57 protein-coding genes and 2 tRNA genes (2 of these 59 only partly in view) are annotated in these 54742 nt (G+C 62.2%); 21 read left to right on the forward strand and 38 right to left on the reverse strand.

Annotation, left to right across the window (positions count from 1 at the left end):
- Window positions 1–1580, forward strand: partial view of a glycogen/starch/alpha-glucan phosphorylase gene (locus tag KBY73_RS05750; RefSeq protein ID WP_254936116.1) — the 3' portion only. The gene continues 820 nt to the left of window position 1, outside the view; 1580 of the gene's 2400 nt are visible here — the last part of the coding sequence; the start codon falls outside the window, past its left edge; it ends in the stop codon at window positions 1578–1580.
- Here the strand turns inward: KBY73_RS05750 and KBY73_RS05755 are convergent.
- Genes KBY73_RS05755 through KBY73_RS05765 form a run of 3 tightly spaced genes read right to left on the reverse strand, consistent with a single transcriptional unit; the run spans window position 1577 to window position 3444 of the window.
- Window positions 1577–2248: a hypothetical protein gene (locus KBY73_RS05755; protein ID WP_315858403.1), complete on the reverse strand. Its 672-nt coding sequence runs from the start codon at window positions 2246–2248 to the stop codon at window positions 1577–1579. The two genes, KBY73_RS05750 and KBY73_RS05755, sit on opposite strands and share 4 nt — an antisense overlap.
- Before the next feature lie 36 nt (window positions 2249–2284).
- Window positions 2285–2731, reverse strand: coding sequence for a universal stress protein (locus tag KBY73_RS05760; RefSeq protein ID WP_254936117.1), 447 nt, complete (start codon window positions 2729–2731; stop codon window positions 2285–2287).
- 50 nt (window positions 2732–2781) lie between these two features.
- On the reverse strand, window positions 2782–3444 hold the full coding sequence (locus KBY73_RS05765) for a ParB-like protein (protein WP_254936118.1): 663 nt from the start codon (window positions 3442–3444) through the stop codon (window positions 2782–2784).
- 77 nt (window positions 3445–3521) lie between these two features.
- On the opposite strand from KBY73_RS05765, the gene KBY73_RS05770 reads away from it, so the two are divergent.
- Both KBY73_RS05770 and KBY73_RS05775 read left to right on the forward strand, forming a co-directional pair.
- The gene (locus KBY73_RS05770) at window positions 3522–4643 is read left to right on the forward strand and encodes a sirohydrochlorin chelatase (RefSeq protein WP_254936119.1); all 1122 of its coding nucleotides are present in this window, start codon (window positions 3522–3524) and stop codon (window positions 4641–4643) included.
- A 406-nt stretch (window positions 4644–5049) separates the two neighbouring features.
- A complete protein-coding gene (locus tag KBY73_RS05775; protein ID WP_315858404.1) occupies window positions 5050–5358 on the forward strand; it encodes a DUF2811 domain-containing protein in 309 nt (102 codons plus the stop codon).
- 153 nt (window positions 5359–5511) lie between these two features.
- Here the strand turns inward: KBY73_RS05775 and KBY73_RS05780 are convergent, their stop codons facing one another.
- The 6 genes from KBY73_RS05780 to KBY73_RS05805 all read right to left on the reverse strand — a co-directional run bounded on the left by KBY73_RS05780 (window position 5512) and on the right by KBY73_RS05805 (window position 9880).
- Complete coding sequence (locus tag KBY73_RS05780; protein ID WP_254936120.1) at window positions 5512–7158, reverse strand: GMC oxidoreductase; 1647 nt, start codon at window positions 7156–7158, stop codon at window positions 5512–5514.
- Between the two features lie 84 nt (window positions 7159–7242).
- Window positions 7243–7319, reverse strand: a tRNA-Met gene (locus KBY73_RS05785).
- 43 nt (window positions 7320–7362) lie between these two features.
- Complete coding sequence (locus KBY73_RS05790; RefSeq protein WP_254930077.1) at window positions 7363–8334, reverse strand: asparaginase; 972 nt, start codon at window positions 8332–8334, stop codon at window positions 7363–7365.
- A gap of 19 nt (window positions 8335–8353) precedes the next feature.
- Window positions 8354–8836, reverse strand: a complete 483-nt coding sequence (locus KBY73_RS05795; RefSeq protein WP_254936121.1) for a CGLD27 family protein — start codon at window positions 8834–8836, stop codon at window positions 8354–8356.
- 5 nt (window positions 8837–8841) lie between these two features.
- Window positions 8842–9252, reverse strand: coding sequence for a ribosome silencing factor (rsfS, locus tag KBY73_RS05800; RefSeq protein WP_254936122.1), 411 nt, complete (start codon window positions 9250–9252; stop codon window positions 8842–8844).
- A complete protein-coding gene (locus tag KBY73_RS05805; RefSeq protein WP_106632970.1) occupies window positions 9245–9880 on the reverse strand; it encodes a DUF3318 domain-containing protein in 636 nt (211 codons plus the stop codon). Before KBY73_RS05805 ends, rsfS begins: the two co-directional genes overlap by 8 nt.
- Window positions 9881–9977: 97 nt before the next feature.
- Here KBY73_RS05805 and carB point away from each other — a divergent pair, with 97 nt between their 5' ends.
- The 5 genes from carB to KBY73_RS05830 are packed head-to-tail and all read left to right on the forward strand — an operon-like array spanning window position 9978 to window position 16818.
- Window positions 9978–13316, forward strand: a complete 3339-nt coding sequence (gene carB / locus KBY73_RS05810; protein ID WP_254936123.1) for a carbamoyl-phosphate synthase large subunit — start codon at window positions 9978–9980, stop codon at window positions 13314–13316.
- Between the two features lie 26 nt (window positions 13317–13342).
- Complete coding sequence (locus tag KBY73_RS05815; RefSeq protein WP_254936124.1) at window positions 13343–14041, forward strand: DUF3386 domain-containing protein; 699 nt, start codon at window positions 13343–13345, stop codon at window positions 14039–14041.
- A gap of 32 nt (window positions 14042–14073) precedes the next feature.
- Window positions 14074–14964, forward strand: a complete 891-nt coding sequence (locus tag KBY73_RS05820; protein ID WP_254936125.1) for an ABC transporter permease — start codon at window positions 14074–14076, stop codon at window positions 14962–14964.
- On the forward strand, window positions 14961–15824 hold the full coding sequence (locus KBY73_RS05825; protein WP_254936126.1) for an ABC transporter ATP-binding protein: 864 nt from the start codon (window positions 14961–14963) through the stop codon (window positions 15822–15824). The genes KBY73_RS05820 and KBY73_RS05825 overlap by 4 nt, the downstream gene beginning before the upstream one ends.
- Entirely contained in the window at window positions 15805–16818 is a 1014-nt protein-coding gene (locus tag KBY73_RS05830; RefSeq protein WP_254936127.1) for an ABC transporter substrate-binding protein, read from the forward strand. Before KBY73_RS05825 ends, KBY73_RS05830 begins: the two co-directional genes overlap by 20 nt.
- 30 nt (window positions 16819–16848) lie before the next feature.
- Here the strand turns inward: KBY73_RS05830 and KBY73_RS05835 are convergent, their stop codons facing one another.
- From KBY73_RS05835 to KBY73_RS05845, 3 genes are read right to left on the reverse strand one after another with little or no spacing between them, the layout of a single operon-like run.
- The gene (locus KBY73_RS05835; protein ID WP_254936235.1) at window positions 16849–17073 is read right to left on the reverse strand and encodes a DUF6447 family protein; all 225 of its coding nucleotides are present in this window, start codon (window positions 17071–17073) and stop codon (window positions 16849–16851) included.
- 33 nt (window positions 17074–17106) lie between these two features.
- Complete coding sequence (locus KBY73_RS05840; protein ID WP_254936128.1) at window positions 17107–17406, reverse strand: hypothetical protein; 300 nt, start codon at window positions 17404–17406, stop codon at window positions 17107–17109.
- A complete protein-coding gene (locus KBY73_RS05845) occupies window positions 17406–19145 on the reverse strand; it encodes an ABC transporter ATP-binding protein (RefSeq protein ID WP_254936129.1) in 1740 nt (579 codons plus the stop codon). Before KBY73_RS05845 ends, KBY73_RS05840 begins: the two co-directional genes overlap by 1 nt.
- A gap of 35 nt (window positions 19146–19180) precedes the next feature.
- Here KBY73_RS05845 and KBY73_RS05850 point away from each other — a divergent pair, with 35 nt between their 5' ends.
- The 3 genes from KBY73_RS05850 to folP are packed head-to-tail and all read left to right on the forward strand — an operon-like array spanning window position 19181 to window position 21006.
- Window positions 19181–19378 (forward strand): RNA-binding S4 domain-containing protein, encoded by a 198-nt coding sequence (locus KBY73_RS05850; RefSeq protein ID WP_254936130.1) that lies wholly within the window; start codon window positions 19181–19183, stop codon window positions 19376–19378.
- Window positions 19379–19406: 28 nt separating this feature from the next.
- Window positions 19407–20135, forward strand: a complete 729-nt coding sequence (gene tpiA / locus KBY73_RS05855; protein ID WP_254936131.1) for a triose-phosphate isomerase — start codon at window positions 19407–19409, stop codon at window positions 20133–20135.
- A 43-nt stretch (window positions 20136–20178) separates the two neighbouring features.
- Entirely contained in the window at window positions 20179–21006 is an 828-nt protein-coding gene (folP, locus tag KBY73_RS05860) for a dihydropteroate synthase (protein WP_254936132.1), read from the forward strand.
- On the opposite strand, the gene KBY73_RS05865 is transcribed toward folP, so the two are convergent.
- Window positions 21003–21674, reverse strand: coding sequence for a hypothetical protein (locus tag KBY73_RS05865; RefSeq protein ID WP_254936133.1), 672 nt, complete (start codon window positions 21672–21674; stop codon window positions 21003–21005). The genes folP and KBY73_RS05865 overlap by 4 nt on opposite strands.
- Window positions 21675–21835: 161 nt before the next feature.
- Between KBY73_RS05865 and KBY73_RS05870 the strand changes: the two genes are divergently transcribed.
- From KBY73_RS05870 to KBY73_RS05880, 3 genes are read left to right on the forward strand one after another with little or no spacing between them, the layout of a single operon-like run.
- Complete coding sequence (locus tag KBY73_RS05870; RefSeq protein ID WP_254936134.1) at window positions 21836–23584, forward strand: ABC transporter transmembrane domain-containing protein; 1749 nt, start codon at window positions 21836–21838, stop codon at window positions 23582–23584.
- The gene (locus tag KBY73_RS05875; RefSeq protein ID WP_254936135.1) at window positions 23581–25713 is read left to right on the forward strand and encodes an ATP-binding cassette domain-containing protein; all 2133 of its coding nucleotides are present in this window, start codon (window positions 23581–23583) and stop codon (window positions 25711–25713) included. Before KBY73_RS05870 ends, KBY73_RS05875 begins: the two co-directional genes overlap by 4 nt.
- Before the next feature lie 37 nt (window positions 25714–25750).
- Window positions 25751–27157 carry an HlyD family type I secretion periplasmic adaptor subunit gene (locus KBY73_RS05880; protein WP_254936136.1) on the forward strand — a complete coding sequence of 469 codons (1407 nt, stop codon included), beginning with the start codon at window positions 25751–25753 and terminating at the stop codon, window positions 27155–27157.
- 5 nt (window positions 27158–27162) lie between these two features.
- Here KBY73_RS05880 and KBY73_RS05885 read toward each other — a convergent pair whose 3' ends face one another.
- A complete protein-coding gene (locus KBY73_RS05885) occupies window positions 27163–27999 on the reverse strand; it encodes a UDP-N-acetylglucosamine-transferase (protein ID WP_254936137.1) in 837 nt (278 codons plus the stop codon).
- A gap of 234 nt (window positions 28000–28233) precedes the next feature.
- On the opposite strand from KBY73_RS05885, the gene KBY73_RS05890 reads away from it, so the two are divergent.
- The 4 genes from KBY73_RS05890 (at window position 28234) to KBY73_RS05905 (ending at window position 35279) form a co-directional block, all read left to right on the forward strand.
- The gene (locus tag KBY73_RS05890; RefSeq protein ID WP_254936138.1) at window positions 28234–32586 is read left to right on the forward strand and encodes a DUF11 domain-containing protein; all 4353 of its coding nucleotides are present in this window, start codon (window positions 28234–28236) and stop codon (window positions 32584–32586) included.
- A gap of 3 nt (window positions 32587–32589) precedes the next feature.
- Window positions 32590–32979 (forward strand): hypothetical protein, encoded by a 390-nt coding sequence (locus KBY73_RS05895; RefSeq protein ID WP_254936139.1) that lies wholly within the window; start codon window positions 32590–32592, stop codon window positions 32977–32979.
- A 17-nt stretch (window positions 32980–32996) separates the two neighbouring features.
- Complete coding sequence (locus tag KBY73_RS05900) at window positions 32997–33686, forward strand: response regulator transcription factor (RefSeq protein WP_254936140.1); 690 nt, start codon at window positions 32997–32999, stop codon at window positions 33684–33686.
- Window positions 33687–33764: 78 nt separating this feature from the next.
- Window positions 33765–35279 (forward strand): SulP family inorganic anion transporter, encoded by a 1515-nt coding sequence (locus tag KBY73_RS05905; protein ID WP_254936236.1) that lies wholly within the window; start codon window positions 33765–33767, stop codon window positions 35277–35279.
- A gap of 12 nt (window positions 35280–35291) precedes the next feature.
- Here KBY73_RS05905 and KBY73_RS05910 read toward each other — a convergent pair whose 3' ends face one another.
- The 11 genes from KBY73_RS05910 to KBY73_RS05960 form a co-directional block, all read right to left on the reverse strand.
- Window positions 35292–35549: a hypothetical protein gene (locus KBY73_RS05910; RefSeq protein ID WP_254936141.1), complete on the reverse strand. Its 258-nt coding sequence runs from the start codon at window positions 35547–35549 to the stop codon at window positions 35292–35294.
- A 33-nt stretch (window positions 35550–35582) separates the two neighbouring features.
- Window positions 35583–36737 carry a cell wall metabolism sensor histidine kinase WalK gene (locus KBY73_RS05915; protein WP_254936142.1) on the reverse strand — a complete coding sequence of 385 codons (1155 nt, stop codon included), beginning with the start codon at window positions 36735–36737 and terminating at the stop codon, window positions 35583–35585.
- The gene (locus KBY73_RS05920; RefSeq protein ID WP_254936237.1) at window positions 36718–37410 is read right to left on the reverse strand and encodes a response regulator transcription factor; all 693 of its coding nucleotides are present in this window, start codon (window positions 37408–37410) and stop codon (window positions 36718–36720) included. The genes KBY73_RS05915 and KBY73_RS05920 overlap by 20 nt, the downstream gene beginning before the upstream one ends.
- A gap of 43 nt (window positions 37411–37453) precedes the next feature.
- A complete protein-coding gene (locus tag KBY73_RS05925) occupies window positions 37454–38149 on the reverse strand; it encodes a winged helix-turn-helix domain-containing protein (protein ID WP_254936143.1) in 696 nt (231 codons plus the stop codon).
- A complete protein-coding gene (locus KBY73_RS05930) occupies window positions 38146–38793 on the reverse strand; it encodes a Crp/Fnr family transcriptional regulator (protein WP_106633013.1) in 648 nt (215 codons plus the stop codon). The genes KBY73_RS05925 and KBY73_RS05930 overlap by 4 nt, the downstream gene beginning before the upstream one ends.
- A 77-nt stretch (window positions 38794–38870) precedes the next feature.
- Window positions 38871–39641 (reverse strand): hypothetical protein, encoded by a 771-nt coding sequence (locus KBY73_RS05935; protein WP_254936144.1) that lies wholly within the window; start codon window positions 39639–39641, stop codon window positions 38871–38873.
- Window positions 39601–39963, reverse strand: a complete 363-nt coding sequence (locus KBY73_RS05940) for a biopolymer transporter ExbD (RefSeq protein ID WP_254936145.1) — start codon at window positions 39961–39963, stop codon at window positions 39601–39603. The genes KBY73_RS05935 and KBY73_RS05940 overlap by 41 nt, the downstream gene beginning before the upstream one ends.
- A complete protein-coding gene (locus tag KBY73_RS05945; protein WP_254936146.1) occupies window positions 39960–40292 on the reverse strand; it encodes a hypothetical protein in 333 nt (110 codons plus the stop codon). Before KBY73_RS05945 ends, KBY73_RS05940 begins: the two co-directional genes overlap by 4 nt.
- Window positions 40293–40345: 53 nt before the next feature.
- Complete coding sequence (locus tag KBY73_RS05950) at window positions 40346–40789, reverse strand: MotA/TolQ/ExbB proton channel family protein (protein WP_254936147.1); 444 nt, start codon at window positions 40787–40789, stop codon at window positions 40346–40348.
- Window positions 40790–40933: 144 nt separating this feature from the next.
- A complete protein-coding gene (locus KBY73_RS05955; protein ID WP_254936148.1) occupies window positions 40934–42574 on the reverse strand; it encodes a peptide chain release factor 3 in 1641 nt (546 codons plus the stop codon).
- 21 nt (window positions 42575–42595) lie between these two features.
- On the reverse strand, window positions 42596–43273 hold the full coding sequence (locus KBY73_RS05960) for a class I SAM-dependent methyltransferase (RefSeq protein WP_254936149.1): 678 nt from the start codon (window positions 43271–43273) through the stop codon (window positions 42596–42598).
- 124 nt (window positions 43274–43397) lie between these two features.
- On the opposite strand from KBY73_RS05960, the gene nrdJ reads away from it, so the two are divergent.
- Window positions 43398–45791: a ribonucleoside-triphosphate reductase, adenosylcobalamin-dependent gene (gene nrdJ, locus KBY73_RS05965; RefSeq protein ID WP_396096701.1), complete on the forward strand. Its 2394-nt coding sequence runs from the start codon at window positions 43398–43400 to the stop codon at window positions 45789–45791.
- Between the two features lie 20 nt (window positions 45792–45811).
- On the opposite strand, the gene siaD is transcribed toward nrdJ, so the two are convergent.
- From siaD to KBY73_RS05985, 4 genes are read right to left on the reverse strand one after another with little or no spacing between them, the layout of a single operon-like run.
- Window positions 45812–46630: a biofilm regulation diguanylate cyclase SiaD gene (gene siaD / locus KBY73_RS05970; protein ID WP_254936151.1), complete on the reverse strand. Its 819-nt coding sequence runs from the start codon at window positions 46628–46630 to the stop codon at window positions 45812–45814.
- 12 nt (window positions 46631–46642) lie between these two features.
- Complete coding sequence (gene siaC, locus KBY73_RS05975; protein ID WP_254936152.1) at window positions 46643–47041, reverse strand: biofilm regulation phosphoprotein SiaC; 399 nt, start codon at window positions 47039–47041, stop codon at window positions 46643–46645.
- A 6-nt stretch (window positions 47042–47047) separates the two neighbouring features.
- Complete coding sequence (gene siaB, locus KBY73_RS05980) at window positions 47048–47605, reverse strand: biofilm regulation protein kinase SiaB (protein WP_254936153.1); 558 nt, start codon at window positions 47603–47605, stop codon at window positions 47048–47050.
- A gap of 60 nt (window positions 47606–47665) precedes the next feature.
- Window positions 47666–48835 (reverse strand): SpoIIE family protein phosphatase, encoded by a 1170-nt coding sequence (locus tag KBY73_RS05985; protein WP_254936154.1) that lies wholly within the window; start codon window positions 48833–48835, stop codon window positions 47666–47668.
- Between the two features lie 136 nt (window positions 48836–48971).
- On the opposite strand from KBY73_RS05985, the gene KBY73_RS05990 reads away from it, so the two are divergent.
- A tRNA-Ser gene (locus KBY73_RS05990) sits at window positions 48972–49056 on the forward strand.
- Between the two features lie 73 nt (window positions 49057–49129).
- On the opposite strand, the gene KBY73_RS05995 is transcribed toward KBY73_RS05990, so the two are convergent.
- The 6 genes from KBY73_RS05995 to KBY73_RS06020 all read right to left on the reverse strand — a co-directional run bounded on the left by KBY73_RS05995 (window position 49130) and on the right by KBY73_RS06020 (window position 52549).
- A complete protein-coding gene (locus KBY73_RS05995) occupies window positions 49130–49423 on the reverse strand; it encodes a hypothetical protein (RefSeq protein WP_254936155.1) in 294 nt (97 codons plus the stop codon).
- 369 nt (window positions 49424–49792) lie between these two features.
- A complete protein-coding gene (gene ppk2, locus KBY73_RS06000) occupies window positions 49793–50596 on the reverse strand; it encodes a polyphosphate kinase 2 (RefSeq protein ID WP_396096703.1) in 804 nt (267 codons plus the stop codon).
- 117 nt (window positions 50597–50713) lie between these two features.
- Window positions 50714–51079 carry a hypothetical protein gene (locus KBY73_RS06005; protein WP_254936157.1) on the reverse strand — a complete coding sequence of 122 codons (366 nt, stop codon included), beginning with the start codon at window positions 51077–51079 and terminating at the stop codon, window positions 50714–50716.
- Window positions 51076–51324 carry a hypothetical protein gene (locus KBY73_RS06010; protein ID WP_254936158.1) on the reverse strand — a complete coding sequence of 83 codons (249 nt, stop codon included), beginning with the start codon at window positions 51322–51324 and terminating at the stop codon, window positions 51076–51078. Before KBY73_RS06010 ends, KBY73_RS06005 begins: the two co-directional genes overlap by 4 nt.
- Window positions 51325–51390: 66 nt before the next feature.
- Window positions 51391–51987 (reverse strand): DUF4335 domain-containing protein, encoded by a 597-nt coding sequence (locus tag KBY73_RS06015; protein WP_254936159.1) that lies wholly within the window; start codon window positions 51985–51987, stop codon window positions 51391–51393.
- Window positions 51988–52006: 19 nt separating this feature from the next.
- Complete coding sequence (locus tag KBY73_RS06020; RefSeq protein WP_254936160.1) at window positions 52007–52549, reverse strand: DUF3038 domain-containing protein; 543 nt, start codon at window positions 52547–52549, stop codon at window positions 52007–52009.
- A 41-nt stretch (window positions 52550–52590) separates the two neighbouring features.
- Between KBY73_RS06020 and KBY73_RS06025 the strand changes: the two genes are divergently transcribed.
- The gene (locus tag KBY73_RS06025; RefSeq protein ID WP_254936161.1) at window positions 52591–53115 is read left to right on the forward strand and encodes an adenine phosphoribosyltransferase; all 525 of its coding nucleotides are present in this window, start codon (window positions 52591–52593) and stop codon (window positions 53113–53115) included.
- On the opposite strand, the gene KBY73_RS06030 is transcribed toward KBY73_RS06025, so the two are convergent.
- The 3 genes from KBY73_RS06030 to KBY73_RS06040 all read right to left on the reverse strand — a co-directional run.
- Window positions 53106–53315, reverse strand: coding sequence for a DUF2949 domain-containing protein (locus KBY73_RS06030; RefSeq protein ID WP_254936162.1), 210 nt, complete (start codon window positions 53313–53315; stop codon window positions 53106–53108). The genes KBY73_RS06025 and KBY73_RS06030 overlap by 10 nt on opposite strands.
- Window positions 53316–53343: 28 nt before the next feature.
- Window positions 53344–54516: an FAD-dependent monooxygenase gene (locus KBY73_RS06035; protein WP_254936163.1), complete on the reverse strand. Its 1173-nt coding sequence runs from the start codon at window positions 54514–54516 to the stop codon at window positions 53344–53346.
- A gap of 102 nt (window positions 54517–54618) precedes the next feature.
- On the reverse strand, window positions 54619–54742 hold the end of the coding sequence (locus KBY73_RS06040; RefSeq protein WP_094559328.1) for a high light inducible protein. 134 nt of this gene lie beyond the right edge of the window; the window shows 124 of its 258 coding nt (coding positions 135–258); the start codon falls outside the window, past its right edge — the gene reads right to left on this strand; its stop codon occupies window positions 54619–54621.

Here is a 54742-nt window from a genome sequence, read left to right on the forward strand (position 1 = left end):
ACATGTTCCGCATCCTGCGGGGCCAGGGTCTGGAGGTGACCGACTTCCACCGCAAGTTTGCGCTGCAGCTAAACGACACCCATCCAGCTATCGCCGTGGCTGAGTTGATGCGGCTGCTGATGGATGAGCACGGCATCGATTGGGATACCGCTTGGTCGATCACCACCGCCAGCATCAGCTACACCAATCACACCCTGCTGCCTGAGGCCCTTGAAACCTGGGGCGTGGAGCTGTTTGAGCAGTTGCTGCCCCGCCAGCTGGAGATCATCTACGAGATCAACACCCGCTTCCTGCGCATGGCCCGGATTCGCTATCCCGGCGATTCCCAAATCCTGCAGCGCATTTCCCTGATTGAGGAGGGCCCGCAGCGCCGGGTGCGCATGGCCCACTTGGCTGTGGTGGGCAGCCACCACGTCAACGGCGTGGCCGAGCTGCACAGCACCCTGCTGAAGCAGCACCTGTTTGCTGATCTGGCCCGGATCTGGCCGGAGCGCTTCACCAATGTCACCAACGGCGTCACACCGCGGCGCTGGCTTGCGGTGGCCAACCCACCGCTGGCGGCCCTGCTCGATGAGGCGATCGGCGATCGCTGGCGCACCCACCTCGAGGAGCTGCAAGGGCTTGCCGCCTTTGCCGACGACCCTGCGTTCCTGGAGCGCTGGCAGGCGGTGCGGGATCTCGGCAAGCAGCGCCTCGCCCAGTACATGCGCCGCGAGCTGGGGGTGCTGGTGGACCACACCTCCCTCTTCGATGTGCAGGTGAAGCGCATCCACGAATACAAGCGCCAGCACCTGGCGGCCCTACAGATCGTGGAGCGCTATCTGCGCATTCGCGCCGGTGAAGACCTGCCGCCGCGCACTTTTGTGTTTGGTGGCAAGGCGGCTCCGGGCTATGCCCTGGCCAAGTTGATCATCCGCCTGCTGGTTGGTATCGCTGACGTGGTCAACATGGACCCGGCCATGGATGGCCGCCTCAAGGTGGTGTTCCTGCCCAATTTCAGCGTCAGCCTGGGCCAGCTGGTGTATCCAGCGGTGGATCTCTCCGAGCAGATCTCCACCGCTGGCAAGGAGGCCTCCGGTACCGGCAACATGAAGATGGCTCTCAATGGTGCGGTCACGATTGGCACCCTCGATGGGGCCAACATCGAAATCCGCGATTGCGTTGGGGCGGAGAACTTCTTTCTCTTTGGCCACACAGCGGAGCAGATCGAGCAGCTGGGCCACAGCGGTTATCACCCGATGCCCTGGATCGAGCAGGACCCGGCCGTGCGCCAGGCCCTGGAGTTGATCGGCTCGGGCTACTTCAGCGAGGGTGATGGCGAGCTCTTCCACCCCTTGCTTGCCAGCCTCACCAGCCACGACCCCTTCCGGGTGATGGCGGATGTGGCCGACTACCGCCGGGCTCAAAATGCCGTGGATGAAGCCTGGCTCGACCGGGGCCGCTGGGCGCGGATGTCGCTGCACAACACGATGCGCTGTGGCTTCTTCAGCAGTGATCGCTCGATCGCTGATTACGCCGAGCGCATCTGGAAGGTGGGCCGGGTGCCGGTGCAGGCCAGCGCCGCTGCTCCGGCGCCCTAGGCGCTCGGGGGCTCCGGCTTGTCGCTGTCCTTAAGCGAGGGGAAGCTGGAGCGGATCAGCTGGGCTACCTCCTGGTTCATCTGGGTGCGGAAGTCGGCAGCGGCGCCAGCTTCGAGCACCGGATAGGAGCGGGCCCCAACGTTGCGCAGGGGCTTCCAGCTGGTGGCTTCCTGCTGCTTGAGTGCTTCCAGCGGTGCGTCGAAGTCGAAGCTGAGCTCCCGCCCCTGGGCGGCGATGGCTGCGATCCAGGCCTCCCGGGCCGGCAGTAGGGCCTTGGCCTTGAGGGTGTCAGGTAACCCCAGCACCGGCTCGTAGTGATCCAGGGCTCGTAACTCGGCCTCGAGCAGAATCACCCAGGCAGCTTCTTCGCCGGGCTGCAGGCCAAGGCCTTCGGCGGCGGCGAGCATGGCGTCTCGATAGAGACACAGCCAGCGGTAGTGAGATTTCTGCTGCAGTGTTTTTTTGAGCGAGCTCTTGCCATGGGCAACCCGCTTGGGCAGGGCTGCTTCAGCCCGCCGCAGCAACACCCGATCTTCCGGCTCCAGGTTGATGGCGCCCCAGCGCTGCCGGTATTCCCAGAGCTCCTCGTATTGGCGCACTTCCTCAGGCGTCCAGCCCAGGCCCTGCAGTTCTTCGCCCCTGCTCGTTTCGTCCTTAGCCACCGGCACGCCTGTTGCTGTAGCAGGCAGCGTAGTGGCCGGAGCTCAACGCACAACCAGCACCGGGCAGCTGCTGTGGGTAAGCACCCGGTGGGTTTCGCTGCCCAGCAGCACCCCCTCTAGGCCGCGGCGGCCATGGGATGCCATCACAATCAGATCAGCCCCATGGCGACCTGCCGCCTCCACGATTGCCGCATAGGGCGTGGCGCTAACCACGGTGTCCTGGTCGCTGACCACCCCGGCGGCCTGGGACGCGGCTGCGGCTGCCGCCAGAATTTGCTCGGCGCCATGGCGAGCGGCTTGCACTAGGGCGGTCACCGTATTGGGGTCCACCAGCTCACCCACGCCCACTAGGGAGATGGGGAAGTTGGATTGCGCGTGGAAAAAGGTGATGCGAGCTCCCAGGCTGTGGGCCAGCGCCACCGCCTGCTGCACGGCCTTGCCTGAGAGCTCGGAGCCATCGGTGGGCACCAGCAGGTGGCTGTATGGCATTTACGGCGCAGGGGGGCGGTGGAGCTCCAGCCTGGGGCAGCTGGCGCCGCCTAGCAACTGCCTGAGCCTTTCCAGCCAGCTAAGTGGGCAGCGGCGCGGGAGCGGGCCAGGGCGCGGGCGCGGGGCAGCGCTGGCTCGAGTTGTTCGGAGCTGAAGGGCGGCAGGGGGCGGCTGCGCAGCCAGGCCCCCCAGCGGAATTCGTGGAAGGGAATCAGCGGTGCGGCACCTAGCACCCCTTCCTGCTTCAGCTTCCACACCAAGCTGCGGTAGGGGTCGTCCTGTAGGCCTGTGAGCTGCTCGGGCAGGGCGCTGGGGGGCAGGGGCCCCAATCCCCTGCCGTCATAGAGGTAGAGCCAGCCGCGTTGATGCAGGGCAGCAAGCACCTGCTGGGGGTCGGGGCTGTCGAGCTCGAGCACCACGTAGCCGAAGGCGGTGGCGTCGGGTTCGATCTCGATCAGGGCCCGTAGGCGGTGGTGGCGGTCGACCATCCATACGCTGCCAGCAGCGCTGCGCACCAGCGGCACGGGCTTGCTGCCCAGGTAGGAGCGGCGTTCGCGGGCATTTTCGGCACCGAAATCACGCAGCCTGCTGCGCACTTCAGCCAGTCCCACGCAGAGCTGGGTCGGGCGCAGCTGGGCGATGGGCACCTCAAGCAGCTCACCCCCCGGGAGCGGGGCCGGCAACGGCTGGTATGGGGGAAGGCGCAGGGCCATGACGTCAAGGCAGCCCGGATATCCCCATCCTGGCCCGCTGCTTCCCGGAATAGGGTCGCCCTCAAGTGCGAGTGGCCATGGCTTCCCCCTCCCATCCCGACCTGAGTGCTGGCCCCCACGGCCCGATCGGGGTGCTGGTTTGCGGCCACGGCAGCCGCAATCGGCTGGCAGTAGCCGAATTTGCCGAGCTGGCTAAGGGCCTCCAAGCACGGCTGCCCGAGGTGCCTGTGGAATACGGCTACCTGGAATTTGCCAGGCCGATCCTGCGCGATGGCCTGGAGGCGCTGCGGGCTCGTGGCGTAAGCCACGTGCTTGCCGTGCCGGCCATGTTGTTTGCAGCGGGCCACGCCAAAAACGACATCCCCTCGGTGCTCAATACCTACGCGGCCGAGACGGGCCTGCGTATCGACTACGGCCGCGAACTGGGCGTTGACCTGAAGATGATTCAGGCGGCCGGGGCCCGGATTCGCGAAGTTCTCGATGGGGCCGCTGCAGAGGTGCCCCTGCACGAAACAATGTTGGTCGTGGTGGGCCGGGGCTCGTCCGACCCCGATGCCAATTCCAATGTCGCCAAGGTGACGCGGATGTTGGTGGAGGGTTTTGGTTTTGGCTGGGGTGAAACGGTTTATTCCGGGGTCACCTTTCCGTTGGTGGAGCCTGGACTGCGCCAAGTGGTGAGACTTGGCTATCGCCGGGTTGTCGTTTTCCCCTATTTCCTGTTCTCCGGGGTGCTGGTGAGCCGGATCCAGCAGCACACCGAGAGGGTGGCCCAGGACCATCCCGAGGTGGAGTTCCTGAAGGCCTCCTATCTGGCTGATCACCCCCTAGTGCTGGACACCTTTGTGGAGCGGGTGGCTGAGGTGGTGCGCGGTGACGCCAACATGAATTGTTCGCTGTGCAAATACCGGGCCCAAGTGCTCGGCTTTGAGACTGAGGTTGGGGCGCCCCAGCACAGCCACCATCACCACGTTGAGGGGCTCACCGACGGCTGTGACCTCTGTGAGCGCGAGTGCACCGGTGCCTGCCAGCCCGATGGCGTGCCGATTCCAGTGGGCGGCCATAGCCACGATGACTCCCACGGGCACAGCCATGACCACGGCCACAGCCACGACCACGGGCACAGCCATCACCATCCGCCCTACCCCCACGCGGACCATCCCCTCGGTCCCACAACCCTGCGCCAGGGCAGCAGCAGCTGAGCCCTCTGGGAGATGTCAGGGGATCAGCAGCTAAATCTGCGTTGCAGGCCCAAATCGGAATTAATCCAGTTGGTTTGACCTGGCTCAGTCTTCTCGGCGCGCCGGAAGTCTCGCGAGACTCCAGCTCATCAGTTCTGCTGATTGGTTATCCCTTTCCCCATTTTTGGCGTCTTTTCCCCGGTTTATTAGGGTTTTTCCCCAGAACAGGGGCCTTTGAGCCAGTTCAGGCCTGCCTGTTGGGGAATAGCGGCTTTTGTTCTCTCTGACCTTGACAGCACAGGCGGCGGCCGCCCTCGCAGGCTTTGCAAATTCTCGCTGCCCCTTGTGGAACCGCCGGCACAGGCAATCTCAGTTGAGAACGGTGTGGTTTCGCCTTGGCTTTCAGGCTTTGACGGACATGGCAGCGATGTGGCCTACTGAGGCCTCCCCAAACTCTTATTTCGTAATGACAGCCGAGCGCAGTCACCTCCAGCGCTGTATGGAGCAGCCCAGCTGCGCAGAAGTTTTAGTGGAGGCTGAAGCCGGCAGCATCAGCCTGGAGGCGGAGGTGCCAGAGGTGTTGTTCGATGGCATGCGTGAGTTCCTGCGCAGCCACCCCCAGTGGGATCAATACCGCTTGATCTCCTCAGCTCTTTCCAGCTTTCTTTTTCAGCACGGCTGCGCCGATAAGGGAGTGAGCCAGCACTACCTCAACGGCCTGTTCCTGCGCCGCTGAATTTTTTAAACCTGGTGGCAGTTATCAAAAAAAAGACGGAGGGGCCAACCTCCGCCTGGGTCTCCCTTGCCCGACCCTTTAGAGGTCGACTTTGCCATTGTGAGCAGGGTTGCTCAAGCCGGTTGTGGCGATAGACACCGGATTGCAACCGGTTTATGGGGCTCCTTGGCGCAACCTGGCGGCAGCGGCTTCGCAAGCGCGCCAGGTGATGGCCATTTCAGTGAGGGTTGGGCTCTGCCAGCCGGCCCGGGGCCAGCAGGCCCCATCGACTACCAGCACATTGGGGGCGCCCCAGCACTGGTTGAGGTGATTCACCACACCTGCCTCGGGTTGGCTTGCCATGCGGGCGCCGCCGAGTTCGTGGATGTAGTAGCCAGGTGGTGGCGCCTCGGGGCTTACCGCCAGGCTGGTGCGGATCCAGGGCTCCAGCAGCGGCAGCACAAATAGCTCTTCGATGGGCCTGATCTGCCCCCCACCAGCTGCCACCACCGCCTCCATGCGCCGGTGCATGTGGGCCACCAGGCGCTGCTCGTTTGCCCCCCAGCGGCAGTTGATGTGGGCGGTGGGTAGCCCCCAGGCATCGAGTTGTTCGCCGTTCAACGTCACCTGGTTGTCGGCGTTGGGTTGCACGTCGCCGTGACCGATTAGAAAGCCAACCGCCTCGCCACGGCGGCGCTGCAGCAGGGCGGGTGGATCAAAGCGCTGAAGGGCAGTCCAGAGGCCGTAGCCGCCACAGAAATCAGCTTCGCTGCCAGCGTCAAGGTTGACCGTGTTGGGTATGAAGCAGCTACCGGCCCCTGAAAGTTCGCTGGGCCCATCCAGGGCCGGCACCCCGGGAATCGAAAAGAAGCGACTGCTGGAGATGTGGTCCATCAGATAACGACCGAGGCTGCCGGATGGATCGATTAGGCCGCCGCGTTGGTGGGCTTCGCTCGAGTGCAGCAGGATCCGCAGGGTCTCGATCGTTGAGGCGCAGAGCACCACCAAGGGCGCCTCAATGCGCTCGTGGGCTGCCGATTTGCCGTCTACCAGCACCACTCCCCGGGCCCGGTCGCCGTCGAGCAGTAGATGGCTCACCACGGCGTTGCTGCGCACCTGGGTGCGCCCCGTTGCCAGGGCCCGTGCCAAGGTGCGCCCCTGGCTGGCGGAGCGGGGCCAGCCCGCACCTCGGTGCAGGTTGAAACCGCGCGAGTGGATCAGGGGCAGGCCGAGCTCGTCGCCGATGCGGCGCTGCAGGTGGCGCTCGCCCGGGGTGAAGGGCAAGGGCGCCTGGAAGTGGCCATCGGGCAGCTGGGGCAGGCCGTCGCAGGCGCCGTGCACCTCCAGCAACTGCTCAAGGCGGGTGTAATAGGGCGCTAGCTCGGTGCTGCCGATCGGCCAGCTTGCCCCCTGGCCATCGCGCTCAGCGGCACCGAATTCGTAGTCGGAAAGGCGCAGGGTGATGCCTCCCCAGGTGAGGCTTTTGCCCCCCACCTGCCGGCCCCGGCTCCACAAAAACGGGGCGTCGTCTGGGGTGGAGTAGGGATTGAGCCGCTCATCGACAAACAGCTGGGGATTGTGTTTCCAGAAGCCCGGATGGTGGCGCTGCAGGCGTTGCTGGCCGCTGGCGATGTGGGCCACACGTCGGGCCGTATTCAGCGGTTCGCTGCCGAAGGCCTGGCGGGATGAGAGCTCAGGACCGGCCTCCAGCACAAGCACCCGCAACCCCGCCTCGGCCAGCACCATGGCAGCCACACCGCCGGTAGCGCCGGAGCCCACCACGATGGCGTCGGGCTGGGTCACGCTGGCGGGGATGGCCATCTTCTGGGCGGTGATCGCTGGGGCAGCGCAGGTGAACGTTCAAACAACAAAGCCCCGACAGGAGACTGCCGGGGCTTTGGGAAGTGGTGGCGGGGGCGAGATTTGAACTCGCGACCTTCGGGTTATGAGCCCGACGAGCTACCAGACTGCTCTACCCCGCGTCGACCTCTTAACCATACCAGTCGAAGTGCCTAGTACTGCCGCTCAGTCGAAGCGCAGCTCGCCGATCACCTCCAGACGCAGATGGGGGGCTGGGATCAAGAAGCGGGTGCGCAGCTCTTCAAGCGCTATCGGCGTTAGCCAGTCGAGCTGCTCGAGCAGGTGCAGGGCTACGGCTTGCTTGGCTCGGGCGGAGCCGTCTTCCACCTTGATCGCCACCCCCATGCCTTCACCGACGCGGCTGAGGCACTGGATGCCTTCAGCTCCTCCCTTGCTCACCACTTGACCGTGGCCGCCGCGCATCAGTTCGGTGTCAAAGCGCCCCTCGCCGGCCACTAGTTCGGGGTGGGCCAACATCGCCCGGCTGAGGCGCTCCAGATCTGCCTGGCTGCCGGCGCCCAGGTGGGCGTAGAGCAGGGCCATCTGGGCCAGTTGCAGCTGCAGGGTGGGGGCGCCGCAGTCGTCACGGGCGGTGAGCAGCTCGGCGGCTGGCAGGGCGAGCAAATCGCCCACGCGCTTGAGCACCTCCTGCTGCAGAGGATGCTCTTTTTGTAGGTAGCTCTCGGTACTCCAGTTCAGTTGCCGGCAGGTGGCCAGGAAGGCGGCGTGCTTGCCGGAACAGTTGTGCTCAAGGGGGCTTTTGCCGCAGTCGGGCACGGGGCATTGCAGCTGCTCGGCCTCGATTTCAGCGCCCCAAAGCAGCTTGAAGGCCTCGCGGGCGTGCATGGCCGTGCCGGTGTGGCTGGCGCAGGCGATCGCCAGGCCCCGCTCGCCGCAGTTGCAGTGGTCGGCGGCGCCACTGCTCACAAAAACCGTGGCCTGAAAGGGCTTTAGGGCAGAGCGCACAAAGCTCAGCTGCTGGGGATCTCCTGCCCGCATCAATACGCGGCCGCGGCCGTCGCAAACCACCGCGTGCACCCGGTGGCGCGATTCAACGATGCCGTTGCGCAGCAGCCGCACCTCTAGGGGAGGGACGCCCCCGCGGGCGGTGCCACCGAAACTGGAGGACAGGGTCACTAGAGCCCAGGAGCTGGTCTCAAAGAGCCTGACAGAGGCTGGCCCCCACCAGGGCCAGGATTACCGCCAGGGCTGCACCCTGCTGCAGCCGCCGCAGCACCGGTTGCACCTGGTGCTGGGCCACCAGCAGGTCCTGCTGGCGCCAGGCCAGGGGCTTTTCCCACACCTGTCCGTCGTACCAGCCTGATTCCTCGTATTCGACCCGCTCGGAGATCAGGCGGCGGTGCACGTAGTTCCAACCGAGCCACTGGCGCACGAGCAGCAGCATCGGCAGCGCCACTGCAGCCACCATGCCCGCCAGCACCAGCTGGGCAGGGTGGTGGCGCAACACCCAGCTGCCACTGGCCACCAATGTGGAGAGGGGCAGCAGCAACAGCCAGCTGGTGGCTAAGGGGCGCAACAGACCTGGCAGGTCGTGGGACGGCCAAACGAAAAACCAGGAGGCCAGCAACTGCTCGTATTCCTGCAGGGGCCGTTGCTCGGGCGGCACCGGGCACGGCATGGCGTTCAGGGAGAAACTGCTGGGGTTGAGCTTACGAAGCGCACCTGTTCACCGTGGCCCCAGAAGGATTCGAGGTCGTAGTAGGTGCGCTCGCTGGGGGTGAGCACGTGCACGATCACTTCGCCGTAATCGAGCAGCATCCAGCGGCCCTCCTTCTGGCCTTCGCGCCGTAGGGGTAGGCGGCCGGTGGTCTCCTCGATCTGATCCTCAGCCGAGCGGGCGATGGCCCGCACCTGCACGTCGGAGAGGCCGCTGCAGATCACAAACCAATCGGCCAACGACGAAACCTCGTCAACGCGAATCAGACGAATGTCCACGGCCTTGCGGTCGTCACAGGCTTCTGCCGCCAGCTTGGCCAGCTGCTCGCTGTCGAGCTCCTGGTGGGTCGTGGACCTGCCAGCGGGGGAATCAGCCATAGACGTTCTCACTGGTGACGGATTGACGCGAGCCCTGTTGCTGGGCCATTTCAGCCCGGGCCTTGCCGGCACTCTTGCGCAGTGCCTCGAGCCGGTCTTCGTAGAAGGCGCGCTTCTTTTTCTTGCGGGTCTGCTCCACCAGCTCCTTGAGGGCGCCGCCCAGGCTCTTGTAGGCATTGGGCAGGGTGTAACCGAAGCGGGTGGCTAGGTCGATGGCCCGCTCATCGGCGGCGATGGCGTCCTGCAGTCGCTTTTCGGAGTTGTTTTTGAGGTAAAGGCGGTAGCCGGCAAAGCCGGATAGGCCCAGGGCCATTACCAGTAGGAGGCCGTCCTGCACCCACAGCTCACCGATGGCTCCACCCAGGCCGATCGCCAGGGCCGCCATCTCCCAACCGTCGCGGGGCACCGCATCGTTCTGGACGCGGCCCACCTCGTGCCAAAACAGCAGATTGCGATGATCGATTGCCAGCCCATCCCAGCTTTCCAGGTCGACCTGAATTTCGACTTCATCGCGGCCGATCTCCTCGATGGTGATCAGGGGCGGTTCCACCGAGGCGGCCGCTTCGACAAATACCCAGCTCTGCAATTCAGGGGGCAGCAGCCCTTTCAGGCGCTGGAGCTCACTCATCTAGGGCTTCCGCGTTATCGATCAGGTTAGCGATTCCAGCCGCAGCTGCTGCCAGGGGGGCGTGAGAGGCTAGGCAGGTTTGGCTTGCCCACCCCCTATGCCCCGCCGCACGGACCTAAGGCGCATCCTGCTGCTGGGCTCGGGACCGATCGTGATCGGCCAGGCCTGTGAATTCGATTATTCCGGCACCCAGGCTTGCAAAGCGCTGCGGGCGGAAGGCTTTGAGGTGGTGTTGGTGAATTCCAACCCGGCCTCGATCATGACCGATCCGGACATGGCGGATCGCACCTACATCGAGCCCCTTACGCCCGAGGTGGTGGCCCGGGTGATTGAGATCGAGCAGCCCGATGCCCTTCTGCCCACGATGGGCGGCCAGACCGCTCTCAATCTGGCGGTAGCCCTGGCTGAAAACGGCACCCTGGAAAAGCACGGGGTGGAGCTGATCGGCGCCAACCTGCAGGCGATCCGCAAGGCGGAAGACCGGCTGCTCTTTAAGGAGGCGATGGAGCGGATCGGCGTGGCGGTGTGTCCCTCCGGCATCGCCAACACCCTGGAGGAGGCCGAGCGGGTGGGCGAGGTCATTGGCAGCTACCCCCGCATCATCCGGCCGGCCTTCACCCTCGGTGGCAGCGGCGGTGGCATCGCCTACAACCCCGAGGAGTTCCGCGCCTTCTGCAAAAGCGGCCTAGAGGCCAGCCCCGTCTCCCAGATCCTGGTGGAGCAGTCGCTGCTGGGCTGGAAGGAATTCGAGCTGGAGGTGATGCGCGACAGCGCCGACAACGTGGTGATCGTTTGCAGCATCGAAAACCTCGATCCGATGGGGGTACATACCGGTGATTCGATCACCGTTGCACCGGCCCAAACCCTCACCGACCGCGAATACCAGCGGCTGCGCGACCAGTCGATCGCGATCATTCGCGAGATCGGCGTCGACACCGGCGGCAGCAATATTCAATTTGCGATCAACCCCGCCAACGGCGATGTGGTGGTGATCGAGATGAACCCGCGCGTATCGCGCAGCTCGGCGCTGGCTTCGAAGGCCACAGGCTTTCCAATCGCCAAGATCGCCGCCCGCCTGGCGGTGGGCTACACCCTCGACGAAATCGTCAACGACATCACCGGTGCCACCCCGGCCTGCTTCGAGCCCACGATTGATTACGTGGTCACGAAGATTCCCCGCTTCGCCTTTGAGAAGTTCCGCGGCAGCCCCGCATTGCTCACAACTTCAATGAAGTCGGTGGGCGAGGCGATGGCTATCGGTCGCTGCTTCGAGGAGTCGTTCCAAAAGGCGTTGCGCTCCTTAGAAACGGGCCACGCCGGCTGGGGTTGCGACCGCCCCGATGCCGCAAGTGACCCCACGCTTGCCCCCGATCCCACCGTCCTGGAGCGGGCCCTGCGCACCGCCACGCCTGAGCGCATTTTTGCCGTGCGCGAGGCGATGCTCGCCGCCCGCAGCGACGACGAGATCCACCAGCTCAGCGCCATCGATCCCTGGTTTTTGGCCAAGCTGCGCTGCATCCTCGATGCTGAGCAGCGGCTGCTGCGGGGCCGGCAGCTGGAGCAACTCGATGCCGCCGCCCTGCTGGAGCTCAAACAGCTGGGGTTCTCCGATCGCCAGATCGCCTGGGCTACTGGTAGCGATGAACTCACGGTGCGGCGCCACCGTCAGGGGTTGGGCATCAATGCCGTGTTCAAAACCGTCGACACCTGTGCGGCGGAGTTTGCCTCCAGCACCCCGTATCACTACTCCACCTATGAGCGGCCGCTGGAGCGGCTCAACGCCGCCGGTGCGCTCGAGATCGTGCCGCCGGAAAATGAGGTGCAGCCGGAGAGCCGTCGCAAGGTGATGATCCTGGGTGGTGGGCCAAACCGCATCGGTCAGGGCATCGAATTCGACTATTGCTGCGTGCACGCCTCCTTCGCCCTGCAGGCGGAAGGCTTCGCCACCGTGATGGTGAATAGCAACCCGGAGACGGTGTCAACCGATTACGACACCAGTGATCGGTTGTATTTCGAGCCGCTCACCCTCGAAGACGTGCTCAACGTGATTGAGGTGGAGCATCCCGAGGGGGTGATCGTGCAGTTCGGTGGCCAAACGCCGCTGAAGCTGGCGATGCCGCTGCTGCGCTGGCTGGCCTCTCCCGAGGGCCTGGCCACCGGCAGTCGCATCTGGGGCACCTCACCGGAATCAATCGATTCGGCTGAAGACCGGGAGCAGTTCGAGGCGATCCTGCGCCGGCTGGACATCCGCCAGCCCCGCAACGGCCTGGCCCGCAGTGAGGCTGAGGCTCGGGCCATCGCCGCGCGCGTTGGCTATCCGGTGGTTGTGCGCCCCAGCTACGTGCTGGGCGGGCGCGCCATGGAGGTCGTCTACGACGAAGCCGAGCTCAACCGTTACATGGTGGAAGCGGTACAGGTGGAGCCCGACCACCCAGTGCTGATCGACCAATACCTCGATAACGCCATTGAAGTGGATGTGGATGCCCTTTGCGATCGAGATGGGGTGGTGCTGATTGGCGGTGTGATGGAGCACATCGAACCGGCCGGCATTCATTCGGGCGATTCGGCCTGCTGGCTGCCGTCGGTGAGCCTTAGCGAGGCGGCTCTCGCCACGATCCGCGCCTGGAGCCGGGACCTGGCGCTGGCCCTGGGGGTGCGCGGCCTGATCAACCTGCAGTTTGCGGTGCAAATCGACCCTGAGCAGGGCGAGCGGGTTTTCATCATCGAGGCAAATCCCCGGGCTTCCCGCACCGTGCCCTTCGTGGCTAAGGCCACCGGCGTGCCCCTGGCCAAGGTGGCCAGCCAGCTGATGGCCGGCCGCACCCTGGCGGAGCTGGGGCTCACGGCCGAACCCATCCCGCCCCTGCAAACGGTGAAGGAGGCGGTGCTGCCGTTCAAGCGCTTTCCGGGTTCCGACACCCTGCTGGGTCCGGAGATGCGCAGCACCGGTGAGGTGATGGGCATCGCCTCCACCGCCGGCATGGCCTATGCCAAGGCCGAACTGGCCGCCAATGAGGCTCTGCCCACCAAGGGCACGGTGTTTCTCTCCACCCACGACCGCGACAAGCCGGCCCTGCTGCCCGTGGCTGAGCGGCTGGTGGGGCTGGGCTTTGCCCTGATCGCCACCGGTGGCACCGCCGAGGCCCTTAGAGCCGCTGGCCTGCAGGTGGAATCAATCCTCAAGGTGCATGAGGGCCGACCCAACATTGAAGACGCGATCCGCTCGGCCCGCATTCAGCTGATCATCAACACCCCGATCGGCCGCCAGGCTGCCCACGACGACAAATATCTGCGCCGGGCGGCCCTCGACTACGCCGTGCCGACGGTGACAACCCTGGCCGGGGCCCGGGCGGCGGTGGAGGCGATCACAGCGCTGCAGCAGCAGACCATCGAGGTGAATGCCCTGCAGGACATCCACCCCGGACTCACTCGTTAGGGTTAGGGGGCCAGATAGATCCCGCCTTGACAGCCAGCACCCAAGTCAGCAACCAGATCACCTCAGGCAGCGACTGCACGGCGGCTTTCCGGGCCGCCTATGAAAATCGCTACACCTGGGAGCCGGATTTCGGTGGCTATCAGGGCCGCTGCATCTGGGAGCAACCCGGTGATGCGGCTCAAGAAGGTAGGCGTGTCGAGGGCAGCTTCGTGGTGGGCGCCGACCTCAAGGCCACGGTGACTGGCGTCGCTGATGAGGAGATTCACAAGGCCCTGGCCTCCCAACTGTGGGAGGTGGCGATCCACCGGGTGCGGCGCAGCTTTGAGCAAACCCACGGAGCTAACACCTTCAGCGCCGGCGACACCGACCCAGTGGGCACTGAAGTGATCGTGGGCGGCAAAAACGAAGGTGATCGCTATCGCATCAAGGGTGATGTGGTGACGATGGTGCATCGCCACATCCACGGCACCGTGGTGACGATCTTCACCGAGAGCACAACAGACACCGGCAGCGGCTACTTGAGCCGTAGTTACACCAGCCAGTACGCCGATCCGGCAACCGGCGCAGCTAAAGGGGGTATCAGCCGTTTCACCGACACCTTTGTGCCGCTTACCGAGGCTGGCCCCTGGGTGCTGAGCGAGCGGGTGGTTGAGACCGCTGCTCATGGCGACACGCCGGCCGGCCACCAGGTGTTTCGTTTCGAGGATCTTGCCCCCTTGGCTTAAGCCAAGAGGCCGCTGCTAGGCACAATGCAGCCATGTTTTCTCTTTGGATTGGTGCCTACGACCAGGGCTTGGCCTATGCCGGCCTGGCCCTGGGCACCTACCTGACGCTGCGCGTCCTCAACTTTCCAGACCTCACGGTGGACGGCTCCTTTGCCCTGGGAGGTGGCACCGCTGCGGTGTTGATCAGCCAGGGTGCCCCGGTGCCGGTGGCCTTGGGGCTGGCGATCTTGTTTGGCTGCTTGGCTGGCATGGTTACCGGCCTGATTCACACCCGGCTAGGTGTGAATGATCTGTTTGCAGGCATCCTCACCACCACGGGCCTTTATTCGATCACCCTGCGCCTGATGGGGCGCTCCAACATCCCCCTCTCTGAAACCCCAGCTGGAATTCTGGCCCTGCCCGACCTGGGCCTGGGCCTGGATGGTCAATGGGCCGTGGGATTAACCCTGGCGACCGTTGGGATGATCCTGCTGATCTCCTTCCTGATGGCCACCGATTTCGGCTTGTCTTTGCGCGCCCTAGGCAACAACCCCACCATGGCCCGCGCCAACGGCATCAACCAGCGCCGCGGGCTCACGGTGGGAATTGCTGCTGCTAATGGTCTGGTGGCCCTGGCCGGGGCGCTGGTTGCCACCTATCAGGGCTTTGCAGATGTGACCATGGGCATCGGCTCGCTGATCCTCGGACTAGGCATGGTGATCATTGGCGAAGCGGTGCTGCGGCCGCGCTCGCTGCCCTGGGCCCTGCTGGCGGTGGCGGTTGGGGCGATTTTGTTCCGCACCATGATCGCCATCGCGCTGCAGTTGGGCCTCGAACCGGTTGATCTCAAGCTGGCAACGGCCCTGCTGCTGTTGATCGCCCTGGCTTTCGGACGGCTGCGCATACCCGGTCTTTCGGCAGACCAAGGGAGGCAGGAGCAATGAGTACGGCTTCGGGTCTAAGAGTCCCTGGTCTCAGCGTTGAAGAGCTCAGCTGGGGCCATCCCCTGCCTGGATCGGGCTGGCGGCAATTATTCAGCGGTTTCTCGCTGAGCTGCCCCCCCGGCCAGTTTCTGGTGGTGATTGGCAGCAACGGCTCTGGCAAGAGCACCCTGCTCAATCTGGTGGCGGGTACCTTGCGCCACGGAGCTGGCCGTATCCACCTGGGTGGCCGCCCCCTGCACCGCCTGCGAGATCACCAGCGGGCCCGCTGGATCGGCCGGGTGATGCAAAACCCTCTGGAGGGCACTTGTCCGGGGCTGACTGTGGCTGAAAACCTGCGGCTGGCGGAGCGGCGCAACAGGCCAGCCAGGTTTGCAGCAGGTTTTTTGATTAGTGCCTTTGGTGGCATCCATCCCAATGGCGGCGACCGCAGGCGCTACCGCGAGCTGCTGGGCGAGCTGGGCTTGCCCTTGGCCGACCGGCTCGATGAACCGGTGGGTCAGCTTTCCGGAGGTCAGCGCCAGACCCTTAGCTTGGTGATGGCAACCCTGGGTTCACCGGATCTGCTGCTGCTCGATGAGCACACCGCTGCCCTTGACCCCCGGGCCGAAGCAACGGTGATGGCGCTCACCGAAAGGTTGGTTCGTCAGCTGGGCACTACCGCCTTGATGGTGACCCACAGCCTTGAGCAGGCCCTGAGCCACGGCGACAGGTTGGTGATGCTCCATGAAGGTGGCTTGATCGGCGACTGGAATGCTGCCGAGCGTGAACATCTCGACCCGTCCTCATTGCGGGCGATGTATGGCGCCGCCATAGTTGCCCCGCAGTCTTCCAGTGCCACAAATGGGTCTTCAGCGTCGTGAATTTCTGAGCCTGGTAGGGGCCGGCGCTGTGAGCACGGTGGTGCTCTCCGCCTGCGGCAAGCTCGGCGGCGGCACCAAGGTGAAAGGCCCCACCATCGGCATGCTGCAGATGGTGGAAGCCCCGCCTCCAACTAACACCCGCAAGGGCTTTGAAGCGGCCCTGGCAGAAGCTGGCTACATCCCTGGCAAAAACGTCAATTTCATCCAGAAGGATGCCGCCGGCGAGCTGCCCAACACCACCTTGGTGATGAAGCAGTTTGTGGGCGACCAGGTGGACATGATCCTGGCGGTGGGCACCCCGCCCCTGCAGGCCGCCATGAAGGTGGCCCCAGCAACCACTCCTGTGGTGTTCTGCTATTGCTCCAATCCCTGGGGTGCTGGAGCGGGCACGCCTCCGGGTGCCGTGGGTCAGCACAAGCCAAACGTGGTCGGCACGATCGGCACCAACCCGGTGGGCAAGGAGCTCGATTTGGCACGCCAAATCAACCCTGAGCTCAAGACCGTGGGCCTGATCTTCAACCCCGGCGAGCCCAACTCCGAATACGAAGCCAAGGTGCTTAAGGAGGAGGCGGCTAAACGCAACATCACCGTTGTGGAGCAGTCGGTGGCCAACTCCGGCGAAGTGCTGCAAGCCGCCCAGGTGCTGGCCGACAAGAAGGTCGAGGCCTTCGTGAAGATTGGCGATTACGCCACGATTCAGGGCTTTGGCTCGATTGCCAAGGTGGGCCTAGAGAAGAAGATTCCCGTGTATTCGGTGGATGCCGACGACATCAAGCTGCCCGGCTGCCTGGCCACTATCGGCTGGGCCTACTTCGATGACGGCTACGCCGCAGGCAAGCTGGCGGTGCGGGTATTGAAGGGAGAATCGCCGGCCAAGATGGCCTTCGAGCCCCTCACCAAAACGGAGTTGATGGTGAATAAGGCCACCGCCGAAGCGATCGGGGTAACGCTGCCTGAGGAGCTGATCAAGGAAGCTCAGAAGGTGGTGAGCTAGAGCCCACCCCCCATCAGATCACCCCTCTTTTCAGGGAAGGGGGGTGATGTTTTGCAGCTTGTCGTTGAGCTGGCTGGCCATAGCTTGGCGGCCTACGGCAAGCACCTTCAAGGTGTCTTCATGCATGCGCAGCTGGGCATCAGCTACCTGCATGCCTCGCACCAGCTCCTTCATCTCATCAGGCAAGCCGTTGAGGTCGTAGCGCTTGCCCTCGAAGGTGAGCACGGGGGGCTGGTTGCCCGACTGCTGGGTGATGTTGTCCACGAGAGGCAAAAAAATCTGCAGCTCTCAGGATACGGGTGGCAGGCCAACCGGTCGCTTGAAGAAAAACATCAGCAGCGGGCCCACCTGGGCTGCTTCCACCATCTCCCAGTTTTCCTTGCCGAGGGCATTGAGAAAAAACTGCAGCTGTTCGGCTGGGTGGCGTGGTTTGGTGGCTGCGGCGTCGTATTGCTGCGGGAATTCCTTTTTAAGAAACTCCGGGCTTAGGGCGCCGCCGAGCCGCTCACTATCTGCCTTGGGTGAGGGAGGGCCAGGAGGATTGCCGCTCTCCACGTTGATGTGGATCACCCGGTATTCCCAAGACATCAGGCTTGCAGATGAATGAATTGGCGCTCGCAGAGCACGCGGTAGCGGCCCCCCTGCGCCATCAGCTCATTGTGACTGCCCTGTTCGACGATGCGCCCGCCATCGAGCACCAGGATCCGGTCTGCCCCTTGCACGGTGGCTAGCCGGTGGGCGATCACCAGCACGGTGCGGCCCGCCATCGCCTGCTCCAGGCCCCGCTGCACCGCCTCCTCCGCTTCGGCATCGAGGGCGCTGGTGGCTTCATCCAGCAGCAGCACCGCCGGGTTGCCGAGCACGGCGCGGGCAATGGCCAGTCGTTGCAGCTGGCCACCAGAGAAGTTGCTGCCCCGCTCTTCAATGCGGCTGGCGTAGCCCTGGGGCAGGGCCTCGATGAAGCCGGCGGCGTTGGCGAGGCTGGCGGCCTGGCGGATGGCGGCTTCGCTGGCGGGCCGGCCGAAGGCAATCGCTTCAGCCACCGTGCCAGAAAACACACTGCTTTGTTGGGGCACCAGGGCTACGGCGCGGCGCAGCTCCCGCGCCCGCAGATCGGCTAGGTCGTGGCCATCAAGCAGCACCCGGCCCTGCTGGGCGGTGTTGAAGCGCAGCAGCAGGGAAAACAGGGTGCTTTTGCCGGCGCCGGAGGGACCCACCAGGGCCACTACCTGGCCAGGCCGCACCTGCAGATCCAGGTCGTGCAGCACCGGTTGGGTGGGGTTGTAGCCGAAGCGCACCTGCTCGAGCACCAGCTCGCCGCGCACGCTGCCAAGCGGCTGGGCCGAGGCCCGGTCTGGAGCCTCCACCGGTTCGGCCTCGATCGCCCGCAGTCGCCGCAGCGAGGCCTGGCCCTGCTGAAACTCGTTGAAGTTGGTGGTGAGGTGGGAGATCGGGTCGATCAACATCAGCAAGGCCGCCACGTAGCTGCTGAAGCCCTGGCTGTTGAGGCCGCCGGCCTGAATCCGGGCGGCGCCGAGCAGCAGCACGGTGAGGATGCCGGCAGCTTCCAGAAAGCCCACCACCGGGTGTTGCATGGCCAGCAGCTTGAGGGTGCGGTAGCGGGCCTGGCGGTGCAGGTCGATTTCAGTGTCGAAGCGCTGCTGCAGCCAGGGTTCGGCCGCGAAGGCGCGCACCAAGGGCAGGCCGCCGATCGCCTCGCCCAGCAGGCCCGCCAGTTCGCTCACCTGCTTCTGACTGCGTTCGGCGGCGGCCATTACCCGGGCGCCAAAACTGCTCACCAGCAGCACCACCACTGGCGCCAGCAGCAGGGTGGCCAGGGCTAGGGGCCAATCGAGCCACACCATGTAGCCGAGCACCACCACCAGCTGCAGGGCGCTGGGGGTGGTGTCTTGGATGGTTTTGTAGATCACTTCGCCCACCCGGTCGGCGTCTTCGGTGAGGCGATAGGTGAGGTCGCCGGCTGAGAGCTTCTCGAGGGCGCCGAATTCAAGCCGTTGCAGTCGGGCAAATAGGCCCCGGCGCAGCTCCTGACTCACCCGCAGGGCCGGCCCTGCCAGCAAGGTGTCCTGGCCGAACTGGGCCGCCTTCTGCACTAAAAACAGCCCTAGGGCCGCGGCGATCGTGCGCAGCACCACCGGGAAGTTGCCGGCGCCGATAGCGGGGATCAGCTGGCCCGCCAGCCAGGCAAGCAGCGGCCAGCAGGCCACATAGATCAGCATGCACAGCCCACCTGCCAGCAGGCGCCGGCGGTGGGGTTTCAGCAGCGGCCAGAGGTGTCGAAACCCGGCCGGTGAGGGTGCAAGCATGCGGTAACGCTATCGCTGCTCCCCCAAGCCGCCCCTTGAAACTCGACCAATTCCTCAAATACCAAGGCCTGGTAGGCACCGGTGGTGAAGCCAAGCTGCGCATTCAGCGCGGTGATGTGCGGGTGAATGGCGCCATAGAAACCCGTCGCGGTCGTCAGTTGGCCCCCGGTGATGCGGTCGATATCGATGGCCGCGAGCTGCTGTTTATGGGGACCCGGCCGCCGGCCCATTAGGTTTTCCTGACAGTGCTGGAGAGGGCCGATGCGTAAGGCCGTGATCGCGGGTAATTGGAAGATGCATATGACCTGCGCTGAGACGCGGGTATTTGCAGCCACGTTTCGGCCCCTGATTGCCGATCTTCCAGACGACCGGGAGGTGGTGATAGCGCCGCCTTTCACCTCGATTCCCACCCTCTGCCGCCACCTGGAGGGTGCTGGCGTGGAGTTTGCTGGCCAAAACGTGCACTGGGAAGACCAAGGTGCTTACACGGGCATGATCTCGGCGCCGATGCTGCTGGAGCACGGGGTGAGCTACGCCATCGTTGGCCACAGCGAGCCGCGCAAGTACTACAGCGAAAGCGATGAGCAGATCAACCTGCGCGCCCGCAACGCCCAGCGCCATGGCTTGATACCGATCCTGTGCGTGGGTGAAAGCCTCGACCAGCGGGAATCAAATGAAACCGAGCGGGTGATCCACCGCCAGATCGAACAGGGCCTCGAGGATGTGGATCCCACCCAGGTGGTGGTGGCCTACGAGCCGATCTGGGCGATCGGCACCGGCAAGACCTGCGCCGCCGAGGAGGCCAACCGCATCTGCGGTCTGATCCGGGGCTGGGTGGGCAATCCCGGCGTCACGGTGCAATACGGCGGCTCGGTGAACCCTGCCACCATCGACGATCTGATGGCCCAGAGCGACATCGACGGCGTGTTGGTGGGTGGGGCCTCCCTCGATCCAGTGAGCTTTGCCCGCATCGTCAACTACGGCCGCTGAGACTGGCCCCCTGAAACTGGCCCCTGAAACTGGCGCCGCTGTGATGGACCAACCCCGTTTCGCTTGGGGCGAGCGCACCGCGGTGATGGGGGTGCTGAACCTCACACCCGACTCCTTCAGTGACGGCGGCCGCCTCGCCAGCGTGGCGCAGGCGGTGCGCGCCGCTGGGCGGATGCTGGCCGAGGGAGCCGACCTGCTCGACCTTGGCGCCCAGAGCACCAGGCCCGGCGCTGAGGAGGTGGGCCCCGATCGGGAGCTGGCGCGGCTGCTGCCTGCTCTTACGGCCATTCGCGCGGCCCATCCAGGCGCCCTGCTCTCGATCGACACCTTCCATGCGGCGGTGGCGGAGGCGGCCTTGGCGGCGGGCGCCCACTGGATCAACGACGTCAGCGGCGGCCGGCGGGATCCGGCCCTATTGCGCTTGGCTGCTTCTGCCGGCTGCCCATTGGTGTTGATGCACAGCCGCGGCGATAGCCGCAGCATGAACTCCCTTGCCAACTACGTCGATGTGGTGGCGGAGGTGCGGGCTGGCCTATTGGCCGCCACTGAAAAGGCCTTGGCGGCAGGGGTGCGTCCGCTGCAGCTGATCTGGGATCCGGGGTTGGGCTTCGCTAAGGACACCGACCACAACCTGGATCTGCTGCGGGGCCTAGGCACCCTGGCGGCGGAAGGCTTTCCCCTACTGGTGGGGCCTTCGCGCAAGCGCTTCATCGGCGCGGTGCTTAACGAGCCCAGGCCCCGTGCCCGGCTGTGGGGCACGGCGGCGGTGTGCAGCCAGGCGATTGCCCAGGGGGCCCGCATCTTGCGAGTGCACGACGTTGGGCCGATCGTGCAGGTTGCCCGGATGACTGATGCGCTTTTGCCCGCTTAGCCAGCTTGGTAGTCGATCTGGCCTTTCTCGTTGACTTTGGCCAGCGAGAAGAAGCGGGCCGTGGTGGTGGAGATGAAGCCCAGCTCGGCCAGCAACTCGCCAACCCGGCCGCCCTTGCTGCGTTGCAGTTCGAGGGCCTGATCAAGTTGCTCATGGGTGATGCAACCCGTTTCCACCAGCCGCTCACCCAGCCGCTTCTCATTGAAGCCCTGCTCATCGAACAGGGCGGGGTTGAGCAGCAGATCCAGCATCTGGGGCGGCACCTGCAGGTTGAGCCGTAGGAATTCGCCGAAGCGCTGGGTTTCAGCGAAGGGGCGATAGTCCTCTAGTAATTGCTCCAGCTCTTCGATGTCGAGCACGCCGGCCTGCACCAGCTTGTTGCCGAGGTTTTGGCGCTGGAAGCTGGTGTCGGTGCTGGCGGCGGCATTGAGATCGCCTTCCACAACCTGAGGCGCCTGGAAGGCCTCCTTAACCCAAGGGTCGCTGCCCAGGAAGCCAAATAGCTCGCGTGGGTTGAGGGTGAGGCTACCGAGACTTTCTTCGATCAGCTCTTCAAGAAAGGCCACCTCGGTAGTGGGACCGATCACCTGAAATGGCAGGCGGGCACTGTTGCCATTGGCAACAAGCTCCAATTGGACTTGCTCCGAACTCAGACGGAACCGATACATAGCTCAGCTCTGAACGGGTACTGCGCGGGGCGCCGTAGTGCTTTCAAAATCATCCTAGCCAGCTGTTGCCAGAATAAATTAAGGAAATTCTTTGACTTTTCCTGACGATTAAACCAAAACCAGTTTAGGGAACTTAGTTTTGCTCTGATTGCAGCGTTGACTTGGTACGCACCTTAGAGGCCAGAGAGCCGAACCGATCCTTCTGGCAGGCCCTAGCCCAGGCCCCAAGCCTGCTGATCAACGGGATCCAGGATGGCTGGCGCACCAGTAGGGAGCTGATCGAAGAGCTGGTTAACCACCGCTTTTTCCAGTCGCTTAGGGAGGTTGATTGGAGTCAGTATCAGCTTGGTCCCATTTTGATCGCCTCGGTGCTGATCAACCTGCTGGAACTGGCATCCCCCCTTTACATCAATATCGTTTACACCTCGGTTTTGCCGAGTGGCTCGATGTCGAGCCTGGTGGTGATGACCGTGGCCGTGGTGCTTTTGATGGTGCTGGGCGGCTGGCTCAAAACGGTCCGGCTTGGTTTCACCGGTAGTGACGGCGCCCGCTTAGAGCACCAGCGCCGCCTTGAGGGGCTGGCGCATTTCTCACAGATGCGCCTGAGCGATTACCTGAGCGTTTCGCCAGCTACCCACCTGGAGCGTCTCAACAGCATCAACCTGCTGCGCGATGAGAGTGCCCTGCAGTCGCTCACCACGGCGATCGACCTGGTGTTCTCGCTGCTGTTTGTGCTGGTGCTGTTCCTGATTGCAGGCAGCGTGGGCATCGTGGCCGTGATCGCCATTGTGATTTACCTGCTGCGGGCCCTGGCCTTCGCCCGCGACTACGAGGGGATCAGCAAGCAGCGCGACCGGCTGGAGCTGGAGCGGCTCAGCTACCAAACCAAGCTGATGGGCTCGATCGACCTGATCAAGTCGAATGGCCTCGGCCGTCAGTTTCTGGTGGGCAACGAGCAGCGCCAGGAGGAGCTGGCCTGGCAGCGCATGGTCAACAACAACTTCAGCGGCAAATATCAAGCCTTCGGTTCACTGATGAGCCAGCTCACCTTTGCGGGAATTGTTACCTGGGGTGCCCTGCTGGTGATCCAGGGAAGGCTGCTCGTGGGTGCCTTGGCCGCAGCCCTGCTGCTGGCCGGCAAGATTCTCAACCCTTGGCAGCAGGCCATGGGCCTGTGGAACAGCTACCGCCGCCTGGCCCATTCCCGCGATGAATACGACGCTCTAATGGCGACGCCGGTAGAAGCGGAAGGCGGTGATAAAAAACTTGACCTGAGCGCCGATGGTGCCCTCAGCCTGGCGATCGATGGCCAGCCCCTGGCGGTGATTCCCAATGGTTCGGTGGCCCTGCTGCGCGATCAGCAATTTGGTGCCAGCGCCCGCCACCTATTTATGGCCCTGATCCAGATCGAGCCCGATCCTCGTCTGCAGCTCAACGGCCTGCCGGTTGCCAGCTATCACCGCGATGCCCTGCGCGACGGCATCGCCTATGTGGATCCCTCGCGCCAGTTTTTTGAGGGCACCCTGCTGCAGAACATCACCAGCTATCAGCCGCGCCGCTACCAGCGCCGGGCCCTTTTCTGGTCATTCCTCACCGGCCTAGACGCCAAGGTGCGGGGTTTGCCCCAGGGTTACAACACGGCGATGGGCACTTCCGTGCCCTCGGGGCTGTCCCGCGATGCCCAGCAGTTGTTCCAGGTGGTCGCCGCCCTAGCCAGCTCCCCCCAGCTACTGCTGCTTGATCTGAGCGATTGCTCCTATGGCAAGGAATTCATCGAAGGCCTGCAACGCATTCTGGGCCGCACTAAGGGCCGCACGACCGTGCTGATCAGTGGCGCCGGACGGGTGCTCGGCTCGGTTAGTGACCAGCAAATCGATATGCCGGCCCAGGGCCGGGAGGTGCTCGCATGACTATTTCTGCTTCCCGCTCCATGTTGCTGCGCGATCTAACGCTCAGCGCGGAAGCGCCGATGGCCTTCTGCGTGCGGCTGCTGCTGCAGCAGATGCTCTGGACCGGCCGTCCCGATGAGCTGTTTGAGCTGATCGGCAGCGATCCCCGCCAGATGGACCTGGTGGATGCCCGCAACCTGCTGCTGAGGCTTGGCTACGGCAGCCGGATTGAAGGGCTGGAGAGCTGGAACCAGCTCAATCCCCAGCTGTTGCCTGCCCTTTATGTGGGCCCCGACAACGTGCCCTACGTGCTGTCGCGCACCAGCAAGGGAGAGCTGGTGGCGGGCAATGTCAATGGCCGAGTTGATCTCTACAGCCTGCCGACTGGCGGCCGGCTGGTTTTCCTGCAGGACAAGGGCAGCACCGAACGGGTGACCCTGCTGCAGCAAATCCTTTACCGCTTCACCAACCGGATCTCGGTGCTTTACGGCATCAGCTTTGTTCTGGCCCTGCTGGCCATGACCCTGCCCTTCTACATCCGGGCGATCTACAACGTTTCAATCCCGAGCACCAGCGTGCTCTCCACCTTCTGGATCTTCCTGGGGGTGGTGCTGCTGTTTGTGCTGGATTGGATCCTGCGCCAGTGGCGCACCACCTTGCTCTCCCAACTTTCGGGCCGGCTTGATGCCCTGCTGGGGGTGAATCTGGTGGAGAAGCTATTTGGTCTCGACTACCGCCAGATCGAGACCCTGGGCCAGCACGGCCTCACCAACCGGCTGCGCAATCTCGACGGCCTACTGGCTTACTTGCAGGGTCCCCTGGCCCTGGCCTGCCTGGATTTCCCCTTCGTGGTGATCTACCTGGGCGCCATCGCCATGATTGCGGGGCCGCTGGTGTTTGTGCCGCTGGTGCTGATGGTGCTCAGCGGCCTGCTGGTGTGGCTGCTTTCGCGCTACTACACCGGTGCCTCCGAGCTCAACTTGGCCACGGGCATCGGCATCACCCAGGCCCAGCAGGAGCTGGTGAATCGCTTCCTGGAAGTGAAGCTGGCCAATGTGGAGTGGGTGTGGCTGCAGCGTCTTAGGGGCCTGTCGGCCCAGAGCACCAGCAGTGGCCTCACGATCAACCGCCAGGTGGGCCGGCTGCAAGTGCTAGTTAGCACCACCTCCCAGCTCGCGAGCGTGCTCACCTTGGCTATCGGCGTCTGGATGGCCTATTCGAGTGATCAGGGCCCGGCGGCCATGGGCAACTTGATCGCCGCCATGTTCTTTGTGTTCAGAGTTTTTACGCCGTTTCAGCAGCTGATGAATGCTTTGCTGCGTTTCGATTCGATGCGCAAGCAATATGGCCAGCTGGATCAATTCTTCAAGCTGCGTAGCAGCAATCGTTCTGCCGGTGCCTTGGTGAGTGCGCCGCGGATGCGCGGCTCGATCCTGCTGGATTCAGCTGCCTGCCGGCTGGGCGGCGAAGGGGCATTGGCGATCACCCGGGTGTCGCTTTCGGTGGCGCCGGGCGAACTGCTGGCAATCACCGGCAATGCCGGCTGCGGCAAGAGCACGGTGCTGCGGGTTGTCGACCAGCTCTATCCGCTGGTGAGCGGCACCCTGCTGTTTGACGGCAAGGACTACCGCCAGTTCAGCGCCGAGGCGATCCAGCGCAACATCGCCTACCTGATGCCCCAGAGCGAGCTGCTGCCCGGCACGATCTGGAGCAACCTCACGGCGATGAATCCAGACGCCACCGTGACCGGGGTACGCCAGATCTGCGCCAGCCTGGGCCTGCTTGATTTCCTCGATGGTTTGCCGGATGGCTTCGATACGCCCCTCACCGATGAGGTTGCCTATCAGCTGCCCAACGGGGTGCGCCGGTTGATGGCCCTGGCCCAGGCCCTGATCAAGGACACGCCGATCCTGTTGATCGACGACATCAGCCAGGGCTTGGCCCCGGATCAGTTCCAGGCGGTGCTGGGGGCCCTGCCGTCGCTGCGTCGCTGCACCTTCAGCGGCCAGGACCGCAGCATCATCCTGGCCACCGACAACAAGTTGCTGCTGGAGAAGGCTGATCGTCTCTGCATCCTTGATAAAGGCGTCACCTCGTTCCAGGGCACGGCTGAGGAGCTGCGAGCGCGTATGCAACAGACACCCGCCTGATTTCCCCCTTTTTTGATCCAACGCCCCCTTCATCGCCATGACCTCCATACCCGCCAACGGCCCCAACTCCATTTCTGGCAGCGACCCTGCTGATTCCTCATCTCTGGCCCTGCCGCCCGGCGGCGGCATGCTGGCCCGGCTGCCCGGCATGGACAGCCCTGATGCGATCACCCTGGTAGGCCGCAGCCGGCTCAGCCAGGCCCTGGAGCTGGAGGAAAAACCCGACAACCGCTACCTGCGGCTCAGCCTCTATGTGCTCGGAGCGGCGGCCTTGATCTTCTTCCCCTGGGCGGCGCTTACCCCGATTACCCAGGTGGTGAATGCCTCCGGTGAGGTGATTCCCGAGGGCGAGGTGAATGTGATGCAGCACCTCGAGGGCGGCATTGTGTCGCGGGTGGATGTGAGCGAAGGCGAGGAGGTGCGTAAGGGTGAGGTGATGCTTGAGCTAAGTCCGAAATTGGTGGGAAGCGAGTATGAGGCCACTGAGCAGCAGCTCAAGAACCTCCTGCTGCAGCAGCAGCAGCTGCAGGCTGCGATCCGCGGCGAGCGGGTGCTGCCTATCACAGATGGCATCAAGGAAGGCAACAAGGTGAGCAAGGCTCAGATAAATCTGCTCAACAGCCGCCTGGACAACTCCGTTGACCAGATCAAGGCCTCTAAGGAAATAGTGGCTGAGAAACGCGCCGAGGTGACGGGCCTTAACAATCAGATTGCGCTCTACTTGAAGCAGCGGGCGATGTGGGCGAGCCTGGTGGATTCTGGTGCCGCTTCGCGCCTCAACCTGCTCGACATCGATACCAAGCTTGCCGAGATGCGTGGTGCTCGTAATGAGTCGCTGAAGGCGCTGAGCCAGGCGGAAGCGAATTTCAGCGGTGTTAAGTCGGGCCTGGTGTTTGAGCAGAACTCCCAGATTGCCCAACTGGTGAATGAGGAGGCAGTGGTGGCCGAGAATATAAAGAAAGTGCGCAACCAGCTGGAGCGCACCAAGATCGTTTCACCAGTGGATGGTGTGGTGAGCGACCTACGCTTTAAGGCCCCTGGTGCGGTTGTCGGTCCTGGTGCAGTTGTGCTTTCTGTGGTGCCAAACACGACGCAGAGGTATGTAGAGGTCCGAGTGCCCTCGGCTGATATCGGCTTTGTGAAGCCCGGCCAGAAGGTGGACGTGAAACTCCAGCCCTTTGATTCCACCATCTATGGCTCGGTGCCGGGCAAGGTGATCAGCATCGGCGGTAATTCGGTGCAAGACCCCGACGACCGCAAGTATTACTACAAGGCCCGCATCCAACTGGATCGTCAGTTTGTAGATGTGGCCAATCGCAAGTACCCAATCGCCGTCGGCATGCCCCTAGTGGCCGACATCAAGGGCCCCCAGCGCAGCGTGCTGCGCTACATCTTCCAGCCTTTCACCCGCACCCTGGATTCGGCCTTGCGCGAGTCGCGCTGAGGCCATTAAGGGTTGGGCTGGTGTGAATACACCGGGCCCAGGCGATTCGCCTGGGCTTCGCTGATGCGCCGTTCACCCTTGCTGCGCAGGGTTTGAGGGTCCCAATAGCGCTCTACTGTTTTGCCCCAGTGCACCAGGCTTGGCTCGCCATCGGCTTGTTTGTAGAGGTGATAAACGGGCAGCACGGCGGGGTGATAAATCGACCAGCCCCTGGCCATTAAGCGTTGGGCGTATACCAACTCTTCGCCATTGAAATAAAGGTGGGGGTCATAGGGCACCTCGTCGTAGATGCTGCTGGCGGCAAATAAACAACCAGCGGCGAGCCTTTGGCCGGGGATGGGTTTGCCTGTGGGATTGGCAACCAGCGAAGCCCGGTTGCGCATCGGGTAATCAGGATGCTGTTCAAGCTTGATCACCTTGCCTGCTGGCATGGGGGTGTTGCCAGCTTCTGGAGTCCAAGGCATGGGCGAGGCCGTTAAAAGAGCACGAGGATCGCCAAGTGCTTGCAACTGATCAATCATGATTTGATCCCACTCGGGATCAAAGCGCATGTGGGAATCAATCTGCAGCACATGCGCTTCCCCATCCATCATCCCGGGGATGATCGAGCGGGCGAAGCACACCCCCCGGGCATCGCGCGCCTGCATCCAGAGGTAGCGAATTTGCTCCTTCCAGGCGGGTAGTGCGTCATAGCGATCCTCCACGCATTGGTCGACCACCCCGAAGCGCAACTGCTCGGGATTGGCCGCCTTGGCGTAGGCGTCATGGAGAGTGGGCAGCAGCTCCGGGTCGTTGTAGGAGGCCACGGAGACAAACAGTGTCGGTGCCGTTGATGCGGCCATGGCGCCAGCGATGGGCTTGTTGGCTCAGGCTAGGGAGCTTGCGCGCGGCGGCTGGAGGGCTGATTTCTCACCCACCTCTCAGAAACCCCAGTTCCCTTGCCCTGTAGGCATTCTGAGGTTTTGCGTGGCCCTAGAGCTGCTCCAGGATGGCCTACTGGGTGACAACAGCGTGTTTTCCCATTGGTGAAGCCGGATGAGCTGCATATGGTAAATCCAGAGATTGCTGCAAGATCCATGGCGGACGACTTAAACACGATGCTCACCGACTCGGCCCAGCAGTCCGAGGACGAGAATCGCCTGACGGGCAACGTTCAGGATGCGTCGGTCGTAGACCCCGCTGGCAGCGTCGACAACCCCGACGGCAACACCCCCACCGGTTTCGGGCAAGACAACACGATTACGGAGCAGGCCCCTGAGAGCCAGCCCCCGGCCAACAACGTCACCCAGGACATTCCGGGCCCCACCAGCCCAGAGGGCGGCCTTGGCGGCGGTGGCATTGCTGGTGCCACCACGGTGAATGAGGCCCCGCAGGAGCCCACCGTTGCGCAGACCGGTGTTGCGCAGCTGGATCCGACGCTGGCTGAAGCACCTGTGGCTTTGGCTGGGGAAGCACCGACTGAGCCTCCTACTGAGGCACCAACTGAAGCGCCGACTGAGCCTCCTACCGAGGCACCAACTGAGCCTCCTACCGAGGCACCAACTGAGGCACCAACTGAGCCTCCTACCGAGGCACCAACTGAGCCTCCTACCGAGGCACCAACTGAGCCTCCTGTTGAGCCCAATCCAAGTCTCTCCGTAGATAAATCTGTCAACGGTGTATTCGCTGTTGACCCTGTCACCGGTGCGCTGACCGCTCTTCCGCAATCTAATGTCACCGCCGCTGGCCAAGTCGTTGGTTATCTGATTACGGTTGTAAATACTGGCGATCAGGATCTAACTGGTGTTGTTGTCAGTGACCCTCTGGCCAATTTTGGGCCAATCACTTTAATTGGCGGCGATCTGGATGGGGATAGCGTTCTTGATGTTGGAGAGACTTGGACTTATCAGGCTTATCATCAGTTTAGCCAGGAAGAGATTGATGCTGGAGGTAACTTTGACTCGGACTTGAATGGTTTCTTCGATCAGTTTATTAATACTGCAACGGTTGATACTGACCAGACAGTCCCCCAGTCGGATACAGCGGATGTTCCGTTGACGCAGGTCAATGATGTTGCCATTGCGAAGACAGTGCTGTCTGTAGCCGATTCAGAAGGCAACATTCTTGAGGGTGGAATCACATCGGCAGGTGATGTCGTCACCTATCAGATTGTCGTTACTAATGAAGGTAATACTAGTCTTGGGAATGTGACGGTCACAGATCAGCTCCTGGGCTCTGTGGCACTGACCGGCGCAATCGAAAGCGGCGCACAGAATGGGATTCTCGATCCGGGTGAAACCTGGACCTATACGGCTACCTACACGGTGACGCAGGATGATATCGATTCGAATGCAACAGAGGAGCCGAACGATATTGCTGCAGGCTTCCTGGATAACGAGGCTAGCGTTTCAGCGACTGATCCCCAGGGTAACGAGCTGACAGATGAAACTACAGCGGATGTTCCGTTGACGCAGGTCAATGATGTTGCCATTGCGAAGACAGTGCTGTCTGTAGCCGATTCAGAAGGCAACATTCTTGAGGGTGGAATCACATCGGCAGGTGATGTCGTCACCTATCAGATTGTCGTTACTAATGAAGGTAATACTAGTCTTGGGAATGTGACGGTCACAGATCAGCTCCTGGGCTCTGTGGCACTGACCGGCGCAATCGAAAGCGGCGCACAGAATGGGATTCTCGATCCGGGTGAAACCTGGACCTATACGGCTACCTACACGGTGACGCAGGATGATATCGATTCGAATGCAACAGAGGAGCCGAACGATATTGCTGCAGGCTTCCTGGATAACGAGGCTAGCGTTTCAGCGACTGATCCCCAGGGTAACGAGCTGACAGATGAAGCTACAGCGGAAGTGGTAATCGTGCCCTTACTGACAGCTGTACTTGATGATGAGGGTCTCACTCCTCCCGGTATCGCTGAAGGACCTGGAGATCTCAGTGCATCAACAACGCCAGCGACCCAGACCGATGAAGCTCTCTTCTACTTCAATCCGTTTGGAACCGGTGTAGACATATCTGATTTTGTGCTAACTTCTTTATCTATTGGTCAGTATCAGAATATCCAAGGACTGCTTGTTGGAAGTCAATACCAAATACTTGATCAGGATGGCAATCTTCTGCTTTCGATTCTTGAGAGCGACGATCCTGCTTTCGCCTATATGGTTCGACTCGAGTCGCCAATTCTCCATTCTACGCATCCAGATCCCGGTGCCAATGCAGATGGAGTTCTGACTGGTAGCGAGCTTTTGTATCTTTCTGATGAGCAGCTTGCGTCGACATTTATTCTGCTGGATTACACCGATTCTGCCGGTGTAATTCGGGAGCTCAAGGTTGTCGTAAATGATGATAGCCCTGAGGTTATTGCTGATGATGTTTATGGAGATGTGGCTGTTGATTCGGTCACTATTCTTGAAGGCGACTGGCAGCCTGCCATCGGGGCTGATCAAGCTGGGAGTTTGCAGGACTTCCTTTCTGATGTCAACATTCTTTCAATCCGTGTTGGCGATGACAGCATCTCGGCTGCCAGTGTATTAGTTGCTCCCGAGAATCTTGTAAGGGTTGACAACGCTGATGGCACAGTCTCCTTCTTTGGTCAGTTTTCTTATGACGCTGACCCCGGGCCGGCAACCCTAGAGCAACAGGTTGACTATACAATTACATTTTCTGACGATGAGAGCGGACAGTACTCCTACGAGGTAGAAATCGGCTCTACAACTTCAATCTTGATTAGCGACACTGAATTTGGTACTGCTACTGTTGCCGCGGGAAGTCGGACTGGAGTATATAGATTCACAGCGTTGGATGCTTTGACAGGGGATTCTGCTGAGGGGGAGATCACTTCCTTGACAGTGCTTAATTCGACCCCGGTCACGTTCTGGACGCCCTACGGTAATTATACGGTGCCTTATAATACCGCGAGTCTTCTGATCAATAATTCAACGCAGGGTATTGGTGTACAGGATCAAAATATTGAATCAAATCTAAGTTCCGGTTCCAAGCAGCCTCAGGATGTTGAGGGAGTGCGATTTAATCCTGATGATCCCGCTACCTCCCTTACAATCGGATTTAAGCCTACGGGCGGCACAGGCTTTGGTACAGAGGGTGGGGTTGACCTAGTCCATGTGACAGTCTATGGAATCATGGATGGCCTGTCTGTCAATTATGAACTTGTAATAGATAGCCTGTCCGGGGACTACATTAATACGACCGATACCCCTGACGGTTGGATTGCGAATACGTCTGCTGTCGCCAACGGTTCTCTGGATTATGCTGGCGGAGCGCTGGTCTCGTATCGACTGGAGCCACTTCTCGGCTGGGATTATATTGAATATGCTGATGTAACGGCTGGATTTACAAAAGTATTTAAGAATGAGAAAGACCTTGTAGGTGAATGGAAATCTTCTACTTACAAGATGACAGTCGGCTTTGAGGTTCTCAAGGCTGAGTTGCTCACTCAGGATGTTGAGCTTGAGTTCCAAGTCGTTGTGACGGATGCCGATGGTGACCTTGCGGCAGATTCCTTTGTTGTTTCCACGTTTGATGAGCCTATGCCGCCAGTCGTTCTCGACCTTGATCGAAGTGGTGATACCTCTTACCTCTCTGTAGAAGACGGTGTTGCTTTTGACTTTGGCGCTGGGACCGTCTCGACAGCCTGGCTCTCGCCTGAGGACGGCCTGCTCGTCTACGACTTCAACAACGACGGCCAGATCACCGAAGCCAGGGAATTCGTCTTCACCATGTGGGGCAACGACCCAGATGTCGTCACCGATATGCAGGCCCTTGCAGCCTACTTCGATGCTGATTCCAATGGTGTCAAAGATAGAGTCCTCGATGCGAATGACACCGCCTGGTCGTACTTCGGCGTCTGGCAGGATCTGAACGTCGACGGCGTGCAGGATGAAGGTGAATTCGCCTACCTGGCTGATTGGGATATCACTGGCATTGCCCTCTCTTATGACGCCGACAGCACTACCTATGCTGCGGCCGATGGTGATGTGTTGGTCTACGGCCAGATGACAGTCACCTACGCAGATGGCAGCACCGGACTGGCAGAAGATGTCGCTTTTGCGGTAGCTCCTGTTGATGCCTCGGTTGCCGAAACCACAGTTCCGGCTGCCGACGCCTTCGTCCAGGATGTCGCCATCCCAGATGAGCAGGTCGTGGAGGCTGAGGTCGCCAGCGTGGCCGACCTAGTGGAGCAGTACGTGGGTGAGAACGCAGTCACCGATGAGGCGATGGCTGAGTATCAGCAGGAGCTAGCGCTCACCGAGCTGCCGGTTGCGGCCGATATGGCTGCCGACTCGGCAGCGATTGAGCCCACCGCTGATGCTTTGGCTGCGCTCGATGAGGCCGATGCGTTCCTGCCCGACGATGCCAGCGATGGCATTGCTACGGCTACCGACGTGGTAGATGACTTCTCCTACACCGTTTGAGCCATGGCTAATACGGATGCCTCCTTTATTGCCGGCGATGTCATCGCCGGCTTGATCGAAACCTTCTTTGAAGCCGTGCGATCCTCGCCAGATCTTGCGGCTCAAGAGGCTCGCCCTGCTGAGCTTGTTTATGAGCTCGATCAGGTGGTTAGCTCCTACCTCGAAGAGCAGCAGCTCTCCTCTGATGCCTACCAGCTCATTCAGCAGGATGTGCTCAACAACATTGCCCACGACCTTGCTCAACAGCACGAAGACCTTGCCGATTTCGACGTCAGTTTTGATGCTGCTGGCAATGCCGATCCCGCTGCCGTGATGGCAGCCATGGACCATCACTTCGAGGCCCTGTTCAGTTCTGATTCCTTCGGTGATGATGCGTCGGCCGCCTTAGGCTGATCTCCCAACGGTTGTCTGTGCCCCCCACTGCCCGTCTGCTGCTGGTTGATCCGGATACCCGCTCCTCTGATCTACTCACCAAGCACCTTCAGGTCCATGGCTTTGCAATCAGCGCGGTAGCCAGCACCGATGCTGCCCAGCAGCAGCTCGAGGTCGCCGCGCCGCAGATGCTTTTGATCAGCGATGCCCTGCCTGATAGCGCTGCGCTCGTCTTAACCCGCCAACTGCGCGCCGCAGCTAATGCCATTCCCCTGCTGTTGCTCCTATCTCTTGATCACTACAGCTCCCGCGTAGCTGCCCTTGAGGCCGGAGCTGATGATGTGTTATCTCGGCCCTTTGCAATCGAGGAGCTCATCGCACGGCTGCGTGCCTTAATACGCCGCAGCCGCATGGGGCTCAACCATGTAGATGGCACCGAGTTGCACTATCGCGACCTCACGGTCAATACCGACAGCCGCCAGGTATCTCGCGCCGGCAACCCGATCAAGCTCACCGTCAAGGAATACGACCTGCTGCTCCATCTGCTCCAGCACCGCGAGCAGGTGCTCTCCCGTCAGGACATCCTTTTGGCCGTCTGGGGTGACTCCTGGGTTGGCGATGACAACCTGCTCGATGTCTACATCCGCTACCTGCGCAAGAAGCTAGAGCGGCCCGATCTTGATCCTTTGATCCAGACTGTGCGTGGTGTGGGCTTCATGATGAAGTAGCTGGCCCCAAACCCAGCCCGTTGACCCTGCCAGCGCCGATTTATTGAGTCATTTGACCAACCCTTGAGATCCCTCCCCATGTTCAGGCCCCACCGCGATGTCCTGGCTGGTCTTGTTGTGGCCTTCGCCATGATTCCAGAAGCCATTGCTTTCTCCGGCATCGCCGGTGTTGATCCACGCGTTGGCCTTTTTGGAGCCTTCATCCTGGCTGTCACCCTGGCAGTGGTGGGTGGTCGCACCGCCATGATCACCTCCGCCACCGGCTCCACCGCGCTGTTGATGACGGGCTTGGTGCAGCAGGGTGACGGGCTAGGCCCTGGCCTGGGCCTGCAATATCTGCTCGCCGCCGGGATCCTCACCGGCATCCTGCAGATCGCCTGGGGCTACCTGCGCCTGGCCCACCAGATGCGCTTCGTGCCCCAGCCCGTGATGGCCGGCTTTGTTAACGCCCTGGCAATCCTGATCTTCCTGGCCCAGTTGCCCCAGCTGGGGTTGGATTTTTTCCACCCAGACAAGCAAGCGATCAGCGCCGCCCAGCTGCCGGCGGTGTACGGCCTGCTCGCCCTCACCCTGGTGATCATCTACCTATTGCCCCGGCTCAGCACCGTTGTGCCCTCAGCGCTGGTGGCAATCCTTATCAGCACAGGCCTTTCGATTCGCCTAGGGCTGGATGTGCCCACGGTGGCAACCCTGGGCATCCTGCCCAGCGGGTTGCCTCTGTTTGGCCTGCCCCAGGTGCCCTTTAACCTCAGCACCCTGGGGCTGATCCTGCCCACCTCCCTGGCGATCTCCTTGGTGGGCCTGATGGAAACCTTCCTCACCCAGGACATCCTGGATGACCTCACCGATAGCACTAGCTCTAAAAACGTTGAAGCCCGCGGTCAGGGCATCGGCAACATTGTTAGCTCCCTTTTTGGGGGCATGGCCGGTTGCGCCCTAGTGGGCCAGTCGGTGATGAACGTGGGCTATGGCGGCCGCAGCCGCCTTTCGACCTTGACCTCAGGCGTGAGCCTGCTAGCGATGATTTTGCTGGCCAGCAATTGGGTGAATCAGATCCCGATGGCCACCCTGGTGGGGGTGATGGTGATGATCGCCATCAATACCGCCAATTGGGACTCGATCCGCGCCATTCGCCGCATCCCCAAAAGCGATTCCGCCGTGATGCTGCTCACGGTCGCTGTCACCGTGCTCACCCACAACCTGGCGGTTGGTCTGCTGGCGGGCGTCGCCCTGGCCGGCATCTTATTTAGCCGCAAGGTGGCCAAGGTGATTGAGGTAAGCAGCGAGCTTTTGGCCCCAGATCATCGGCTTTACAGGGTGCGCGGTCAGTTGTTCTTCGTGAGCACGATCTATTTCCGTCAAGGCTTCGATCTTCACGACCATCCAGCCCGCATCAGCATCGATATGGCAGAAGCTCACATCTGGGACCAGAGCGGTGTAACAGCCCTTGATCAGGTGATCCGCAAAATGAAGCTAAAGGGCAGCTCAGTGGAGGTGCTTGATCTCAATCCTGAGAGCACCAACCTATTTGCCCGCATTGGTATCGCCCCTGAGGCGGGCGGGCGAGGGGGCACCCCGATCCAAGTTGCCTAATCCGAAAGTCGCTCAGGCAGGCTCCCATTCAATCTTCACCACATCCAACGGCCCGCGGCCGCCGCGATTCAGCTCAGTGGCGGCTCGCAGGGCAGCTTCGTGGGTGTGAAAAAGGAAAGCTTCTGAGGTGTGGACCACGTCCACCAGGCGCTGATCCTCGCCGGCAATTGCCAGAAATGTGCCATCGCTAAGCCGCTTCAGGGCATATCGCTCAGCCTGGGTGCAGTCCATCGGATGGGATGGATCAATCTCGGGAGCCCAAAAATGCATGGCCTAATGCCCTTGGCCTAATACCTGATCAAGCTAGCCAGGGCTGGCGGTGTCGACTACGCCCGGCAGGATCATCTCAAGCACGGCGCCTCCTTCAGCCTGGTTGCTGGCCTGGATCCGGCCGCCGTGGGTAACGGCGATCTGCTGCACGATCGATAAGCCCAGGCCACTGCCGATTCGTCTACTCCGGGCCCGAGATGGATCACCTCGGTAAAAGCGCTCAAACAGATGGGCTAGGTCTTCTTCGCTAAGCCCGGGGCCCTGATCAGCCACGCTCAGCTGGCACCACTCACCGCGGCGATCAAGGCTGACCCGCACCACTCCACCATCGGGGCTGTAGCGCAGGGCGTTATCAAAAAGGTTTAGCAGGGCCCGGTGCAGGCGGGAATTGTCGCCGCTCAGCTGCAACTGTCCTGGTGCAACTAGCTCAAGAGCTATCTGGCGTTGATCTGCCAGCGGCCGCACGCTGGCCCATACCTGCTCCACCAGCTGGGGCAGATCCACCACCATGGCCCGTGAGCCCGTACCGGGCAGGGTGTTTTCCAGGCGGGAGAGCTCCAGTAGGTCGCCCACCAACTCCTGCAGCCGCAGCAATTCCCGCTGCAACCGCTCCACCAGCCGCGCATTCTGGCTATTCACCTGAGCAGCGAGGCTGTCACCCACCAGCAGCAGGGCAGTGAGAGGGGTTTTCAATTCATGGGCCACATCACTAACCCAGCGCTCCTGCTGCTCCAGCTGGGCATCAAGGGAGCGGCGGCTCTGCAGTTGCACCACCAACCAGCCATCTCGTCCCGGCACCACCATGGCGTCTAGGTCATGGCCGCCAGAGTGCAATTCCAGTCGCTGGGGGCGATCCTGGCGGCGGGCGATACGGATGCTGCTGGCTAGGTCTGGATCTGGGCAAACATCACCGAAGGGCTGGCTGAGCAACAGGCGGCCGGCATCAAGCTGCAAGATCCGCTCCGCCCGTGGGTTGATATGGCCGATCAGGCCCTGGCGATCCAGCAGGATCCAGCCGATGGCTGCGGAATCCATCCAGCTCAGCAGCTGCCGGGCTGGAGGCAGGGGGCGGTTCAGGCCAGCCCGGCGCCGCCAGGAGGTCACTACCAAGCTGCCTAGCAGGCCTAGCCCTAACCCCAGGCTCAAAGCAAGCAGCAGCTCAAGGGCATTAACCAAAGCGATAACCAAAGCCGCGCACCGTGATCAGATGCACCGGGGCTGATGGACTCTCCTCCAACTTCTCCCGCAACCAGCGGATGTGCACATCAACGGTTTTGCTGTCGCCGATGTAGTCGATACCCCAAAGTTGCTCCAGCAGCTGATCGCGGCTCCAGACCCGCCGCGGATTTTGCATAAACAACTCCAGCAATCGATATTCCTTCGGCGATAGGTTTACCTCCACCCCGTCCCGCGTTACCCGGCACTCGTCCTGGTAGATGCAGAGGTTGGCGTGCTCCAGCACCTTGGCCCGGCTGGTCTGGCTAGACGAGCGCCGTAGCAGGGCCCGGCACCTAGCCACCAGCTCACGCATGCCAAAGGGTTTCACCAGGTAGTCGTCGGCACCCACCTCCAGCCCCAGCACCCGGTCCGTTTCGGTGTCGCGGGCACTCACCACCAGGATCGGCGTTTGGTTGCTGTGTTGACGTAGCTGCCGGCAGACATCCAGCCCGCCCAGCCCCGGCAGCATCAAATCCAGCACTACCAGGGAAAATGGTTGGCCATCGGGCGCCCGCTGCAGCATTTGCAGGGCGTCGCGGCCATTGCCACAGGCCTGGACGCTGAATCCCTCCAGCTCCAGGGCTTCGCGAATGGTTTCGCGAATCGTTTCGTCGTCTTCGACTACGAGCAAGGAAGGCTGCATGTCGCCATTCTCGCCGGCCAGCTCCACCCCCCAGAACGTTGCTTCAACCACAGCGGTAACCATGGCCGCGAACCGTGGTGATCAAGCTGGGTTGGGCGGGATTCTCTTCCAACTTGAGGCGCAGCCAGCGGATATGCACATCCACGGTCTTGGGATCGAGCTCCACGGCCTCGCTTTCTCCCCAAACCCGAGCCAGCAGCTCATCGCGACTCCAGATCCGGCGTGGATGCTTCAAAAAGAAGTGAAGCAGTCGAAATTCCCGTGGCGACAGGCTCACTTCGGCACCATCGCGGCACACCCGGTGTTCCTCCACAAGCATCGAAACCGGGCCGCAGCGGAGGGCAAGCGAGCTTTCTGAGCCAAGTTGATGGCGGCGCACCAGGGCCCGGCAGCGGGCCAGGCATTCCGCCAGTCCAAAGGGACTTGGCAGCACGTCATCGGCGCCGTCCTCCAGGCCCCTTACCCGGTCGGTCTCGGAGACTCCAGGGCAGAGCAGCAGCACCGGAATCGGCTTGCGGGCCGAGCGCACCTGGCGGCACAGCTGCCGGGCAGCTTCGCCCAGGCTGCCATCCAGCACAAGCAGATCCCAGTTGAAGCTTGGCCCCAGCTTGGCGCTCGCCTGCTCAGCATCAGGGCAAACGGTTACTTCGTAGCCCTCATCGCCAAGCTTTTGACGCAGGCAGGCGGCTGCGGTGCAGTCGGAGTAAACCAGCAACAGCCGTATGGACGGCTGCTTCATCGATGCTGGTTGCGCTGCTGGGGGAGATGGCTCACCACCAGCCGGCGCTGGCTGTCGATGTGGAGCCAGCCCTCATCGCGCAGGGCCCCGAGAATCCGGGTCACGGTGACCCGGGTGGTGCTGAGGGTGCTGGCCAGCTCCTGGTGGGTGAGCTTCACCTGAAGCCGCAGGCCCTGTTCACAGGGCTGGCCGTAGTCGTTGGCGAGCAACTCAAGGAATCCGCGCACCCGATCTTCGATGCGGCGCAGGCCGAGCAGGGCCAGCAGGGCTTCACTTTGGCGGTAGCGAGAGGCCATGCCCTGCAGCAGGCCCATAGCCAGATTGGGCGAGCGCTGAATTTCTTCGCAGCTGACGCAGAGCAGGTCGCTATCTACCAACGTGTTGGCCGCATAGGCCTCAACATTGGTGAGGGGATCGCCGAAGGGCTCGTTAGGGCCGGCTAACCCGAGCAGCAACTCATCACCATGGATCGAAATCGCCGTGAGTTTCACCATGCCCCGCACCACCAGCCAAACGCTGCGCTTGAGCAGGGGCACCTGGCTGCCCGCCGCAAGGTGCACCAGGCTGCGCTTCTCGTAACTGGTTTCAAGCAGATCGCGGAAGCTATCGCTGCGACCCGGCTGAAGAGAGGGCGTGAACACCATCGAGGAGCAAGCCAGTTAGCTGGCACAACGCTATGGAGCCAGCTGCGCCGCCAAGCAAAGGCTCGGTAGTCCCGGGTTTAAGACCCGGTTAGGGCTGGGAGTGGTGGTGGCGCCCCCAGAAGCGAGCCCCGCAACAGCCAGAGGCTCTCGCCCTGCTGCCAGAAGAGCCAAAGCTGATCCCCATCTATTAGGGAGCGGCCATGCAGCTCAGCGAGGGCCAGGGGCGCGGCAGCGCTAGAGCTGCTGAGGCGGAGGCTGATGTCTTCGGGCAAGGTGCCCAGGCTCGCTGGCAACTCCTGCTCCTTGCCTCGGTCCCAAAGGGCTAGAAGGGCACGCTCCTGGCCGGGAAGCAGCCACCACTGGCGCCGCTGCAGGGCCACCAAGGCGGCGCCAGCCTCCCTGGGCCGCCCACCCATGGCCACTTGCCTCGCCAGGCGAAATGCCTCACTGGGCTTCCGCGGCAGGCCTGCGGAGTTGCTTGTAACAGGCGGCCCGCTAGCTGTGGCAACGGGCTGGCGGCGGCTCTGCTCGCTTTGGGAGTCGCCGGCGAAAGCACCCGCGGGCAGGCTGGAGGGTGGCGGCGGCGGCAGGCCTGCCAGACCTTGCAGCGGAATCGTGGCCAGGGAGCTAGTCGCGGCTAAGCCTGGCGCCGTGCGGCTCCAGCGCAGCAGGGTGGCCGTGTCCTCTGCCAGTACGGCCCGGCGAGCGCGGCGGCCATCGCTGCCAGGCTGGGGCAGGGCCATCAGCAGCAGCAACTGGCAAATAAGGGCGGCCAGCAGAGCAGGTGCCCAGCGCCGCACCATCGGCTCAGCCAGCTTTGGGTGTAGGTGCAGGAAGTTGGATTTCAAGGTGCAGCGGCAAGGAATCGAGCTGGCTGAGCAGGCGGCGCACGTCGCCCCAGGGGGTGTCGGGATCGGGCACGATCCGCAGGCGATTCGCCCTGCTGCGCAGGGCCGGAGCGGCAAGCAAGCGCCGCAGCTCGGCGGCGGCAATGGGCTGGTTCCAGAGCCTCAGGCCACCATCGGCAGCGAGGTGCAAGCTGATTACCCCCTGGGCCAGCGGGCGCTGCAGCCTCACCTGGGGCAGCAGCAGCAGGCCTAGGGAAAAGGCGCATAGTGCTGTTGCCAGCAGCGCATGGGAGAAGGGTTGCAGCAGCCAGGCTCGCTTCACCGCTTTCCTCCCGGCCACTCCACCAGCACCGGCAAGCGGGAGTGGTGCTGCAACCAATCGAGAGAGGCGGCAACCTCAGCGCTGGCCAAGCCAGCAGAGGGCTGGAAACGCACAGCCACCACCGCGGACGGGCGGGCCTGCAGTTGGCGAAGCAGGCTCTCATCGGCTTGGGGGGCACCGTTGAGAATCCAGCGGCCGGATGCGGCGCGGGCCACAACCAACACATCGCCGCCGCCAACGGCGGGTTCGGGGTGCAGTCGCAGCTTGGCTTGCTGCACCAGGCTGGGCAGGGCAGCAACCGCCAGCAACACGGTGATGGTGGTTGCCACCAGGGGCACCAAGGCGGTTAAGGGCCCTGGATGTGCGGCGCTTGGCTGCTGCATCAGGGGTTGGCGCAATGACGCAACTGCCAGCGGCGCAGCCCCTGGTTGAGCAACAGCAACGCCATCGCCACAAAAGTGATCTGCAGACCAAGCAGCGTGGGAAGCAGCACGTCGCCGTAGCCCGCTAAGGGAGCGCCGGGCGGCAGCAGCAGCTGGCTGCCTAGTTGCTTCAGCACCGCCATTAGGCCAGCCGTCGTGCCGATCAGGCCCAGCAGCGGAGCCAGCACCACTGCTGCCTGCAGCAAGGGCTCACCCCAAGCCATCTGGTGGTCGCAGTCGTCAAGCAACTGATGGCGCTGCCGCCAGGAACGGCGACCACGGGCAAACCAGCGCCACCAAAATGCACCCCGATCAAATCCCACGGTGAATACCGCCACCGATAAAACCAGCAGGGGCACAGCTACGGGTCCGCAGGCCTTCCACAGGGACAGGAAGGAAGCCATGGCTCTTGCCAACTGGGGCGAGGATATGGAGCGCTTGGGGCCACCGCCGGTATCGCCCCTGCTTGACATGGGGCCCGGGTCGGGCGCCTGCACGGCTTAAAAGTTGATCTGCTTACAGATTGATCGGTTTAAAGATTGATCGACTTAAAGATTGATCGGCTCCACTCCGCTCACCACCGGCGCCACGGCGCTCAGCTCCAGTTCCGGGTGCTCCTCCGCCAGCTGACCCAGGTTCCAGCTGTTCTTGAACAGCAGCACCGGCCGATTCCAGGCATCTCGCACCGTCTTGCAATTAAAGATCCGCCCCACCTGCTCCAGGGCTGGCCAGCCGCCCGCCACCCAGCGAGCTACCGCAAAACCGAGCGGTTCAAGCCGCGTCTGCACGCCGTATTCGTGCTCAAGCCGGTATTGCACCACCTCCAGTTGCAGCTGGCCAACTGCCGCCAGAATCGGATCGCGCTTGCTTTCATCTGTGTCGTAGAGGATTTGCACCGCCCCCTCCTCGCGCAGCTCATTGACGCCCTTGCGGAAACTCTTGAACGCCGATGGGTTGGGGTTGCGCAACCAGGCAAAGATCTCCGGCGAGAAGCAAGGAATCCCCTCGTATTCCACCTTCTGGCCGAGATAAAGGGTGTCGCCAATGGCGAACATGCCGGGGTTGTTGAGGCCGATCACATCGCCGGGGTAGGCGTCCTCCACCACTTCCCGGTCCTGACCGAACAGCTTCTGGGGGCGCGATAGGCGAATGGCCTTGCCGGTGCGGGCGTGCTGCACCGTCATGTCCTTTTCAAACTTGCCGCTGCACACCCGCACAAAGGCCACCCGGTCGCGGTGGCGCGGATCCATGTTGGCCTGCAGCTTGAACACAAAGCCGCTGAAACCTGGGCCGATCGGGTCGATCTCACCGGCATTGCTGGCGCGGCCCACCGGCTTCTGGGCGAGCTCCAAAAAGGCATCAAGAAACGGCCGCACGCCGAAGTTGGTCATCGCCGAACCAAAGAAAACGGGCGAGAGCTCACCGGCGTGCACCAGCTCTAGGTCGAGGTCGGCGCCAGCCCCCTCCAGCAACTCCAGTTCCTCAAGGGCCTGAGCCAGGAGCTCCGGCTCCACGGCCCCCATATCGCGGGCCTCCTGCACCGTGAGCAGCTTTTCCTCGCTCTGGCGGCCGCGCTCGGCGCGCTGAAACAGGATCACGTCGTGGCTGCGGCGATCGATCACGCCGCGAAAGCGGTCGCCGCTGCCGATCGGCCAGTTCACCGGCCAGCAGGCCAGGCCCAGCTCCTGCTCGATCTCATCGAGCAGCTCCAGGGGCTCGCGCCCAGGCCGGTCCATCTTGTTGATGAAGGTGAAAATCGGGATGCGCCGCATGCGGCACACCTCAAACAATTTGCGTGTCTGGGGCTCCAGGCCCTTGGCCGCGTCTTCCAGCATCACCGCGTTATCGGCGGCGGCCAGGGTGCGATAGGTGTCTTCTGAGAAGTCCTGGTGGCCAGGGGTATCCAGCAGGTTGATCGTGCTGCCGCTGTAGTCGAACTGCAGCACCGTTGAAGTGATCGAGATGCCGCGCTGCTTCTCGAGCTCCATCCAGTCAGAGGTCACCTTGCGCTGCTCCCCCTTGGCCTTCACGGCGCCGGCCTGCTGGATCGCGCCCCCGTAGAGCAGCAGTTTCTCGGTGAGGGTCGTTTTGCCCGCGTCTGGGTGGGAAATGATCGCGAAGTTGCGCCGCCGGGCCACGGCCTCGGCCAGGGCCTGCAGTTCGGGAGTGCTGCTTGTGCTGCTGATCATCAGCTCAGCCTGCCAGGCCGCTTAGTTGAGCCGGCCCCATACCTCCAAGTAGCGCTCCTGCCGCGGCGCCACCTGGAGCTGGGCGGCCAGCCCGGCCTGCTCCAGCTGCTGCTGCACCTCCTCTGGGGTGAAGGCCGCATGCAGGGAAGCGCGGTAGTCGCGCCGCAGCACCTCGGGCGCTCCTTCCATCTCGGAAACCACCAGCGCCTCCACCGCCTCGGCGTTATCGGGGCGCCGCAGGTCTTGGACATAAACAAACGCCCCTGGGGAGCCGAGCTGGGTCACCGTCTGCCAGAGCACCGCCGGATCATGCAGGTGGTGCAACAGGCTGTTGCACACCACCGCTGAGAAGTGGGCTTCGAGTTCGCCTGCGATAGCAAGGGGCAGCAGCGCCTGCTTAAAGCGCAGCCGAGCCGCCAGATCCGGCGACGCTCCGGCCAGGCGCTCGCGCGCCACCGCCAGCATCCGCGGCGCCCCGTCGATCCCTAAAACCTTTGCAGCAGGCCAGCGAGCGGCCAGAAGCAAGCTGATGTTGCCCGGGCCGCAGCCCAGATCCACCAAGGCCGTGCCGGGGTCATCACCGCAGAGCTGGGCCAGCCTCTCCACCATCGCCGCATCGGAGGTGGCGAAATCGGCCTGGGCATAGGCCAGCACCTGGCCTGCCTTGTCCATCAGCTCCGGCTCCGGAATGCGCTGCATCGAAATTCAAGATTTCCTGATCCACTGTGGCGCAGCCTTGCTGGGCAGCGCACTGTCGCTGGTGTCTACCAGATGTTGCACACCCCACCGGTGGCGTTATGGTTCGGCTCACCTTCGGGCCGTACTGCCTGTGACGCTCTCAGCCACGCCCCCTACAGCCGCCAGTCAGAACGCCGAAGCTGCGGCGGCTGAAAAGGCTTTTGCCGCCGCCAGCGGCAGTCCGGCGGGCGAGGCCCTCGATTTCCCGGCCACCGCCCCTGCTGCCAACCCGGTCTTCTACCGGACCTACAGCCGCAAGACCGAGACCGGCAGGGAAAGCTGGCACCAAGTAGCTGAGCGCAACCTCGGCGGTCTGAGCAAGCTGGGCAACCTCAGCGATGCGGAGGTGGAGTTGATGCGCCGCATGCAGCAGCAGCAGAAAGCACTTCCTTCAGGGCGCTGGCTGTGGATCGGCGGCACCGAATGGATCGAGCAACAGCAAAACTTCTCTGGCGCCTACAACTGCACCTCCACCAACCTGGTGGACTGGGAAGCCTTCGGTCTGATGATGGACCTGGCGATGATGGGCTGCGGCACCGGCGCCATCATCGAGCCCCATCTGATTGGGCGCTTGCCGGCGGTGCGCAACCGGCTCAGCATCGCCGCTGTGACCGATATCGGTGCCACCCCGGCTGGCCAACGCCAAGAGCACACCAGCCACAGCATCGAGGCCAACCGGGTTGCCATCAAGGTGGGTGACACCCGCCGCGGCTGGGTGGACAGCTACCAGCTGCTGCTCAATCTCTGCAGCGACGAGCGCTTTGACCCCGCCAGCCCGATCGAGATCAGCGTCGATCTCTCCGACGTGCGGCCCGTGGGCGAAACCCTCAAGGGCTTCGGTGGCATGGCCAACCCGGTGAAACTCAAGGACCTTTACGGCCGCGTGGCCCAGATTCTCAATAAGGCCCAAGGCCGCCAGCTCACCTCGGTGGAGTGCTGCCTGCTGATCGATGAGGCTGCTGTCACGATCGTGGCCGGCAACATCCGCCGCAGCGCCGGCATGCGCCAGTTCTGCGCCGACGACAACTCCGCCGCCGGAGCGAAGGAGAACCTCTGGCAGCAGGACAGCGAGGGCAACTGGAGCATCGATCCGGAAAGGGATTCGCTGCGCATGGCCAACCACACCCGGGTCTTCCACAACCGGCCCGACCGGGCCACGGTGCTGGAGGCGGTTGTTAAGCAGTTCCAGAGCGGTGAGGGCGCGATCCAGTTCGCTCCTGAAGCCATCGCCCGCTCCAACGCCGACCTGCTGACCACCCCAGAGCTGCGCACAGAGTTCATCGGCATCTATTGCGACCAAGGCCGCGAGCAAGCTGGCCGCTGGCTCACCACCCACCACCCCGAGATCAGCGCCGCCGAACTGGAGCACCGCTTGGGCCGCTACGGCCTCAACCCCTGCGGCGAGATCCTCGGCGCCGACTTCCACTGCAACCTGGCTGAAATCCACCTCAACCAGATCGACCCCGCCGATCTGGTGTCCCAGGAGGAGGCCTTCCGTGCTGCCGGCCTGGCCGTGGCCTGCCTGCTCAACCATCGCTTCGAGGTGGAGCGCTACCGCCAGAGCCGCGCCTGGGATCCGATCGTGGGCGTGAGTTTCACCGGCCTATTTGACTTTTTTGTGCACGCCTTTGGCACGCCCTGGCTCACCTGGTGGGAAGCGGGACGGCCCAACACGGCCGAAGGCCTGGCCTTCAAGGCAAAGGAGGCCGAATTCCTGGGCCGCTGGAAGCAGATCGTCAATACGGCGGTTTGGGACTACTGCGATCGCCACGGCCTGCGCCGCCCCAACCGCTGCACCACCGTGCAGCCCGCCGGCACCAAGAGCCTGCTCACCGGAGCATCACCTGGCTGGCACCCCCCCAAAGCCCAGCGCTTCATCCGCCGCATCACCTTCCGCAAGAACGATCCGGTGGCCCTTGCCTGCATGGATTACGGCTACACAATCGTGCCCTCGCAAAGCGATAAGGACGAACAGGGCCGCCTGCTGGATGATGCGTTTGATCCCCGCTGCACCGAGTGGCTGGTGGAAATTCCCACCGAAGTGAGCTGGGCCAATATCCCAGGTGCCGACGCAGTTGAGATCAACAACTTCTCAGCTTTGGCTCAATTTGACTTCTACATGCAGGTGCAGAAGCACTACACAGCCCACAACACCTCAGCCACGGTCGAGTTCCGCGAAAACGAAATTGAACCACTAGCAGATGCAATTTATCAGGCAATCGATCAAGGTGAGGGCTACATCTCTGCTGCCCTATTGGCCCGTTTTGATGCCAATGCCACCTTCCCGCGCCTGCCGTTTGAACCAATCGACCACGCCACCTACCTGCGTCTAAACGCTGAGGTGGCATCCCGTCGCAGCACCACTTGCTTCTTCGAAGCATTACAGCGCTACGACCGTGGTGAGCTGGTGGAGGCAGGTCCAGCAGGCTGCGATTCAGATAAGTGCCTACTGCCTTTAGCTAAACCGGGCAACAACTAAGGCCTTCGCAGGCGCGAATGCTAAGAGGAGGGGGGATCGGCAATGATATACCGGTCCCTACCTGTTTGTTTAGAGATAAGCAAAGCGGCATCTGCCCTTTTATAGGTGTCTGTGTAGACCTCGCCAGGGGCACGCTCTGCTACTCCGATGCTTATCGTAGCTTGCAGCATATCTTCGCCCACCCGGATACGCAGGGCGCGTGTATTGGCCAGCATGCGATCAGCAATATCGGATGCTGTCGCTAGATCAGCATTAACGAGCAGGGCGAGAAATTCTTCGCCGCCCCAGCGGCCACAAGAGTCGTATTCTCTAAGGCTATGGGTAAAGGAATTGGCGAGCTCGATTAGCACCTGATCGCCTACATCATGGCCGTAAACATCATTGAAAAGCTTAAAGCGATCCACGTCCATGGTGAGCAGGGAGTAGGTGCCTTCTTCCCTGGCTAGTCGCTCATCCTCAATTCGGCATCGCTCTGACATCAGGCGGCGATTTGGGATAGAGGTAAGTAAATCATGGGTGGAAGCTTCCCTTAGGGCCTTATTGAGGTCGTTCAGCATCGACTGGTAGCGATCTGAAATGCTGATTGCACGCTCAAGTGTGCGGATCTGACGGTCGTAGCGGCGTGAGAGGTTGCGCACCCGTTCTTGGACACCGCTTTGATAGCGATCCGAAATCTGGGTAATACGCTCTAACCTGGAAACTTGCTGCCCCATCCTCTCCATCATTTCGGCTAAAGCTTCCCGCAAGGGATGGCCCAGGTAAGCCTCGTTTGCCAATAATTCTGCTACTCGATCGTCGAGCTCATCAGAGGGTTTGGAGTCGCCAGAATAAGGAGTCATGCTAGAGGGTCCTTAGACCACAACGGCCTCAATTGAAAAATCGAAAGTATAGTCTTCTTTGAATTCCTCGCCCAGCTCTGCGGAACGGGGATTGCGACTATCGTAAAACCAGCATACTGCAATTTGCTTGCCTTGATCGGCGGCATTTTGTAGCCGATCGAATATGTCTATCATCGCCCTAATGCTACTTGTATTTAAGTAATTCAGTCTTAGCTCGATTTTTAGTGGTTGGGACCCAGAATGCAAAAAATCTTCAACCCAGCCAATGATATTGTCGAAAATTTCATAGGTGTTTTCCGGATAGGACTCGCCAGTCATCACCAGCACTCCGGTGTCCCATTCAGCCGTGACTGCAGGCGTGGACTGGGTTGGGGCCAGGCTCAGGTTTTTCTGGAATTCAGTGTTTGTCATGGCCGTTCAGATTGTTGCGCGTAGCGTGAAGAAGGCTTTGCCACCACCGAGCTCATCCAAGCTGGCCTGCAATGGCTCAGATGACTTGCGTGCAATATCAATCAGGCCGAGGCCCGCACCAGTTACCACACCTTCTTCACGGGGCTTGCGCAGTTGCTCTTTGTAGAGCGACTTGAGCTCTACCTTATCAAGCCTCCCCAAGGCCTCGACCCGATCCAATAGATGCTGGCCATCAGCAGTATCAACCATATTTCCTGCCGAAACTACATATTTATCAACTCCAGTCTCTGCAATTACAACCGTAGCAGTGGCCTCTAGGTCACTGTAGGAGCGATTGGATGTATAGTGACGAATATTCTGGCTCATCTTGATATAAACGCTAAAAACATCCATTGCTGAAGACATGCAATCTCTTGTTGTCTCGATGTGCTCCTTCAGCGCCACCCCAATTTCGCCAATCAAACTTCTTGAAGTGGGGCCGTTAAAGCAGATCAAAATACGCTCATGCGTGAAGAAATCCCTAAGAGAGGAAAGGCTCCGGCTGGTTGTAAGGGCGCTGTCCATGGGCTTAATGCTTATTGCAATGTTAACACCAGAGCCTGATCGGGCTGGAACAGGGTCACGTTAGTTAAATCGGAAGGACAACATGGTGATGTCATCGCGTTGGGGGTGATCCCCTTGGAATTCCTGCAATGCCCTAGTAAGAGCCTGGTGTTGGTCGTCAAGGGACTTGGTTGCATGCTCAAGCAGCCACTGGGAAAATCGATCGCTGCCCAGTCCAAATCCATGCTCCCCTCCAGCCTGATCTAAATATCCATCTGTTGTGAGGTAATAGGTGAAGCCAGGAAGAAGCGGAACGTCGTGATCGTGATATGCGCCGGTGCGGCGGTCCCAGAGACTGCGATTGTCCCCTTTGACGTATTCAACTGTGTTGCCATCGCTCCAGTAAAGCCAGATCTTGGCTCCTGCAAAGCGCAGCAGTTGGGCGTGTGCATCAATCATGACTAGGCCTACATCCATTGTGGTGGCAATGGCACGAGAGACTTGGGCTTCGCTGAGAATGCTGTGCATGCCTTCATTGGTGGCTTGCAGCACCTCGGCTGGAGAGGCAATGCCATGCATCTGTATCGACCGATCGATGCCGGCTCGAGCGAGCATGGTCATCATGGCTCCGGATACTCCGTGGCCTGCGCAGTCGGCTACGCCCGCCAAGCAACGCCCACCTTCCTCGTGGAACACGTAGTAATCGCCGCCAACGGTGTCGCGGGGCTGCCACAGGATGAAGTGATCCTTGCCGAAGCGTTCTTTTAGCTGACGATTTGGCAGAATCGACTTCTGCAGCAGTGCTGCATATTGAATCGAATCATCCACCTGTTTTGTTACATCCTTAAGGCGCTGATGGGCTGAATCGACCATGTCATAGGCATGGCGCTGGCGAACTAAGACGGAGTTAAAGGCTTCCGTGAGGCGACCGATCTCGTCACTACCCCTTACGGTCAGCAGTTCGTTGGAATCGTCGGATGATATGGAATAGGCTTGACGAACCAAGCGGCGCAGGGGTTCAACTACGCGCAGCGACAATATGCGATAGGAAATTGTGACCCCTATTGCCAATAAGATTGCCAGAAAGATGGTGGTTTGTGACTGCATCTGGCTGGAGCTGGGATCGTTCAGCAGCGTCGAAGCTGAATAGATCAAATAGGCCAGCACAATGCCATTGAGAATAGCGAGGAGCAAAAATATCTGCTGAATCGACAGGACACGCTTTTTCCGCTTAGCTGCCTCTACCGTCATCCAGCCTCTTAGCACCCATTTTAAGTTTCATCTTAGTCAGGGATGGCCCGGAAAACTGCGCCCTCTCAGAAAATTCTCAGACGGCCCCCCTCGTGGGATTATGGAAGAGGTGGCGGCATTGCCGCACCAACCCTCTGGAGAGGTGGTCGAGTGGTTGATGGCTCTGGTCTTGAAAACCAGCGAAGTGAAAGCTTCCGCGGGTTCGAATCCCGCCCTCTCCGTTCCAATGACATCAGCAGAACCCAGCCCCGCAAGTGCTTGCCGGGCTGGTCTGGCATCAGTCTTGATCTGGCATCAGTCCTGAAGGTGGCTGAAGGGGCGCATTGCTGCGGCGGGCTCTGCGCAGGCGCGGTTGAGCTCCCTTTCGAGATTGATTATGCGCTTCTCCCTTAGGCAGTATTTGCAGCCGCCGGTGGTTTGGAGGTGCTTCTCGGGGGTGATGGAAATCTCTTTGACTGGATGGCTATTGCAGCGAATCTTGATGGGGGTCTTGTAGCTCTTGTAGAGGATGGCTGCGTAGTCGTATTGATCGCCAAAACGGGATCGGGCCCTTGCCAAAAACAGTTCACGACTGATTGGGTTGCCCATCTCCAGGCCAGGTGGGATCAGTGAAGATGCGGCATATTACGGAGGCTGCCGCCCCAGGCCAATTCGCCGGCAAAGACCGTCACGTTGCGTGATGCGGTTCAAAAGATATGGGTTTGGCCCCCTTGCTCCCATCTTTTCTAGGCTGGTCCTGAGCGCCACGAAGGGAGTGGTGATCAGGCAGGGAGCAATCCCTGCTTTTTTATGGCTTACAAATACCTTTGGTGCGAATCTGGGTGCTTCCAACCCAGCCCGGCTGTTAATGGCCCCAGAGAGTCCCCAACGTCCCCCCTGGCTGAATTGGTTGTTTCTATTGGCGTTCCTGTGGAGCTCCTACCAGCTGGCTGGCCTCTGGTTTGCGCGCCTACACGGCTAGGGGTATTGGTTGGGCACGAAGAACTGCTCATTGCGGGGCGGACGAGCCGTGCCCTTGGGGGGCTTGCGGGGCGGCAGCTTGATCGCTGGCGGTGTCATGTCTTCGTAGGGGATCTTGCTGAGCAGGTGGTGGATGCAATTGAGGCGGGCGCGGCGTTTGTCGTCTGCCTCCACTGTGAACCAGGGCGCTTCGGGGATGTTGGTGTGGGCAAACATCAGATCTTTAGCGGCTGAAAAGCTTTCCCACTTGTTGCGGGCCTCCAGATCCATCGGACTGAGCTTCCAGCGGCGGGTGGGATCGTCGATACGGGCCTGGAAACGGCTTTCCTGCTCCGCATCGCTCACTGAAAACCAGTACTTGAGTAGCACGATTCCAGAGCGCACCACCATCCGTTCAAATTCCGGGCAGCTCTGCAGAAACTCCTCCGTTTGGGCTGGAGTGCAGAAGCCCATTACCGATTCCACCCCAGCCCGGTTGTACCAGCTGCGATCAAATACGACGATCTCCCCCGCGGAAGGGAAGTGTTCGACGTAGCGCTGGAAATACCACTGGGTTTTCTGTTGATCAGAGGGGGTGCCTAAGGCCACCACCCTGCAGCCGCGGGGGTTGAGCGGTTCGGTGATTCGTTTAATCGTGCCGCCCTTACCGGCCGCATCCCTGCCCTCGAACAGCACGATCAGCCGAAAGCCAGAGGCCTTCAGCCAGTACTGCATTTTTACCAGCTCCACCTGCAGCCGGGTGAGCTCTTTCTCGTACACCTTGCGATCTAGCCGGCCCCCGTTGCTGGCCAGATCTTCCATTAACGGCGATGGGTAGTAGCGATCGCTCAGGGGCCCAAAGTGTGGTTGCTGGGGCTGGCTCGAGTTGCTGGTTTTATCCGTTTTCTTGTGTTTTCCCATCGCTGAGGGTCTCCAGAACTAGTTGCGGCGGCTGGGTTGGGGCCATAGAGCTCGCACTAGGCGGATGATCCCCGCAACCACCAATCCCAGGGCCGCAATGGCCGCCAGCACCAGCAGCACCACCGCCAGCAGTTGCACCAGTCCCCAAAGCGCCTGCTGCACCCCGCCGATCAGGTTGGCTAGAGCTGTGCTCAGCACCAAGAAGGTGTCGAAGCGCTCCGGCAACTGCAGCAAGGCCAGCATTAGCCCGGCGCCAGCAGCGCCGAGCAGCAGGGCGATACCGGCCTGACGCCAGCGGGCCGGGCGGCGGCGGCGGCGAAATACTCGTCGTGTCGACGCGCCTGTGGCGGGCAATTGCAGGGCGCGGCGACGGGGGGAGGTCATACCTCGAGGACGTAACCAGCACCGCGCATCCAGCGCTCGAATTCCATCAGCACCAACTCGTTGGGGCAGTCGATCAAGGAGAGATCTGCCACGGTGCAATCCCCCTGGCCGCCGTGATGGAGGGAGAGGCGGAAGTCGTCGCCGCTGAGCCCGCAAACCTCCGGATCACTGCGTACAACCACATCAAGGGAGGCCCCAAGCCGAGCCACCCGAATCCTCAGTTCCGACCAGGTCAGCGCCGCCATGGACTCAATTCAAACTCGATCAGCGATACCCAAGTGTGACCAGCTAGCCGGATACGTCAATAGCGGCTATTTAGGCTGGGCGGCAGCTGGACGCTGGACTGGCTCGGGCCCGGGCTTGGGTTCTGGAAGCAGCAGCCCTAGCCCAGAGGCCACGGCCACAGCTAGCAGCCCTGCCAGCGGCCCCGCAAGGCGCTGGGTAAGGGGGCGGCGCTCCAGCAGCTCGCGTGCCTTTAGGGGCATGGGCTCAGGCAGCTCCAATGGCAACTGCAGGCGCGAATCGAGGCGCAATTGATCCAGCACCCGCACTAGATCGGCCAGCTCGGCATCGTCGAGATTGAGCTGCAATGGGGGCGTATCCGGCTGGCTACTGCGCAGCAGCAGGCCATGGCCGCCCTCGGGCCCCGGACTTATCTCCACTGGCTCGGGCTCGGCGCCAAAGCGACGCGGCACACCACTGATCAGGTAGCGGGCGTAGGGCAGAACCACCTGCATCAGGGCTAGCAGGTGCTCCTTGCGGCCCTCAAGCTCGGGGCGACCGGCCCAGGCCAAACTCCAGCCCGTGATGATGCCGAGGTTCTGGCCGCTCTGGCCGACCGATACATCCGGCAGACCCTCCACCTTGAGGCGGCAGCTGAGTTGGTCGAACTGAAGTACTTGCTTCATTGCAGGCTCAGGAGCTGGATCATGGCTGGGCATCCAGCAGGCTGGCGCGCAGCCGCTCAAAACCGCCCACCCCGGCACCCAGGGCCAGGGCCTGGATCAGCAGCCGCGACTGGCGGGCACCTGACTCGGGATCGAGCAAAAGTTGCACGCCACCACGGCGGAGGTTCATGCGCTGGCGCACTAGATCGGCCAGGCGGCTGCGGAATAGGTTCCAACGCTCGCTGAGCACTTCCGGCGGCTCGGCGCTGGAGAGCAGGCCGCGCACCAGGGGATAGAGGCGATCTGCCAAGGCGCAAAGTATGCGGATTAGGGCGTCGGTTTCAGCTGGCTCCAGACCCTCGCGGCGAGTGGTGCGGCGCAGGGGGTTGGTGCAGCGGCGTTTCCACAGTTCCACCCGGTTGGGGAAGAGAGTGGTGAAGCCCATCTGCTCGCTCATCCACACCATTGCCTCACCGCCGTTGAGGTCGAGGGCCTCGGCGCTGAGCAACAGCAGGTCGAGGCGTTCAAGGCCGCGGCGGGGAAGCCGGGCGGCCGATTCAGGAGCGAATGAATCAAGGGGCATGGCTGCGATGATGCCAGCAAGTGCACCCAACCGTCACGTTCATGGCCCCAGACCTGCGGGAATTCGTGCGCGATGTGCCTGATTTTCCCAAGCCCGGCATCCTGTTTCGCGACCTCACGCCGCTGATGCGTGACCCGGATGGCTGGCAGGAAGTGATCCGTCAGCTGAGCGCAGTTTGCGAGCGGCTGCAGCCCGACCTGATCGTGGGCATTGAGTCGCGGGGCTTCATCGTGGGCACCGCCCTTGCCACCGCCGTGCGATTGGGTTTTGTGCCAGTGCGCAAGCCCGGCAAGCTGCCTGGGGAAGTTACGGGCGTGGACTACGCCCTCGAATACGGCAGCGACCGGCTGGAAATCCATAGCGATGCCCTGGCCGATGGTTCAAAAGTGCTGATCATTGATGATCTGCTGGCCACCGGCGGCACCGCCGCGGCCTGCGCCGAGCTGGTTGCTGCAGCTGGTGGTGAACTGTGCGGCTTCGGCTTCGTGGCCGAACTGGCGGCTCTTGAAGGGCGCCGCAAGCTGCCCGATGATCAGCCCGTGGAGTCGCTAATCATCTATTCCTGAGCCTGCCAGCTGAGCAGGGCATCGAACTGCTCCAGGCTGATCAGCCCGAAGCGCCACAGCACCACCGGCAGGGGGGCCTGCTCCTGCTGCGCCTGGCGCAATCCCAGGGCTAGGGCGCTCTCACTTAGGCCAAATTGATGGCGCAGCAGACGCAGCAGCGCCGCTGAAGGTGGCGGCTGGGAACTTGTGCTGATCACCATGGTGGCGGTCCCGGATAGCCCATGCTGATCAGCGCCTAAGCAGCTGGCAAGGGCCATCGGTCATGGCCGACAGGCTGAGTTTGCGCAGGGGAGCAAGCTTGGTCAGTAGCAGCAGGGTCAGGTGGCGCAGGGGCAGCAGCAGGGGCGAGCGATTCGAGAAAAACCGCACCAGCAGATCGGTGGCCAGCAGGGTGAGCAGCAAATCCGGCCAACGTCGCCTTGCATAGGCCGCCGGTAAGCGGTGCACGGCCAGCCGCCCGGTCGCCGCCCGCCGGGCCAGGCGATGCAGGGTGGCCACATCGCGCCAGCAGAGGTTTAGCCCCTGGCCGCCCACTGGATGGCAGCGGTGACCGCTCTCCCCCACCAGCACCGTATGGCGGCGGTGCAGGCTCCGGGCCAGCAGCAGGGCCACCGGGAAGGCGCGCGGATCGTCGAGCAGGGCATCGGGCTGCAGCTGGTCTGGCAGGGCACCGGCCAGGGCATCAAGGAAGGCTGAATCGCCGAGGCTTTCAAGCTGGCGGCAGCGCTGGGCTGGGGCACTCCAAACCAGCTGGAAGACGCCATCACCCAGGGGCAACACCGCAAAGGGCCCCTCGGGCCGCAGCAGCTCCCAGGCCTGGTCGTCGGCACTGCCGCGGAGTCGCACCAGGGCGGTGAGGCAGTTTTGTCGATAGGTCCACTGCAACACGCCCATGCCGAGGGCCTCGCGGCTGGGGGAGTGGGGCCCGTCGGCCGCCACGATCAGGTCGTGCGGCGGCCGATCACCTGCAGTTAGCGGCGGCGGCGTGCCCAACTCCAAAGTGATGGCGGGATGGGCGCTTAGGCGCTCCAGCAGCAGGGTCATCAGCGGCCGGTGCTGTCCCACCCAGCCCACGGCCGCCGCCGGGGCCGCCGCCCGCTGCGAGCCCAGGTCCGCCAAGCAGAAAGGCACCTGGCGCTGGGTGGCCAGATCAAGTAGCTGCAGGGAGCGGAAGGGCACCAACACCGCCCGCACAGCTGGCCACAGCCCCAGCTGCTCCAGCAGGCGCTGGCTGGAATGGGTGAAGGCGTAGGCGCGGCTGCGCTCGAGCAGCACGGCAGCGGGCAGGGGATCGCTGATCTGCACCTGCCAGCCAGCGTCCGCCAGGGCAAGGGCCGTTAGGGCACCGGTGGGGCCCGCCCCATTCACCAGGGCCCTCAGAACCGGTTTGGACTCGACCATGGCGATGGCGGATCAGCCCGGGGATCGGGCACAAAAAAGCCGCAGCTGTAAAGCTGCGGCAATTGGTGTAGCAAAGCTCAGGCCTGGGCGAGAGCAGGCAGATCAGCCGATGCCGAGCAGGCCGCGGGTGAAGGACTCACCACCCAGGGCGAATTCAGTGGCAAGCAGGGCGATGAAGCCGAGCATGGCCATACGGCCATTAAGCTTCTCCGCGCGCTCGTGGAAG

The organism is Cyanobium sp. Tous-M-B4 (genome assembly GCF_024345395.1).
Taxonomy (GTDB): Bacteria; Cyanobacteriota; Cyanobacteriia; order PCC-6307; family Cyanobiaceae; genus Cyanobium_A.

Bases quoted from the DNA above. Each gene is read 5' to 3' on its own strand.
- KBY73_RS05925 (WP_254936143.1), bottom strand. From the start codon at position 38,149: ATGAAGCAGCCGTCCATACGGCTGTTGCTGGTTTACTCCGACTGCACC.
- carB (WP_254936123.1), top strand. From the start codon at position 9,978: ATGCCCCGCCGCACGGACCTAAGGCGCATCCTGCTGCTGGGCTCGGGA.
- KBY73_RS05820 (WP_254936125.1), top strand. From the start codon at position 14,074: ATGTTTTCTCTTTGGATTGGTGCCTACGACCAGGGCTTGGCCTATGCC.
- KBY73_RS05920 (WP_254936237.1), bottom strand. From the start codon at position 37,410: ATGCAGCCTTCCTTGCTCGTAGTCGAAGACGACGAAACGATTCGCGAA.
- KBY73_RS05910 (WP_254936141.1), bottom strand. From the start codon at position 35,549: ATGCATTTTTGGGCTCCCGAGATTGATCCATCCCATCCGATGGACTGC.
- KBY73_RS05775 (WP_315858404.1), top strand. From the start codon at position 5,050: ATGTGGCCTACTGAGGCCTCCCCAAACTCTTATTTCGTAATGACAGCC.
- KBY73_RS05760 (WP_254936117.1), bottom strand. From the start codon at position 2,731: ATGCCATACAGCCACCTGCTGGTGCCCACCGATGGCTCCGAGCTCTCA.
- KBY73_RS06030 (WP_254936162.1), bottom strand. From the start codon at position 53,315: ATGGTGATCAGCACAAGTTCCCAGCCGCCACCTTCAGCGGCGCTGCTG.
- KBY73_RS06010 (WP_254936158.1), bottom strand. From the start codon at position 51,324: ATGGCGGCGCTGACCTGGTCGGAACTGAGGATTCGGGTGGCTCGGCTT.
- KBY73_RS06025 (WP_254936161.1), top strand. From the start codon at position 52,591: ATGGCCCCAGACCTGCGGGAATTCGTGCGCGATGTGCCTGATTTTCCC.
- ppk2 (WP_396096703.1), bottom strand. From the start codon at position 50,596: ATGGAAGATCTGGCCAGCAACGGGGGCCGGCTAGATCGCAAGGTGTAC.
- KBY73_RS05770 (WP_254936119.1), top strand. From the start codon at position 3,522: ATGGCTTCCCCCTCCCATCCCGACCTGAGTGCTGGCCCCCACGGCCCG.
- KBY73_RS05985 (WP_254936154.1), bottom strand. From the start codon at position 48,835: ATGACGGTAGAGGCAGCTAAGCGGAAAAAGCGTGTCCTGTCGATTCAG.
- KBY73_RS05795 (WP_254936121.1), bottom strand. From the start codon at position 8,836: ATGCCGTGCCCGGTGCCGCCCGAGCAACGGCCCCTGCAGGAATACGAG.
- KBY73_RS05955 (WP_254936148.1), bottom strand. From the start codon at position 42,574: ATGATCAGCAGCACAAGCAGCACTCCCGAACTGCAGGCCCTGGCCGAG.
- KBY73_RS05780 (WP_254936120.1), bottom strand. From the start codon at position 7,158: ATGGCCATCCCCGCCAGCGTGACCCAGCCCGACGCCATCGTGGTGGGC.
- KBY73_RS05845 (WP_254936129.1), bottom strand. From the start codon at position 19,145: ATGCTTGCACCCTCACCGGCCGGGTTTCGACACCTCTGGCCGCTGCTG.
- siaD (WP_254936151.1), bottom strand. From the start codon at position 46,630: ATGACTCCTTATTCTGGCGACTCCAAACCCTCTGATGAGCTCGACGAT.
- KBY73_RS06015 (WP_254936159.1), bottom strand. From the start codon at position 51,987: ATGAAGCAAGTACTTCAGTTCGACCAACTCAGCTGCCGCCTCAAGGTG.
- KBY73_RS06020 (WP_254936160.1), bottom strand. From the start codon at position 52,549: ATGCCCCTTGATTCATTCGCTCCTGAATCGGCCGCCCGGCTTCCCCGC.
- KBY73_RS05905 (WP_254936236.1), top strand. From the start codon at position 33,765: ATGTTCAGGCCCCACCGCGATGTCCTGGCTGGTCTTGTTGTGGCCTTC.
- siaB (WP_254936153.1), bottom strand. From the start codon at position 47,605: ATGGACAGCGCCCTTACAACCAGCCGGAGCCTTTCCTCTCTTAGGGAT.
- KBY73_RS05995 (WP_254936155.1), bottom strand. From the start codon at position 49,423: ATGGGCAACCCAATCAGTCGTGAACTGTTTTTGGCAAGGGCCCGATCC.
- siaC (WP_254936152.1), bottom strand. From the start codon at position 47,041: ATGACAAACACTGAATTCCAGAAAAACCTGAGCCTGGCCCCAACCCAG.
- KBY73_RS05890 (WP_254936138.1), top strand. From the start codon at position 28,234: ATGGCGGACGACTTAAACACGATGCTCACCGACTCGGCCCAGCAGTCC.
- KBY73_RS05765 (WP_254936118.1), bottom strand. From the start codon at position 3,444: ATGGCCCTGCGCCTTCCCCCATACCAGCCGTTGCCGGCCCCGCTCCCG.
- folP (WP_254936132.1), top strand. From the start codon at position 20,179: ATGGACCAACCCCGTTTCGCTTGGGGCGAGCGCACCGCGGTGATGGGG.
- KBY73_RS05895 (WP_254936139.1), top strand. From the start codon at position 32,590: ATGGCTAATACGGATGCCTCCTTTATTGCCGGCGATGTCATCGCCGGC.
- KBY73_RS05825 (WP_254936126.1), top strand. From the start codon at position 14,961: ATGAGTACGGCTTCGGGTCTAAGAGTCCCTGGTCTCAGCGTTGAAGAG.
- KBY73_RS05875 (WP_254936135.1), top strand. From the start codon at position 23,581: ATGACTATTTCTGCTTCCCGCTCCATGTTGCTGCGCGATCTAACGCTC.
- KBY73_RS05885 (WP_254936137.1), bottom strand. From the start codon at position 27,999: ATGGCCGCATCAACGGCACCGACACTGTTTGTCTCCGTGGCCTCCTAC.
- KBY73_RS05880 (WP_254936136.1), top strand. From the start codon at position 25,751: ATGACCTCCATACCCGCCAACGGCCCCAACTCCATTTCTGGCAGCGAC.
- tpiA (WP_254936131.1), top strand. From the start codon at position 19,407: ATGCGTAAGGCCGTGATCGCGGGTAATTGGAAGATGCATATGACCTGC.
- rsfS (WP_254936122.1), bottom strand. From the start codon at position 9,252: ATGGCTGATTCCCCCGCTGGCAGGTCCACGACCCACCAGGAGCTCGAC.
- KBY73_RS05930 (WP_106633013.1), bottom strand. From the start codon at position 38,793: ATGGTGTTCACGCCCTCTCTTCAGCCGGGTCGCAGCGATAGCTTCCGC.
- KBY73_RS05950 (WP_254936147.1), bottom strand. From the start codon at position 40,789: ATGGCTTCCTTCCTGTCCCTGTGGAAGGCCTGCGGACCCGTAGCTGTG.
- KBY73_RS05840 (WP_254936128.1), bottom strand. From the start codon at position 17,406: ATGTCTTGGGAATACCGGGTGATCCACATCAACGTGGAGAGCGGCAAT.
- KBY73_RS05960 (WP_254936149.1), bottom strand. From the start codon at position 43,273: ATGCAGCGCATTCCGGAGCCGGAGCTGATGGACAAGGCAGGCCAGGTG.
- KBY73_RS06005 (WP_254936157.1), bottom strand. From the start codon at position 51,079: ATGACCTCCCCCCGTCGCCGCGCCCTGCAATTGCCCGCCACAGGCGCG.
- KBY73_RS05805 (WP_106632970.1), bottom strand. From the start codon at position 9,880: ATGAGTGAGCTCCAGCGCCTGAAAGGGCTGCTGCCCCCTGAATTGCAG.
- KBY73_RS05830 (WP_254936127.1), top strand. From the start codon at position 15,805: ATGGGTCTTCAGCGTCGTGAATTTCTGAGCCTGGTAGGGGCCGGCGCT.
- KBY73_RS05865 (WP_254936133.1), bottom strand. From the start codon at position 21,674: ATGTATCGGTTCCGTCTGAGTTCGGAGCAAGTCCAATTGGAGCTTGTT.
- KBY73_RS06035 (WP_254936163.1), bottom strand. From the start codon at position 54,516: ATGGTCGAGTCCAAACCGGTTCTGAGGGCCCTGGTGAATGGGGCGGGC.